General features: G+C 53.6%; 69 protein-coding genes. 19 read left to right on the forward strand and 50 right to left on the reverse strand.

The window, feature by feature from the left end; all coding sequences use genetic code 11:
* A partial coding sequence (locus tag AB1K62_RS14245; RefSeq protein WP_367004558.1) for a hypothetical protein occupies positions 1-226 on the forward strand: 226 nt, incomplete at its 5' end.
* A complete protein-coding gene (locus AB1K62_RS14250) occupies positions 223-774 on the forward strand; it encodes a GIY-YIG nuclease family protein (protein ID WP_367004560.1) in 552 nt (183 codons plus the stop codon). The genes AB1K62_RS14245 and AB1K62_RS14250, both read left to right, overlap by 4 nt.
* Before the next feature lie 257 nt (positions 775-1,031).
* Here the strand turns inward: AB1K62_RS14250 and AB1K62_RS14255 are convergent, their stop codons facing one another.
* The 47 genes from AB1K62_RS14255 to AB1K62_RS14485 form a co-directional block, all read right to left on the reverse strand.
* Positions 1,032-1,253, reverse strand: a complete 222-nt coding sequence (locus AB1K62_RS14255) for a hypothetical protein (RefSeq protein ID WP_367004562.1) — start codon at positions 1,251-1,253, stop codon at positions 1,032-1,034.
* A 57-nt stretch (positions 1,254-1,310) separates the two neighbouring features.
* The gene (locus AB1K62_RS14260; protein ID WP_367004565.1) at positions 1,311-1,940 is read right to left on the reverse strand and encodes an SOS response-associated peptidase family protein; all 630 of its coding nucleotides are present in this window, start codon (positions 1,938-1,940) and stop codon (positions 1,311-1,313) included.
* 12 nt (positions 1,941-1,952) lie between these two features.
* The gene (locus tag AB1K62_RS14265; protein WP_367004568.1) at positions 1,953-2,204 is read right to left on the reverse strand and encodes a hypothetical protein; all 252 of its coding nucleotides are present in this window, start codon (positions 2,202-2,204) and stop codon (positions 1,953-1,955) included.
* On the reverse strand, positions 2,201-3,445 hold the full coding sequence (locus AB1K62_RS14270; RefSeq protein ID WP_367004571.1) for a type VI secretion protein ImpB: 1,245 nt from the start codon (positions 3,443-3,445) through the stop codon (positions 2,201-2,203). The genes AB1K62_RS14265 and AB1K62_RS14270 overlap by 4 nt, the downstream gene beginning before the upstream one ends.
* A 100-nt stretch (positions 3,446-3,545) precedes the next feature.
* Positions 3,546-3,704 (reverse strand): hypothetical protein, encoded by a 159-nt coding sequence (locus AB1K62_RS14275; protein WP_367004572.1) that lies wholly within the window; start codon positions 3,702-3,704, stop codon positions 3,546-3,548.
* Positions 3,697-4,128, reverse strand: coding sequence for a hypothetical protein (locus AB1K62_RS14280; protein ID WP_367004574.1), 432 nt, complete (start codon positions 4,126-4,128; stop codon positions 3,697-3,699). The genes AB1K62_RS14275 and AB1K62_RS14280 overlap by 8 nt, the downstream gene beginning before the upstream one ends.
* Positions 4,129-4,196: 68 nt before the next feature.
* On the reverse strand, positions 4,197-4,373 hold the full coding sequence (locus AB1K62_RS14285) for a hypothetical protein (RefSeq protein ID WP_367004575.1): 177 nt from the start codon (positions 4,371-4,373) through the stop codon (positions 4,197-4,199).
* Complete coding sequence (locus AB1K62_RS14290; RefSeq protein ID WP_367004576.1) at positions 4,370-4,894, reverse strand: lysozyme; 525 nt, start codon at positions 4,892-4,894, stop codon at positions 4,370-4,372. The genes AB1K62_RS14285 and AB1K62_RS14290 overlap by 4 nt, the downstream gene beginning before the upstream one ends.
* A complete protein-coding gene (locus tag AB1K62_RS14295; RefSeq protein WP_367004577.1) occupies positions 4,884-5,105 on the reverse strand; it encodes a hypothetical protein in 222 nt (73 codons plus the stop codon). Before AB1K62_RS14295 ends, AB1K62_RS14290 begins: the two co-directional genes overlap by 11 nt.
* Positions 5,106-5,189: 84 nt before the next feature.
* On the reverse strand, positions 5,190-5,429 hold the full coding sequence (locus AB1K62_RS14300) for a hypothetical protein (protein ID WP_367004579.1): 240 nt from the start codon (positions 5,427-5,429) through the stop codon (positions 5,190-5,192).
* A gap of 16 nt (positions 5,430-5,445) precedes the next feature.
* Positions 5,446-5,760 (reverse strand): hypothetical protein, encoded by a 315-nt coding sequence (locus AB1K62_RS14305; protein ID WP_367004580.1) that lies wholly within the window; start codon positions 5,758-5,760, stop codon positions 5,446-5,448.
* Entirely contained in the window at positions 5,760-6,047 is a 288-nt protein-coding gene (locus AB1K62_RS14310) for a hypothetical protein (protein ID WP_367004581.1), read from the reverse strand. The genes AB1K62_RS14305 and AB1K62_RS14310 overlap by 1 nt, the downstream gene beginning before the upstream one ends.
* A gap of 5 nt (positions 6,048-6,052) precedes the next feature.
* Positions 6,053-10,555 carry a hypothetical protein gene (locus AB1K62_RS14315; RefSeq protein WP_367004582.1) on the reverse strand — a complete coding sequence of 1,501 codons (4,503 nt, stop codon included), beginning with the start codon at positions 10,553-10,555 and terminating at the stop codon, positions 6,053-6,055.
* The gene (locus AB1K62_RS14320; protein ID WP_367004585.1) at positions 10,552-10,977 is read right to left on the reverse strand and encodes a hypothetical protein; all 426 of its coding nucleotides are present in this window, start codon (positions 10,975-10,977) and stop codon (positions 10,552-10,554) included. The genes AB1K62_RS14315 and AB1K62_RS14320 overlap by 4 nt, the downstream gene beginning before the upstream one ends.
* On the reverse strand, positions 10,974-11,579 hold the full coding sequence (locus AB1K62_RS14325) for a hypothetical protein (RefSeq protein ID WP_367004588.1): 606 nt from the start codon (positions 11,577-11,579) through the stop codon (positions 10,974-10,976). The genes AB1K62_RS14320 and AB1K62_RS14325 overlap by 4 nt, the downstream gene beginning before the upstream one ends.
* Complete coding sequence (locus tag AB1K62_RS14330) at positions 11,576-12,157, reverse strand: hypothetical protein (protein ID WP_367004590.1); 582 nt, start codon at positions 12,155-12,157, stop codon at positions 11,576-11,578. The genes AB1K62_RS14325 and AB1K62_RS14330 overlap by 4 nt, the downstream gene beginning before the upstream one ends.
* Entirely contained in the window at positions 12,154-14,775 is a 2,622-nt protein-coding gene (locus AB1K62_RS14335; RefSeq protein WP_367004591.1) for a phage tail tape measure protein, read from the reverse strand. The genes AB1K62_RS14330 and AB1K62_RS14335 overlap by 4 nt, the downstream gene beginning before the upstream one ends.
* Complete coding sequence (locus tag AB1K62_RS14340) at positions 14,768-15,067, reverse strand: hypothetical protein (RefSeq protein WP_367004593.1); 300 nt, start codon at positions 15,065-15,067, stop codon at positions 14,768-14,770. The genes AB1K62_RS14335 and AB1K62_RS14340 overlap by 8 nt, the downstream gene beginning before the upstream one ends.
* Before the next feature lie 29 nt (positions 15,068-15,096).
* A complete protein-coding gene (locus AB1K62_RS14345) occupies positions 15,097-15,576 on the reverse strand; it encodes a hypothetical protein (protein WP_367004594.1) in 480 nt (159 codons plus the stop codon).
* A gap of 8 nt (positions 15,577-15,584) precedes the next feature.
* Positions 15,585-16,076: a hypothetical protein gene (locus tag AB1K62_RS14350; protein ID WP_367004596.1), complete on the reverse strand. Its 492-nt coding sequence runs from the start codon at positions 16,074-16,076 to the stop codon at positions 15,585-15,587.
* Entirely contained in the window at positions 16,073-16,210 is a 138-nt protein-coding gene (locus tag AB1K62_RS14355) for a hypothetical protein (protein ID WP_367004599.1), read from the reverse strand. The genes AB1K62_RS14350 and AB1K62_RS14355 overlap by 4 nt, the downstream gene beginning before the upstream one ends.
* 3 nt (positions 16,211-16,213) lie before the next feature.
* Positions 16,214-16,609, reverse strand: a complete 396-nt coding sequence (locus AB1K62_RS14360) for a phage tail terminator-like protein (protein ID WP_367004600.1) — start codon at positions 16,607-16,609, stop codon at positions 16,214-16,216.
* Entirely contained in the window at positions 16,606-17,001 is a 396-nt protein-coding gene (locus AB1K62_RS14365; RefSeq protein ID WP_367004603.1) for a hypothetical protein, read from the reverse strand. Before AB1K62_RS14365 ends, AB1K62_RS14360 begins: the two co-directional genes overlap by 4 nt.
* 65 nt (positions 17,002-17,066) lie before the next feature.
* Complete coding sequence (locus tag AB1K62_RS14370) at positions 17,067-18,071, reverse strand: phage minor head protein (protein ID WP_367004604.1); 1,005 nt, start codon at positions 18,069-18,071, stop codon at positions 17,067-17,069.
* Positions 18,071-18,439 carry a hypothetical protein gene (locus tag AB1K62_RS14375; protein ID WP_367004607.1) on the reverse strand — a complete coding sequence of 123 codons (369 nt, stop codon included), beginning with the start codon at positions 18,437-18,439 and terminating at the stop codon, positions 18,071-18,073. Before AB1K62_RS14375 ends, AB1K62_RS14370 begins: the two co-directional genes overlap by 1 nt.
* A gap of 3 nt (positions 18,440-18,442) precedes the next feature.
* Positions 18,443-18,739 carry a hypothetical protein gene (locus tag AB1K62_RS14380; RefSeq protein WP_367004608.1) on the reverse strand — a complete coding sequence of 99 codons (297 nt, stop codon included), beginning with the start codon at positions 18,737-18,739 and terminating at the stop codon, positions 18,443-18,445.
* Positions 18,702-19,142: a hypothetical protein gene (locus AB1K62_RS14385; RefSeq protein WP_367004609.1), complete on the reverse strand. Its 441-nt coding sequence runs from the start codon at positions 19,140-19,142 to the stop codon at positions 18,702-18,704. Before AB1K62_RS14385 ends, AB1K62_RS14380 begins: the two co-directional genes overlap by 38 nt.
* On the reverse strand, positions 19,142-19,297 hold the full coding sequence (locus AB1K62_RS14390; protein WP_367004611.1) for a hypothetical protein: 156 nt from the start codon (positions 19,295-19,297) through the stop codon (positions 19,142-19,144). The genes AB1K62_RS14385 and AB1K62_RS14390 overlap by 1 nt, the downstream gene beginning before the upstream one ends.
* A 48-nt stretch (positions 19,298-19,345) precedes the next feature.
* The gene (locus tag AB1K62_RS14395; RefSeq protein WP_367004613.1) at positions 19,346-20,326 is read right to left on the reverse strand and encodes a major capsid protein; all 981 of its coding nucleotides are present in this window, start codon (positions 20,324-20,326) and stop codon (positions 19,346-19,348) included.
* A 12-nt stretch (positions 20,327-20,338) separates the two neighbouring features.
* Complete coding sequence (locus tag AB1K62_RS14400) at positions 20,339-21,010, reverse strand: hypothetical protein (RefSeq protein ID WP_367004615.1); 672 nt, start codon at positions 21,008-21,010, stop codon at positions 20,339-20,341.
* Between the two features lie 40 nt (positions 21,011-21,050).
* Positions 21,051-22,385: a DUF4055 domain-containing protein gene (locus AB1K62_RS14405; protein WP_367004617.1), complete on the reverse strand. Its 1,335-nt coding sequence runs from the start codon at positions 22,383-22,385 to the stop codon at positions 21,051-21,053.
* Complete coding sequence (locus AB1K62_RS14410) at positions 22,385-23,623, reverse strand: PBSX family phage terminase large subunit (protein WP_367004619.1); 1,239 nt, start codon at positions 23,621-23,623, stop codon at positions 22,385-22,387. The genes AB1K62_RS14405 and AB1K62_RS14410 overlap by 1 nt, the downstream gene beginning before the upstream one ends.
* Positions 23,604-23,981 carry a hypothetical protein gene (locus tag AB1K62_RS14415; protein WP_367004622.1) on the reverse strand — a complete coding sequence of 126 codons (378 nt, stop codon included), beginning with the start codon at positions 23,979-23,981 and terminating at the stop codon, positions 23,604-23,606. The genes AB1K62_RS14410 and AB1K62_RS14415 overlap by 20 nt, the downstream gene beginning before the upstream one ends.
* 86 nt (positions 23,982-24,067) lie before the next feature.
* Complete coding sequence (locus AB1K62_RS14420) at positions 24,068-24,538, reverse strand: hypothetical protein (RefSeq protein WP_367004625.1); 471 nt, start codon at positions 24,536-24,538, stop codon at positions 24,068-24,070.
* A gap of 124 nt (positions 24,539-24,662) precedes the next feature.
* The gene (locus AB1K62_RS14425) at positions 24,663-25,184 is read right to left on the reverse strand and encodes a hypothetical protein (protein WP_367004627.1); all 522 of its coding nucleotides are present in this window, start codon (positions 25,182-25,184) and stop codon (positions 24,663-24,665) included.
* A gap of 1 nt (position 25,185) precedes the next feature.
* Positions 25,186-25,464 (reverse strand): hypothetical protein, encoded by a 279-nt coding sequence (locus tag AB1K62_RS14430; protein ID WP_367004629.1) that lies wholly within the window; start codon positions 25,462-25,464, stop codon positions 25,186-25,188.
* Entirely contained in the window at positions 25,465-25,587 is a 123-nt protein-coding gene (locus AB1K62_RS14435) for a hypothetical protein (protein ID WP_367004631.1), read from the reverse strand.
* 41 nt (positions 25,588-25,628) lie between these two features.
* Entirely contained in the window at positions 25,629-25,958 is a 330-nt protein-coding gene (locus AB1K62_RS14440) for a hypothetical protein (RefSeq protein ID WP_367004633.1), read from the reverse strand.
* On the reverse strand, positions 25,948-26,691 hold the full coding sequence (locus AB1K62_RS14445) for a helix-turn-helix domain-containing protein (protein WP_367004636.1): 744 nt from the start codon (positions 26,689-26,691) through the stop codon (positions 25,948-25,950). Before AB1K62_RS14445 ends, AB1K62_RS14440 begins: the two co-directional genes overlap by 11 nt.
* Before the next feature lie 11 nt (positions 26,692-26,702).
* Positions 26,703-26,861: a hypothetical protein gene (locus AB1K62_RS14450; RefSeq protein WP_367004638.1), complete on the reverse strand. Its 159-nt coding sequence runs from the start codon at positions 26,859-26,861 to the stop codon at positions 26,703-26,705.
* Positions 26,858-27,202, reverse strand: coding sequence for a hypothetical protein (locus tag AB1K62_RS14455; RefSeq protein WP_367004640.1), 345 nt, complete (start codon positions 27,200-27,202; stop codon positions 26,858-26,860). The genes AB1K62_RS14450 and AB1K62_RS14455 overlap by 4 nt, the downstream gene beginning before the upstream one ends.
* Positions 27,199-27,360, reverse strand: a complete 162-nt coding sequence (locus tag AB1K62_RS14460) for a hypothetical protein (RefSeq protein WP_367004643.1) — start codon at positions 27,358-27,360, stop codon at positions 27,199-27,201. The genes AB1K62_RS14455 and AB1K62_RS14460 overlap by 4 nt, the downstream gene beginning before the upstream one ends.
* Entirely contained in the window at positions 27,357-27,614 is a 258-nt protein-coding gene (locus AB1K62_RS14465) for a DUF2312 domain-containing protein (RefSeq protein WP_367004646.1), read from the reverse strand. The genes AB1K62_RS14460 and AB1K62_RS14465 overlap by 4 nt, the downstream gene beginning before the upstream one ends.
* Positions 27,615-27,653: 39 nt before the next feature.
* Positions 27,654-27,806, reverse strand: coding sequence for a hypothetical protein (locus AB1K62_RS14470; protein ID WP_367004648.1), 153 nt, complete (start codon positions 27,804-27,806; stop codon positions 27,654-27,656).
* A 184-nt stretch (positions 27,807-27,990) separates the two neighbouring features.
* The gene (locus AB1K62_RS14475; protein ID WP_367004649.1) at positions 27,991-28,536 is read right to left on the reverse strand and encodes a hypothetical protein; all 546 of its coding nucleotides are present in this window, start codon (positions 28,534-28,536) and stop codon (positions 27,991-27,993) included.
* A gap of 177 nt (positions 28,537-28,713) precedes the next feature.
* Entirely contained in the window at positions 28,714-29,178 is a 465-nt protein-coding gene (locus AB1K62_RS14480) for a hypothetical protein (protein ID WP_367004651.1), read from the reverse strand.
* Positions 29,179-29,346: 168 nt separating this feature from the next.
* Positions 29,347-29,574, reverse strand: a complete 228-nt coding sequence (locus AB1K62_RS14485; RefSeq protein ID WP_367004653.1) for a helix-turn-helix transcriptional regulator — start codon at positions 29,572-29,574, stop codon at positions 29,347-29,349.
* Between AB1K62_RS14485 and AB1K62_RS14490 the strand changes: the two genes are divergently transcribed.
* The 4 genes from AB1K62_RS14490 (at position 29,573) to AB1K62_RS14505 (ending at position 32,374) form a co-directional block, all read left to right on the forward strand.
* Positions 29,573-30,310: an XRE family transcriptional regulator gene (locus AB1K62_RS14490; protein WP_367004655.1), complete on the forward strand. Its 738-nt coding sequence runs from the start codon at positions 29,573-29,575 to the stop codon at positions 30,308-30,310. The genes AB1K62_RS14485 and AB1K62_RS14490 overlap by 2 nt on opposite strands.
* Before the next feature lie 37 nt (positions 30,311-30,347).
* Positions 30,348-30,671, forward strand: coding sequence for a hypothetical protein (locus AB1K62_RS14495; protein WP_367004657.1), 324 nt, complete (start codon positions 30,348-30,350; stop codon positions 30,669-30,671).
* Positions 30,672-31,286: 615 nt separating this feature from the next.
* The gene (locus AB1K62_RS14500) at positions 31,287-32,174 is read left to right on the forward strand and encodes a hypothetical protein (protein WP_367004660.1); all 888 of its coding nucleotides are present in this window, start codon (positions 31,287-31,289) and stop codon (positions 32,172-32,174) included.
* A gap of 2 nt (positions 32,175-32,176) precedes the next feature.
* Positions 32,177-32,374 carry a hypothetical protein gene (locus tag AB1K62_RS14505; protein ID WP_367004661.1) on the forward strand — a complete coding sequence of 66 codons (198 nt, stop codon included), beginning with the start codon at positions 32,177-32,179 and terminating at the stop codon, positions 32,372-32,374.
* A gap of 28 nt (positions 32,375-32,402) precedes the next feature.
* Here AB1K62_RS14505 and AB1K62_RS14510 read toward each other — a convergent pair whose 3' ends face one another.
* From AB1K62_RS14510 to AB1K62_RS14520, 3 genes are all read right to left on the reverse strand, one after another.
* Positions 32,403-32,771 carry a thermonuclease family protein gene (locus AB1K62_RS14510; RefSeq protein WP_367004662.1) on the reverse strand — a complete coding sequence of 123 codons (369 nt, stop codon included), beginning with the start codon at positions 32,769-32,771 and terminating at the stop codon, positions 32,403-32,405.
* A gap of 184 nt (positions 32,772-32,955) precedes the next feature.
* Positions 32,956-33,363 carry a hypothetical protein gene (locus AB1K62_RS14515; RefSeq protein WP_367004664.1) on the reverse strand — a complete coding sequence of 136 codons (408 nt, stop codon included), beginning with the start codon at positions 33,361-33,363 and terminating at the stop codon, positions 32,956-32,958.
* Positions 33,351-34,016, reverse strand: a complete 666-nt coding sequence (locus tag AB1K62_RS14520; protein WP_367004666.1) for a DUF433 domain-containing protein — start codon at positions 34,014-34,016, stop codon at positions 33,351-33,353. The genes AB1K62_RS14515 and AB1K62_RS14520 overlap by 13 nt, the downstream gene beginning before the upstream one ends.
* A gap of 217 nt (positions 34,017-34,233) precedes the next feature.
* Here AB1K62_RS14520 and AB1K62_RS14525 point away from each other — a divergent pair, with 217 nt between their 5' ends.
* The 13 genes from AB1K62_RS14525 (at position 34,234) to AB1K62_RS14585 (ending at position 41,553) form a co-directional block, all read left to right on the forward strand.
* The gene (locus AB1K62_RS14525) at positions 34,234-35,220 is read left to right on the forward strand and encodes a pentapeptide repeat-containing protein (protein WP_367004667.1); all 987 of its coding nucleotides are present in this window, start codon (positions 34,234-34,236) and stop codon (positions 35,218-35,220) included.
* Complete coding sequence (locus AB1K62_RS14530) at positions 35,217-35,486, forward strand: hypothetical protein (protein ID WP_367004668.1); 270 nt, start codon at positions 35,217-35,219, stop codon at positions 35,484-35,486. The genes AB1K62_RS14525 and AB1K62_RS14530 overlap by 4 nt, the downstream gene beginning before the upstream one ends.
* On the forward strand, positions 35,483-35,776 hold the full coding sequence (locus tag AB1K62_RS14535; RefSeq protein WP_367004670.1) for a hypothetical protein: 294 nt from the start codon (positions 35,483-35,485) through the stop codon (positions 35,774-35,776). The genes AB1K62_RS14530 and AB1K62_RS14535 overlap by 4 nt, the downstream gene beginning before the upstream one ends.
* Positions 35,773-36,105 carry a hypothetical protein gene (locus AB1K62_RS14540; RefSeq protein WP_367004672.1) on the forward strand — a complete coding sequence of 111 codons (333 nt, stop codon included), beginning with the start codon at positions 35,773-35,775 and terminating at the stop codon, positions 36,103-36,105. Before AB1K62_RS14535 ends, AB1K62_RS14540 begins: the two co-directional genes overlap by 4 nt.
* Positions 36,102-36,362: a hypothetical protein gene (locus AB1K62_RS14545; RefSeq protein WP_367004674.1), complete on the forward strand. Its 261-nt coding sequence runs from the start codon at positions 36,102-36,104 to the stop codon at positions 36,360-36,362. The genes AB1K62_RS14540 and AB1K62_RS14545 overlap by 4 nt, the downstream gene beginning before the upstream one ends.
* Positions 36,359-36,481 carry a hypothetical protein gene (locus tag AB1K62_RS14550; protein ID WP_367004676.1) on the forward strand — a complete coding sequence of 41 codons (123 nt, stop codon included), beginning with the start codon at positions 36,359-36,361 and terminating at the stop codon, positions 36,479-36,481. The genes AB1K62_RS14545 and AB1K62_RS14550 overlap by 4 nt, the downstream gene beginning before the upstream one ends.
* The gene (locus AB1K62_RS14555; RefSeq protein WP_367004677.1) at positions 36,481-36,873 is read left to right on the forward strand and encodes a hypothetical protein; all 393 of its coding nucleotides are present in this window, start codon (positions 36,481-36,483) and stop codon (positions 36,871-36,873) included. Before AB1K62_RS14550 ends, AB1K62_RS14555 begins: the two co-directional genes overlap by 1 nt.
* Positions 36,874-36,890: 17 nt before the next feature.
* On the forward strand, positions 36,891-37,715 hold the full coding sequence (locus AB1K62_RS14560) for a hypothetical protein (RefSeq protein ID WP_367004679.1): 825 nt from the start codon (positions 36,891-36,893) through the stop codon (positions 37,713-37,715).
* A 26-nt stretch (positions 37,716-37,741) separates the two neighbouring features.
* Complete coding sequence (locus tag AB1K62_RS14565) at positions 37,742-38,725, forward strand: RecT family recombinase (protein ID WP_367004680.1); 984 nt, start codon at positions 37,742-37,744, stop codon at positions 38,723-38,725.
* Between the two features lie 331 nt (positions 38,726-39,056).
* The gene (locus AB1K62_RS14570; RefSeq protein WP_367004681.1) at positions 39,057-39,266 is read left to right on the forward strand and encodes a hypothetical protein; all 210 of its coding nucleotides are present in this window, start codon (positions 39,057-39,059) and stop codon (positions 39,264-39,266) included.
* The gene (locus AB1K62_RS14575; protein WP_367004682.1) at positions 39,263-39,541 is read left to right on the forward strand and encodes a hypothetical protein; all 279 of its coding nucleotides are present in this window, start codon (positions 39,263-39,265) and stop codon (positions 39,539-39,541) included. Before AB1K62_RS14570 ends, AB1K62_RS14575 begins: the two co-directional genes overlap by 4 nt.
* Positions 39,538-40,191 carry an HNH endonuclease signature motif containing protein gene (locus AB1K62_RS14580; RefSeq protein ID WP_367004683.1) on the forward strand — a complete coding sequence of 218 codons (654 nt, stop codon included), beginning with the start codon at positions 39,538-39,540 and terminating at the stop codon, positions 40,189-40,191. The genes AB1K62_RS14575 and AB1K62_RS14580 overlap by 4 nt, the downstream gene beginning before the upstream one ends.
* A gap of 201 nt (positions 40,192-40,392) precedes the next feature.
* Positions 40,393-41,553 (forward strand): hypothetical protein, encoded by a 1,161-nt coding sequence (locus AB1K62_RS14585; protein WP_367004685.1) that lies wholly within the window; start codon positions 40,393-40,395, stop codon positions 41,551-41,553.
* The last annotated feature ends 9 nt before the right edge of the window (positions 41,554-41,562 follow it).

The raw sequence follows: 41,562 nt of genomic DNA on the forward strand, positions 1-41,562 counted from the left end.
TGGAGCGGGTGAAGGGAATCGAACCCTCGTCGTAAGCTTGGAAGGACTGCGAAGGCCACGGTTTTCTGCGGTTTTTACCAAGTTTGCTATCAACGAAATCACCGAAAATGTGGCTAAACTGCGTGATTGGCGTTCAGTCGTTACCGCAGTTTTACCGCACAATAAAAATGGCCCCGATGCTGATCAGAGCACCGAGGCCTCACAACGCGAAAGGACCGCGCTATGAATGTAGTTACATATCACCCAAAACATAACCCTGCCAACCTAAATCAAGGCTGGCGTGAATCATCCCCATTATATGACAATGGCAGGGCGCTTGGCCCTTATGTGATTTGGAGAATTGACGGGCGATACGAAATCCATGCCCCGCAAAAACATATAATTGTCGGCAAGCATGACACTATAGACGCTGCTCGAAAACACCTGGAGGAATTATTCAATAACTGGAAAGAAGCCAATAAGGATTATGTCTATTTTATAGGCGCTGAATTAACGGTAGGCGCGATGGTGAAAATCGGGACTACTCGCGATCTAAAGCGCCGCTTAGGGCAAATCCAATCTAGTAGTCCAGTTATAGTCAAAATTCTTGGGGTGGTTGAAGGTGATAGAAACACCGAGATAGATTATCATATGCGGTTCGCGGTTGATAAATCCCATGGCGAGTGGTTCACAGCCAGCGCTCGGATGGTGCGCGAGATAAAGCGCCTCAATAGGATAGCGCCCGCCGGGAAAACATTTAGCCGCCCTAATAACCGACAAATCAGAAAGGGATGAATGATGGAATGGCAACCGATAGAGACTGCGCCTATGGACGAAGAAAAGCGGCTATTCTATGCGCCAGCAAACAAAAAAGCTTCAAACATCAATGCACAGCTAGTGCAAATAAGAGTGGATCGCAGACGGAGAAAATACGGCATGGGCTTTGCTGGAGAGTATCCAGAGACCCCATATACTCATTATATGGAGTTACCTGCCCCACCTAAACCCGCCGCATAACAATCCTGCGCGACCTCTTGGCGCTCCGGACAGGCTCACCGGCCACCCGATATGGTGGCGAACAATTGTAAGGCGAAGCTGACAACCAGTAATCCCAAGCCAATTTTACTCAATATCTTGTGGCATTTTATACGACCACTAACCTCCTGATCTTCTACTCCTGTCCCAATCGTTTGTTGAGCGGATTCCTCCGTCAAAGTTGCGACGCCATAAAAGAAAATTAGCACCGTGCCGATAAGTCCAGAAAATAACGCCATTATGTTTAAACAATATCCCATTATATCCCCCTATAATTTGGAGCTAACTGACGGCCCTCACCGCCCCCACAAATCCTCCGTCCAATCGATCTGAACCTCCCCGCGCCACGGCCTGCACAACCCAATCACCTGCTCCATCGGCTCGCTCAACCACGTCTCAACACTTTCCTGCCCCAAAATAACCGGCATCCGGGTATGGACCTGCGCAGCCTCGCCAGCGGCATCGGTCATCACCATGGTGTAGCAATTGCCCCACTCATCACTTGGTCGCCACAACCCTGCGACCGGGAACAGTTCCTGATCTGGCACCGACACCCAAGCCTCTTTCATCTTTCCTTTCGGCCCATAGGCCTCGGCATAACGGCGGACAGGGATGATGCAGCGATGCTCCGGTCCCGTCCAGCGGCTCCAGAAGCCCGATGACAGCTTGTCCGTGCGGGCATTGTTGACGGGCTTGGGCTTGGGCTGTTTGCCCTGTTCCTTGGCGCGTTTTCTAGCCGCCGCTAGTATCAGCGGGAAACCCCACGTCATCTGGCTGATAGTGCGCTTCCTGTCCAGCATACGGACGATCTCGCCCTGCCCTTGCGGGTGAATGATTGACCCGGCAGAATTGAACACTTCGGCTTCAAGCGCCTTGAGCACCCGCCTTGCCGCATCCGTTTCGGCCTGTTGATACCGATTGCACATAAGTCCGGCTTATCATGCAATCCCGCCAACAAATCCAGAAGTTTCACCTTCGCCCGGCATAGCCATGCGCATCAGCCCGCCGCAACCACGCTGGCGGCACCTTGCGCGGCGTTCCACGTCCTCCAGATATAGATATTTGGCCGATTGTCGCTCCAGTAGTTCCCTGCCCGTCAGCCACCGCATCTTGCCGCACTTCCGGCAAGCCAGTTCCAGTCTGACACCCGGCTCCAGATCGAGCACCTGAATGTTCCGTTTCCAGTTCACCAGAAGTCCTCCCCGCTCGGAATACGGGTGAACGCGATCTTGCCGCCCACATTGCCGCCCTTCGGTGGCTCCCAGAAGCCTATACTGGCGACGGTTTTACCATATTTGATGTTCAGTCGGTCGAGTGCGGTCCCTAAGCGCTCCCATCGCTGGCGCTCGCTGTCGTCATTGAGCAGGAAATCGAGCTGGCGGTGATTTGCTGGCGTGAGGTCGCCCAGGGTCACACCCACCCGCAAAACCCTTGTCCGGCTGTTCAGACGGCGTTCAGCGCGGTCCCACAGGGTTTTCAGGCCGGAGAGAATGGCCTGATCGTCATTGACCTGTGGCAGGCTGATACTGTCGGCAAAGCCATCGTCATAGCATTGCAGCCATAGCATGAGCGATTGGCAGTAAAAACTTGCCCGCCGCAACCTTCTGGCCGCTTTGACAAGCAGGAGCCGGGCAATCGACCGCGCATCTGCCATTGTTCGTGCTTCCGGCGGCAACACGCGGGCATGCCCATACATGCCTCGCTCTGTCGGCGGCGGCTCAATCGCATAACCATGCAGGGCATACCAGAGCCGCTCGCCGGTGACATTGCGCCATAGTGCTCGCATTTGCTTGGGTTGAAGGTTCAGCAGCTCGCCAGTGGTAAATACACCAGCTTTACCAAGCCGGAGCCGCATGCGTTTGCCGACACCGGGAATGTCGTCCAGCGGCACCTTCGCCAACGGCCCCGGCATCTGGCTGGGGTGCCATATGGTCAGCCCATCGGGCTTCTGTGTGCCCCCGGCAATCTTTGCCAGATGCCGGTTGGCGGCAAAGCCGATACTGCATGTAACAGTCGCGCCGATATTATAACGGATAGCACGTTTGATCTGCGCACCCACCCCCGCAGGGTCACGCTGCTGGCGCTCGTCCAGGCGGCAGGAGAGTTCGTCAATCGATTTTACCTGATCGATAGGCACAACGGAACCAATCTGCGCGACCAGCGCATTATGCGCGCGCCTGTACAGGTCCGGCTTTTGCGGCACCAGAATAAGATCACGACACTGGCGGCGCGCTTCATCCACCATCATCACGTTTTGAACGCCCATAGCCTTGGCTTCGCGGCTGCAGGCAATGATGCAGGTCTTTCCGCCTTCATACGGGACCACGCCAATCGGACGCCCGCGCAGGGAAGGATCGCGCAACTGCTCAACCGACGCGAAGAAGCCGTCAAAGTCGAGGTAGAGATGTTCGGTAGTGGTGGGCTTGCGCATTTTGACCTTCACGAATCGGAAGGTCATTATATGAGAACATTAAGAGAACATATAGTAGATTTGGGATGTAAGATTTAAGGGTGCGATCTCTGGCAGTTAGCTAATCACCCGCCTCCCCAACCTGCAAATTAGCCTCAATCGCCTTCTGCCTCGCCGCTCCGTATGCCGTCACCGCCGCCAAATGCTTGGCCTGACATTTCGCATATTCGCTGGCTGCATCAGCGTCTTTCAGCGCCAGTTCGCCAAGGCTGTTATTCAACAGCAGCGGCAGGGGCGGGCAAGGCGACGCAATCTCCGCCGTTAATTCGGGAGGGACAGGCGCTCTCGCTACGCGCTCGATTGATGGCCCCGCGCATGATGTCAGTAATGCCAAGGCTGTTATCGCTGAAACGCGGATCATTGCGAATTTCCTTTTCGATTGTGGGCTGGATGATGGTGCGCTGGACCATCTCGATATCGTCAATTTCAGCGGCCAGGCTGCGGTCAAGGTCGGAGATTGTTTCGCGCAAATCCGTTTCCAGCCCGCTGACATACCGCTCAATCATGATGGCTGTGACCATACGCTCAAATTTTGCGTCCTTTTGAGCGCGTTGATAGCCCTTATGGTCCATATACCAGATAGCACCCAGAACAAGGCCCACAGCGGATATGTAAGGCAGAAAGCGAAGTAATAGCGCTGGCATCACCTATCTCCGATTATAGAGGGCTGAAACGTCACCGCCCCAGCCCTCCCGTCCGCGACCCGGACCAATCATAAACACGGGCCTCCATCCGCACGTGGGCATTCATCCGCTGGATTAGGCCCGTTATTTTCATCCCACACAGGCGGGTTCTGTGGCTGCGTATTCGGCTCATCCTCACATGCCGTAAGGGCCATCAAAACACCGCCAGCCAGAATCATCGGCACAAAATATAATGCTTTTTTCATTTCAAATTCCTCTCTTTCGGCAAATTGGTAAGGCAAATCTTGCGCTCGGCATGGCGCCGGTTGACCAGCCCTTTGACGACACGGCCACCGGCATATTTCCAGCTTAGAAAATTATCACAGGCAGAACGCCACCGGCCCTGCTCAAAACGCTTTGCCACCGTTGAGCGATTATAAGCAGACTTCCCGATATTATATGCCAGCGAAGTCGCCGCCGCCCATTGGTTGGGATGGCCGCGCAGTTCCGGATTCCGCTTTGCGACAGCCTCGCCAAAATCGCCAAGGCCGTCTTGCAGCATGGCGCTGCACTCCGCATCACTGTATCGACGGTGCTGGATATTGCGTGTCTCGCCGTAGCACACTGTTAAAACCCCAACGATGTCCTTATAAGGATCATTGCTCTTGCCTTCCCAGCTCGCAACAAATGGCGTTGCGATAGCCAGCATGGCTACGATAGCCGCACCAGCTCCCATCTGTTTCTTACTCACCGGCTTTTTATCCGGCTGCATCGGCTCAATTTTCATGCTTTTTCTCCAACTTCGGCTGCGGCACAATCCGCAGATAAATCACGGACAGGAACAGGACCGCAGAAACGGCCGCATGGAGCGGTTCAGGGATGTAATTTTGCATCGATGCGGGCATCATGTTCCACGCGGCTAACACTGCTACGGCCCGGACAGACCAGAACTTCCATGCGTCTTTCCAATCAGGTATTAATTCGGGTATCAATTTCACACCAACCTCCGCTCCCGCGACCGGCGCGGGCAATAAAAAGCCCCGCAAAAGCGAGGCAAAGTTAAAATGAATGTCGTATGGCGATTACCGCCTTTCCTCCAGCACCAGATCAAGCTTCGTCTCGATCCGAGCCAGCCTGTCATTGACCTGATTGCCTGCTCGTGATTGTATGTCCGCTCTCTGCTCCAGCTTCGCCAGACGTGATTGAGCCGTAGCCAACTCGCTTCGCAGCGTTCCAGCGCTAAACGCCAGCGCGGCAAGTGATATGACCAGCGCCCCCCATGCTGGAAGACTTCCGTATAGCCGTGATTGTGATTCTGGCATGATATTCTCCCCCTTTTTATTTATGCCAGCGACCATAAACGCAGTGCGTCATCTCATGGCCCAGCCACGAACGCGCCGCGCTCTTGCGAAGGTCCGTGACGTGGATTTCGCAGCCATCGGGCCGCAGATAGGAAAAGCCCATCAGGTCGCGGCCCTGCACATGCGCTTCGTCCGGTGCAGCGGCTCTAAGATCGTGCAAACTGGCATGCTCCACTACCGTCACCGGTTGCGACCGCCGTTCAAATTCTGCGCCGTCGAAGGCATAGCCGTCACCGGCTTGCCCGCATGATGCCAGCAATGCTGGCGCGGCCAGAATGATGATCCGGCGCATTAGACTTCAGGCTCTGGCTCAACCGGCACAGGCGCGGTCACATTATTGAGCAGCTTCGCCACGCCGATAGTAGACGATAGCACCTGCTTATGCTTGCCGGTCGCCAGACACATCGCGTCCACTGCCTCTAGTGCCGCGATCAACCCGGTCACATCAAACGCCGCACAGGTGGCTGCAATATCGGTCGCCGTCTTATCTTCCAGCGCCTGTCGGTCTGCCTCTAGCTGACCTTGCGAGGCGTTATAGGCGTCCAGCAAATCTTGGTGTTCTTGGGGTGTCATGGTCATAAGGGTTACTCCTGCCTTGGTGGATAAACTTTGCAGAGCGCATTGCCGGATATCGACACCGCACCGCTTTGAGTCTGTGTGGTGTATCTGACCTGGCTCCACGAAAGCGAACTGGTTCCAGCACCTAAATGCAGACCAAATTCGCGGCCCGCGTGCTGTCCTATGGCTGTCGAAGTGCTGACCACCTTGTTAATATTAACACTCGTCGTTGAAGGCGGGATCGACGATGAATTGATGGTCCGATTTAGTGATATTGTATCAACTTTGACCCATGAGTTGCTGTTGGCGCTGTCGGTCACATAAACGTCAATGCTGCCAACATATACGCCTTGATAGAGGCCGGGGCCTTCCGGGATGTAGTAAACCCGCTCGATTGTCGCGGTGCCGATGAATTGATAGTTTCCGTCATACGCATCGGCCACGACCGATTTGTGGCGCTGATAGCGCGGGGTTGTCCCGCTCCCCGCATCGGTCACGGTCCCGCTATCCACGACATTCGCAGGCGTGTCCGGGATCATCTTTTTCATGCGGAGTTCGAATTTTTTATCGGTGATATTTATGGCGCGAACGTCCAGCGCTTCACCGGCTGCCAGTGCAACAGATGGCGGTGTCACCTCGATTTGCGGAATGGCACCTAATGACAGTGCATCCATAGCACTTGTGCCGTCATAATAGACCGTATCGCCATCAGCCGCCAGATAGCGTCTTGGCTCCAGCATCACCGGAAAATAGACCTCGGACGATGGGTTTGGCGCGACCGCAAGAGTGCGGATCAGCGCTTCGTTTATTCGCGCTACGCCGCCTTCAAATCGCGCAACTTCGACCCAGTCATCTTCATCATCCGGATTAACGATCAAGATGCGGTCGCCGCCCCACAAGACTTCCGACCCGTTTTTACCCGCCAGAGCCTTAACAATCGCCGGAGTGCTGCCCGATGCCGACGCGATGACCTCAAAGTAGGCCGCTGCATCCTCGATGCTCGCAATCGCACCTGTGTTAATTGCGACATCCGCCTGCATAACCGGCAGGACAGTCTTCGTAGCGATTTCGGCGGGGTTGGCAGGACGGATACCCAGCATCTTCCATTTGATCGAGTTGGCGCTGGATGTATTATTATACCCCGCGCCTGCACCGTTCAGACTGACCGTGCTGTTAAAATACGAGAAGTGATCCATCGCATATAGTCGATATGACGTAGCATTAGCCGGGGCCGTCGCTATCGCTGCAAATTGATATTTACCACCAGTCGCACCATCGCCAACCGGATCGCCTTTGGCGTCATTGCCGGTAAATAAAAGATGCACCGCGCCGGCCCCAGAGCCTGAGACTGTGTAAAATTGCACATGCACACCTGCCCCCCGGAAGGTGCCGGAGACCAGCTCCACTTCTGCCTCCAGAACATATAATCCGCCTCCCTGAACGGTCTTCTGGTTTTCCGCCTGCCCAGCGTTTGGGCTGATCCCTGCATTAGAACCGGCAAGCGCGGTTGCCTGCAACTGCCAAGGGCTAGAACCGTCCCCAGCTATTCTGGTCGGAGCAGGGCCAGAGTAAGCTTGCCATCCCGTTGGATAGGTTTCTCCGTCCGGCCAATCGCTAAACCGGCTGTTGGCGTTCATATGCCCGGTTCCGACGCTAGCCGCCAGCTCTGCGCTACGCTTCGCCGCCGCCGCCTCGTCAGTGGCAATCACGGCCTGCGCGTTGGCGATGGCCGCATCTGCTTGCGATGCGTCGGCGAAGTCAGATGCGTCTTGCGCACTGTCCGCTGCGTTGCTCGCCGCCGTGTTGGCATCATTTCGATACCCCAGCGCCTGATTGCGATAACCGGCGGTCAGGCTCTCCGAAGTGCTTGCCTGTGAGGCTTTATCCGTAGCAATGACGGCTTGTGCCTCTGCGATTGCCGCTTGCGCCGCCGCCGCCTTGCTCTCTGTAACATCCTCAAAGGACAAGAACCGAGCCTCACCCCAGTCTCCCGTGGTAACTCCATTATGCTGTAACGCAAACCCTAGTCTGACTACATTATCAGACACATTATTAATCATACTGTTGGAGCTAATATCAACAGTATATGTCTGCCACTGCTCATCACGCACAGGAGAAAAAGCTACGTAAGAATAATTCGCGTTCACTTTGTCGGAGTTGTAAACAATATAAGCGCCGCCCGTGGACCCCGCTTTGACTCGATATTCTAACGTAAGTCTTATTGTTCTATTGGGCGAAAGCGTGACCGGTTGCTTATGTAACCACCACGAAGATGATACCGGCCCCTGACCTCTTTGAAACCGGAAACCGTTGCCACCATCTATCGGGACGTTAAACCATTGCGAGGCATCTTCGCTCGGTGAACCACGCGAATACCAGCTTTCTGTATCAACCAAATAAGGGTCAGCAACAAGGTTCCCTGATGCCAGCGCCGCTGCGTTTTGAGCGTAAACTGCCGCAAGCGCGCTGGACGTCTGCGCCTCACCCTGCGCCGTTTCCGCCGCAATCCGCGCCGCCTCCGCCGCCGCGGCACTCGCCGCAGATGCAGCGGTATTGCCGAACGTATCGACAAGATCATCGATGTCTGTCTTGGCTTGCGTAATGTCCGCCTCAACATCATCGACCGTGCGCCCGGCAAAAGGTGATCCGGTAGGTGCGCCAACCGTTGCCGCGCCATCTGCAATATTGGCAATCGTATGGCTGGCCTTTACCTCACCGTCCAACGTAGCAACTACGACAACACTGGCATTGCCAGCCATTTCCGCATTGCTGATGGTGAAGGTCGCCTCATCCGCCGCGCTCTTGATATTCGGTGTGGTGGCCCAGTCAACTGCGGTATTCACACCCTTCACCTGCGCGGAAAGCGTGATTGTCTGGTTGGCTGGCGACAATGCGCCGTCAACATACGTAAATCCGGTTTTGTCGGGGATGATTTCGAGTGTTGCGGCGGCGATGCTATCTTCAAGCTCTTCTGTGCCGGTGACTTCGCTGTAATCGACTTCGCGTTCTGCAAATGCCTGAGCATCTCGCTCTTCTGCGGTCTGGCCGATTGTAGGTGATGGCGGCGGCGTAGCCACTTTGCCCAATGCAAAATCATGCTTGGCAGGCGTTTCAGTCTTGAGCGAAAGTGTAACCGCTAGGGTTGTGGGATCCAAATCGCGGCTCAATATAACGGCAGGGCCGGTATAGCCCAGCAACTCACTATCGAGCGTGATCGTTTCACCCGGCCTATAAAACCGCCACTCAGCACCTACATGGACATTGATCGGACCAATCTCACGGCTATCAACAAGAGCATAAGATGCAAGCTCACCTGCCTGCCCTCCAGCCTTAACTAAATTGAGTGGCCATGTCTGTGTTAATGGCTGGCCATCCTCTGTCCGATAGGTAGTGCCAATTATCTCGTTGGCAGTTATTTGCTCCCAGTTATTCGATGGAGAGATAAACTGAGGCCTTACACCATTCATCCGCTCGCGAATTGTCTGCACGGCGGTAGCGTCCACACCCTCTTCCAACCAGTCATCATCGGTCAGTGTCGCCAATGGAACGCGGGGGCGCTGCCAGTCGAACGACAGTAAGGCCCCTGCTGTGAGCCACCTTGCGCCGCCCGCCGCGCACAGGTCATCGAGGTTTTGCACCCGCTGCGCCTCGATATCGCTATTCTTGCCGCCCTCCCAAAGTGTGCCATGACATTGCCAGTTATTCGCGTCGCAATCGTTGGCCCAATCTACAATGGCCGCCCAGTCTATACCCTCTGCTTCAAGGCCAAGGCCAAATGTAAGCTCACCGTTTTGATAGCGACCATAAGCATACGTTCCTGTCTGAATCGCTGGATTAGTGGAGTAGGTGTAAGTCGACTCATCACCGAGACGATGCGCCCCGCTGCCACCCGGATAGGTGCTGTCCAATCTGGGATCATAGGCTTTTTCGCCGCGCCAAATCGCACCGTGCGGAGGAATGCCTCGCGCAAAGACCTTGCCGTCTTTGTCAAACTTGTAATTTGATGCAATGGCGGCGTGGCCAGATAGCTTACTTGCAGCAGTCCAGCCCGGCGCTGCGCCGTATGGCGGCACAAGCGCCGTGGCCTCCGGTCTTGCGCCTAGCTGCGTATCACTGGCATAAAAACCGTTATAATAGGAGCCAATCGGCTTGAACTCGAACTGCTCGGCAACAAGTGCTTCAACTGGCCCTGCACTAGAAAAAACTTTAACCTGTAGCAGATAGGGGTTTGGCACCTTTTTGAGCGTCGGGCCGTAGCCCGCCTGATAGCGTAAAACACCAGCGCTGTAGCTTTCTCCGACCATGTACGGCCTTGGCGGCTCCGTTTCGATAATAACGTCGGTTATAGATCCCCGCGCCACAGGCTTTGGCGCTGTAATCTGCGCAGCCGCGCTGGCAACACCTGATACAACGCCAGCAATCGCACCAATTTTTGTGGCAAGACCAATGCCGCCGATCACGCCGACGCCAGACGCGACCAGTGCAACCGCACCAACGACCATGCCGACCGTTTTTAATGCCTTACTCACAGCCGCCACGCCTTTTCAGCGGCACTCATGTCAACGTCAATAATGGTGCAGCCCTCTGCTTCTTCATGCCAGCCCAAAAACTTCCGCTTATCTCCCTTTATCAAAATTGAGTGCCACCCCTGATCGCCCGGAACCGCCATCAAATCGCCGACACGCATAAAGGCTGGCGGAATCTGTGTGAAATAGTTGTCCAATAGATCGGGCAGGTTTTCGTAACCCAGATTTCGCAATGCTTTTTTGGCTCCCAGCGCGGTCCGGAAACGCGGAACAAGGGGCAATTCATGGCCCATTTGGGCAGCATGGAAGCGCATTAAATGAACGCACGTTGCCGATTTAGACCAGTCGAACGGCCTGTCTCTAAAGCGCTTATCTGTAGCAACTGTAGCTGCCACACGCTTTTTGACCTCAAACTCTTCTGTCATTGATAACTCACATTCCGCGCAAGGCTCCAACCATGGACGCCGCCCCAGCTGCTACCACCGCTGTATGCTGCGCGCGGTGCCTCCGTCCCCCACGCCACGGGGATTTTTAAGCCAGTGGCGTTGTCATGGCCCGTTTCACCCGGATAAAGTGATTTGTGGAAGGCGCTGGACAGCCCGTTACCCCGATCCTTCATAAACAGGGCTTCAAGGTCCGGAACCGCAGATATAGTGACTGAAATCTGGCGGTAAGCTATGTTGACCTGCGGCTGATCCACAAAGCCGATGAAGCGCAGTTCAGGCGTGCCGACAACTAAACCAGTGTCTGTGTCATATTCTGCAACATATAGACGGACCCTGCTTTGTTGGATAGCGCCTGCGGATAGAGTGTTTATGGCCACATTGCCGGGCGGCGAGAATGAAACGTCTAGAACCGGCATCTGTTGCCCAGTGCCCTCTACAACCGATTCAATGCTGGATAATGAGCCGAGATAAGGGTCCTCCGGCGTGTATGCGTCACCATTATATATAGTGACACCGCCATCGCTCAGCAAAACATCACCGCTTGGCAGTTCGATTTTCAAAAGCCCGGTGATACCTGTCATCGGACTTCCTCAATCGTAAATTGAATCGGAGTCACACGGTCCACAGACAGTGACCATTGCCACTCACTGCCATCAACAAGACCCTCAACCATCGGCTCAGCCAGATGAACGACCGAATTGTTCACAAAGCTATCGCGCAGCATTTCGTTAAGCACGACACTTAACGTTCCAGAGCCACTGGCGGTGCCACCCGTTTTGACGTTGTGAAGAAAATGCCTACCCGATTTAACCAGTGACAGCCAAAATCCATCTTTGCAGACATAGCCGGGCGTCAGACCTTTGATATTAAGCGTCTTGCCGGTTATGTGCGACCCACTCACAAGTGGAGAGCCGGGCGACCCTTGAGAAACCAAGAGCGGAAACGGTATACGAACCCCCTCGCTCTTACCTGCGATGAGTTTAGACACCATCACTCGCCCGTTTTCGGGATAGAATGGACCGTAGGAGCAAGCCATCTTGTATCGCGACCCTTTCCGGTCAATGCGAGATAACGAGCCTATGCCGCGCTGCGTAAAACCTGCATCTACAAACATTGGAGTCGCGCTGCCTATGCGCGCAAAATCAGGCAGTTCAATCATCTTCTGATAGTCCTATGTGCTCGCTTTGCGCTCGCGGCCTGTGCTTGCTGTGACCCAGCATTGGCGATTGCAGGCGATGCCTCAATAATCTTGCCGTTCACAAATGCCGTGATATTGCCGTTGTGGGGATCAATTCCGACCGTGATATGCGTAGCCCCATTATCATTGCTTGGCGTGATGAAGCCGTTTTGGTTAGGGGTGAACACTTCTGGCCTGCTTTCGCCGACTAAATAGGACTGGCCCGCACTCACGGCCCCGCCATTCACGCGGCCCGGAACGCTATTGATGTTGGTCTGTATCTTACTGCCAAACGCACCGATGGAGCCGAGTTGGATGCCAAGTCCGATCACGCTGCCAAGAATATCGAGAAAACTGCCACCCTGAATGGCCGAAGTCATCCGCTGCAAGGCTCCGATGGTTTCATCAGCCATATCTTTGAACGTCTTGGCAATCCGCACGGTTACCGCTTTGGTTTTAACGCCAAGCACTTCCATAGCCGTCGTAAAGCCTTTGATGTTTTTGCCGACGCCGCCATCCAGCCTCACGTCAAGAATATCGGTAGGAGCCACTGCATCAGGCCCAATCGCCTCCAGTGCAAGACGCCGACGCGCCTCGGCCTGCCGTTCTTCTGAGAGGCCGGACCCGCTGATTCTAGCAATATCGCTCAAGTAATTGCGCGTTTTAGCTTCTTCTGGGAATATCCGGTCCATGAGCCGGGCAAACTCTGCCTCCGCCTCTTTTGCAGCCCTGCCAGCTTCCCGCGTGGCCTTGGCTAGCGCTTTTGCAGCATCACTGCCCTTGCCTGACACAGCTGATAGATTGCCAACCGCCGTAGCTGATTGCGCAACAGGGACTTCCATGGATTTTGCAGCAGCACTTGCGTTTTTGAACGCCTTGTCGGCTAAATCCAGTTCGGAATTCATCGTCAACAAATCCCAGCGTAATTGCTGGGCTTCTTTTTCGATTGAGCGCAGCCTCATCCCTGTCGCTAGATCATTTCCGCGAAGCGGGTCATTGGTTAGCCCGGATCGCCGGTTTTCAAGTTCAGCCAACCGCTGCTGCGCCCTGTTGCGCTCGATCTCGACTTGATTGCGCTGCAATGCGTAATCCTTGGAACGCGCCTCAGCCAAGCCGCGAAGCGACCGGATAAGATTGTCTGTCTCGGCCCGGGCCTGCCTTTGAGCAGTGCTAAGACCAATCATTGCTGCCGACAATACACCGACCGCCACCGCAACAGCGGTGAATGGATTGGCGATCAATGCAGCCGTCAAGCCCCGGACAACCGTAGTTGCACCCGCTGTCACCCCAGCGAAAGCCACCTTCGCCGCCGCCGCCATGCCAACTTGAGCGCGAACAGTCGCTAAGGTGGTTATCACAATACCAAGTTGTCCCGACATTGCTGTTGTCGCGATGCCGACTGCGATCATGGTTGCTTTATAAGCCAGCCAACCACCGGCAGCCGAAGCAACCACCGTTATCAGCGTGCTCATGTTGGTGCTGAGAAATTCGATAGCCTTGGCCCCAAACTGGGTCATCGACCTCAATGCTCCGGTGACGCCAGCATCGCCCAGCCGGATAATAAAACCTTCCACCGCAGACGATAGCTCGTCTATATCGCCCTTAAGGTTATCCGCCATAACAGCCGCCATGGCTGCGGCAGCGCCCTCAGCATTTTCAAATTCGCTGGTCAATTCGCGCATGCGTTCAGCGGTGCCGGCCATAACAAGAGCGCCGGATGCAGCTTCGCGGCCAAAAATAATCATGGCATCAGCAGTGGATAGACCACGCTCTTGCAGCGTCGCCATAGCCTTGGTTAGGCCGACGATCTGCGGGTCAACATCTCTTGCGGATAGCCCATATTTAGCCAGCGCCTCTTGCGCCTGTGTTGTAGGCCCGGCCAGTGATGCAAACACCCCGCGCAAGGCTGTCCCTGCCCGCGATCCCTGAATACCTGCATCCGACATGACCCCGATCGCTGCCGCAGTCTCTTCCATCGATATACCAAGAGCGGCTGCAATTGGCGCTGCCGTAGACATAGCCTGCCCAAGCTGCTCAACATTCGTATTCGATACACTTGATGCTTTGGCCAGCACGTCCGCAACCAACGCCGCCTCCTCAGCCTCTTTGCCGAACCCGGAAAGCACATTGGAAGTAATATCAGCCGCTTGAGCCAACCCCATGCCCGATGCAGCCGCAAGATCGAGAACGGATTGAATGGCGGCTAATGACTCGCTTGCGCTAAAACCTGCCATCGCCAAAAAGCCAAGTGCATCAGCGGCTTCCGATGCGCTGAACATAGTGGCTGCGCCAAGCTCAATCGCCTTTTCGCGCAGCTCGTCAAACTGTGCGCCAGTTGCGCCTGAAATAGCCGCGACCTTCTGCATAGACGCGCCAAACTCTGCGTTGGTCTGGATGATGGCACGAACACCGCCAAATGCCGCCCATGCCGCCCCTGCTGCTGCTGCAACCTTGCCAAATGCAATGGCCATCTTGCCGCTGGATGCGTCAACATCACCAGCGGCTTTACCGGCCTGCTTGCCAATGCGATCAAGGTCTTTCTCACCGCGCTTTAATCCGCGCGTATCGGCATCAAGGACAAGCTGCGCGAAATCAGTCATCAGCGCGGTCCATCGGCGCTATGGAAAGAGGATTGGTATCAACAATCATATTTGCATATCCTCTCGACATATCCATGAGGCATTCGGCCTCAACCGGCGCAAGATCGCATTCGGTGAGTTTTGAAAATGCTGCAAGTTCGGTCCAATCGAACGGGACCACCCCCGCCATGCCGTCGCGAGCGTAGCCAATCTGTCGCCAGATATCGGCGAGGCGTTCAGTTGGGGCGAGTTCAGGAAGGCGTTCGCCGTAAAGCTGAGAGCGGTTTTCTTTCTGGCCTTTCGGCTTCGCCAACAGCCAGCCGACCTGCGCGGCGAACGTGACTAGGCGCTGTCGGCTTTTGCGAAAGGGCTTTGTGCCTTTGCAGAATCTTCCGCGATAGTTGCTGCCATACGAAATAACGGGCCTTTAGGCTGGGCCAAATCTTCAAGTGCTTCCGGAGAGAATTTAAGCTCTTTCCCGCCTTGTTCGATATTTTCCCAGCCCTTAATGGCCTTGACTAGAAACGCAGTCAGGCATTTTTCGGATTCCCGCTCAAGCTGATCAAGTCGCTTTTCCAGAGCAGCCCGGTTATCGCGATTGGCGATAGAAAGGGCATCCTCCGCCGCTTGGAACATACGGCCAGCCCGCATAACAGCCTTAGTCGCATCCTCTACACCGGGTTCAACGCTCGATGCCACCTTGACACGGCAAGGCTTTTCTTCCTTATCCATGTCAAGGTAAAGCAACGTATTGCCGAGCCGCAAATGAACCCAGTATTCTTTGCCCGCCGCCGTGCGCAGGTCTAATAGATCAAAATCCATAAATATCCTTACGCTACTGTTGGATTAACATCGTTGACGGTTGGCGCGTTCTGCTTGAAGTTGACGCTAAAGCCTTCGTGCGTTGTCGTATCACCCTGAATTTCCACATGACTGTGAACATAGCCCTGCGCATACTGGACGGGGTCGCCGGTTGCAGGCGCTTGGTTGGCCCCGCTACCCTTGACAATCTTGATGGACATAACGCCCCCATCGCCGCCAGCCTGCGCAGCGTCAAGCAGGTCTTCCTGCCCAGCATCACTGGCAACAGCGCGAAATGACATGGTGCTATCATTCCCCGAGCCAGCTCCCTTGATGCCTTGAGTCCAACCCGATTGCAGGTCTGGAACATCAATATTGGCATGGGAAACGCCAAGCTGAGGCAATACCTGAATGCCATCTGCCTTGACCCAAGTCAGAGCTTCAAAACCAGCCTTGTCGTTGGTGGCAGGTAGTGCGGCTGCGACATAAATAGTCTTGCCGATATGTGATCCTGTGGTCATTTCTTTTCATCCTTTTTCGGTTTGGTAGTTGGATTTTCAGCGGCCACCCATCCAGCGGCCTCCCACGCCGGAACATCGCCCGGCAATACGTTCGCCTCACCTTTGAAGCGCTTGTTCTTCATTTTTACGCGCATATTTCAGCCCTCCGTAATGTAAGAAATCGTGATTGGTTGACGCCAATAGGCGCCATCCACAAAGCCGCTGCCCGGCGATGCCGGTGCAGTAATCAGAACATTGCCTGATCCAGCAGAAAGCCGGAGCGCCTTGGTAAATCTGTCTGCAATCTTTTGTGCTACCGTGTTAGCCTCTGTCGTGAATCCGTCGCGGGCCGTAACAACCGTGGCCAGGGCGATACCAATCTGGTAAGCATAGCCGCCGCTAATTGTGTCATCGCGCCGCTCATTCGGTGCATGGCGAAATTCCAGATATGTGCCGGACGGTGTAAAATCCTTGTTCGGCCAAGCAATAGGCGGGCAATCCGTCATTCCAGCAAGGTGCTGGCCGATGGCCGTCTCGATCTCATCAAGCGTCATTGCACTTTACTCGCGTTCTTTGCGACAAATCCCGACCAGCGCTGCGCCGCCTTGTCGCGCCACAAACCGCCGCCCTGCCCCACACCGACCATGTAATGGCGCGGAATCGCATAATCGGCTGTCCACGCAACTTGGAATGGATCACCAAGCTCCAACGTGGATAATCCCAGAATAAAGCTGTCAGCGCCATCACCAGCTTTTGCGCCGCGAACCGTGGTAACAAGACTATTGCGCAGATATCCTGTATCAACGGGCATATCACCGCCTTGCGCTACAGGTGTCTGCGCCGTTCTGATCGTGTCTTGCAGCGACTGCTTGGCAACGCGCAGCATCTGACCAGCAGTTTTGTCGGTAAATGCCTTAACGTCTGCGATGAACTTCTTGTTACTCATCACCACCCCCAAAATAAAAAGGCGGCTCGTGAGAACCGCCTGTCCGCTTCAATATTCGCCGGTGACTATCTGGTCAGCCAGTCCACAACATATTCATCATAACATCGGCATGCGATAGTCTGCGCCGCACTAGCGCCCATTGACGTATCGCCCGGATAGCGCATCATAGAGCCATCAGGCAGCACAAACGGGGCGTCCATACCGTTCACCGCCTTGTTATCCATGGCGACGTGATCTGGCCGCGTTCTGCTATCCAATGTCGCCGACCATACCCGCTTGATAGCTCTACCGCCGATTGCGCCTTGCTCGATCGCTTGCTCGATTCCTTCGCGGCGTCCAGCTCGCAGTGCAGCGATACTTTCCGTCCGCGCTATTGTGTCAGCGCGGTGCTTCAGCATCCGGTCGGAATATCGCTGCGTTATTCGGTCAACATCAACCGCGGATAATGGTTTCCCAGCAGCGACAGCCCTTTTAACCAACCCATCGAAACGCCTATCGCGCAGCTTGCGGCCAAAATAAGCACTGTTCAGCCCTTCCAGTTCCGCCCGCGCGTTCATCAAATAGCTCGCTTGAGGCTTCGACAATCCGACAATGCCGCCCACCCTACCTTTCGGCGTCACACGTCCTGCAATCTGTATTGCAGCTTTTCGCGGGCCAATTCCGTCAAATACCTGCTTTGACACAACTTCGCGAATGGCATCGCGCTGGTCTGCGATGATATTTGTCACCAACCCGCCGACATGATCCCGCGCCCACGTCGCCGCACCAGTTGCGCGGCCGTCAAATCCGAATGCAACAGCAAAGGCCGGAGCCGCCATTGATACTGTCTGCCCGCCCTCGACAAAAGCTGCCATGATCGCCGTGTCGAGCGCGAACAAATCAGCGCGTGACAGCCCTACTATCGTTATAACGCGGTCAAAATCCCTTGCCTCAATGGCGCGCTCAAGGTCGCGAAAACTAATACCATCCACCCTGCCCTGAACCGCAGCGAGAAACACAGCCTCTATGTCCTTGTCGTGCTTGTCCAATAATTGTTTGATAAGCCTATTCAGGGCTTTTCTACCTGCCATCAGGCCCTACACTGACACTCGTAATAAACCGGCACTCCAGAAGGGGCTTCTTCGCGAATAGAGATGAATGCATATTCTATTCCGCCGATACGCAGCTTGTCAGAAACAGCTGGACGCGGACCGGTAGCATCAAGCATGACCTTACGATCTTCCGAGCGAATCAATGTTCCGTCGATCAGGCCAAGCGGGTAATTTTGAACAATTCCCGATAGACTTGTTTCTGTTGGCTCGCCCGCCGGTGGGTCCCAAGGGTTCTGCGGCTGTGTCGCTGGCTGGATGAGTGTTAGAACAAACGAACCGTCGCCAACTTCTTTGGCGACCTCGTCAAACGCCGCAGCAACTTCCCGCGCGATACTATATCCAGTCATCGCTTACCCTTCTTGAAGGGTTCGCGCTCCCTTCATTAATTCGATCAATTCGGTTCGCGCCATATCGGTCGCGCCTAGCAGTGAATAAGGTCCTATCATTCCAGCAATGCTGTAACTTGCCGTGCCATCACTATGCAGCCCCGCGCAGACAATCCCAGTCAGATCGCCAGCCTCAGCCCGTTCCAATAATTCTTTGAGTTTTGCGACACAGCCCGCATGAGGCTGGCCGGTAAACACCTTGTCGCCGCGAAGGGCGGTTACATTAGCCCCGATTGAGGAATTTGGTTTTTCCGCTGTCATGGACATAAGGTTTAAGCAAATCGATTGCCATTGTCACGCTTGCTTTTTGCGCATCAACCCCGCTCAAGCCCGTTAATGTCCACGAGATATTTCCTACACCGGTCAGAACCTTCTGCTGTGCAGTAATAACGCTCGGCTGCAAGCCTTCCGGATTGGCCACTTCATAGCGCGCTAGAATAGACTGTGCTTGCTTGACCTCGCTGGGTATTGTTCCGCCAAGTGTGGGAAATGGATAATCAGCCTTCCACGACAACGATTTTAGATAGATGAAAGCCCGTCTAATGGCTGGCTCGCTTGCTGTCACAGTATCGCCAAATAAAGACAGCATATCGGCCTCATATTCAGCAGCAGTGATAAAACTGTCTGCGCTGGATACACCTGAGCCATCTTCAATGGTCAGCATTATTTGCGCTTTCCGCGTGGTTTAGCCACTGGCTGCTCTGTTTCTTCCGGCTTTTCATCCGGTGCAAAACGAGCGTCCAGTATCTTGTAGCCCTGCTCCACCAGTTCAGCCTTGCGCTCTGGGCTAACTGGGTGTGGCTCATAAATTGTTTTCATGGCAATCTCCATAAAAGAACGGGGCGGCCCGAAAGCCACCCCTATCTATTACTGGTCAGCGTCGGCAACAGCCAGAACACCTGCGGTCAACTTGTCAAACTGAGCGATTTTATCCCAGTTGCTGCCGGTTGCGATTTCAGCATCCGTTGGAGACTTGCCGCCGTTGGTTTCATCCCAGCTATAGCCTTTAACGCCAAGCGTGAACGAATAATCAACCTGCATAGAGGTTTCGATCCGCAGCTTGCCGTTGACAGTCTCGATATTGCTGATGATGTCGCCAGCGCCCTCAACCTCAACCGCGCCCTGAACAAGTCCGAGAACTTTGGACAGGTTTGGTGTGCCGGATTCATAAAGAGCGGGCGCATCGGTTACAATCACCGGCTTACCGAGAATGTCGATGACATTGACATTGCCAGCGGTGAACAGACGTGTTCCATTGGCCAGGTTGTCACCAATCAGCTTATGCGCCACCGTGCCGGTCATGACATTGGCAGCGATACGGCCAGATGCATCACCAAACTTGGCATGAGCGCCGTTGATCGCGCCGTAGGTCATCGCCCCGGCCCCCGATGTTCCTGCCGAGACATCGTTCACGACAGCGCTGTTATTCTCGATAGCCGCAACAGCGGCTGCAATAGCCGAGTTAAGCTGATCCTGAACAAGCAGCTCGGCAAATGCCTTGGAAGCAGCCGCGACACCTTCTTGGGTCGGACGCTGCAACCAGGTGAGCTGTGATGGCTCGTAAGTCACAGGGCCAAAACCACCAGCAACCTTCACCTTGCTGCCCTTTAGCTCTGCAAGATGCGTAGCGGATGCCGCGCCATTCGCGGCATAGCGGTCCACGCGCCGACGTGCAGCGGCCAGTGACGCAAAGAAGCTTTCGCGCATGAAATCGCCGGTCATGCCTTCTGTGGAAAGCGTGATTGCGCCGCCAGATGCACCGTTAAACACCTGAATCTGCTGATCCAGTGAGACAATGGTAGCGGGCATGATATATTGGTCAAAGACCTGCATATTAGACAGAGCCATAATTCAAATTCCTTATTTTTCGGGAAGCTCCGCCAATTGCGGAACCTTATCCATGAGTGGGTTGTTGGTAGGTTTAGAACCGTCTCCACCCTTCGCGCCGCCACCCTTCGGAGCAGTCACAAAGTCTTTTCCTTCGCCAGCAGCCCACCGTTTAACATGGTCGGCAAGTGCCAGTGGCCCCATATCTGTATCGATAAAGGGCTTCCCGTCCGAGCCAATCTGAACACCGTCTGCAAGCATATTGCGGGCGGCTTTTGTGAAGGCGGGGTTTACAACACCGGCAGCGGTTAGAGCGTCCGTCAAATCACGGTCCAAGGCGTTTTTGCGCGCCGTTTCCTGTGATTTTTCAAACTTCCCTTTCCAATCATCGCGCTCAGCTTCCAGCTCTTGCCGGAGGCTAACAAGCGCAGCCTCATCAGCCTTGCCATCCTTTAATTTCGCCCATTTTTCAGGGTCGAAATCTTCTGGCAGGCCATCGGCCTTGGCTTTATACTGGTCGCGTTCTTGCCTCGCGGTTTCCCGGTCGGTTTTGACGCGCTCGTATGCGCTCTTGAGATTAGCAACATCAGGATGTGCATCGACGCCCTCGATTTGCAGAACAAATTTGCCGTCTTTTTCGGTGTAAAACGGGATAAGAGCCTCATCGAGGCCTTCTGTGGATTCTATAACGGTTTTCAAAGCCATCGGCCTTAATTCCTTCCTGTTAATGATTGCCCATCGGGCGCTATGCTACGTCGCCTCCAACGGCCGCCGGGCCGTCAAGCAACTTTGCTTCGTTGGCTGCGGTCTGCTCTGGCGAGAATATCCCGCCCTTCTGACCCGCAGCAAAATAGGTTTCCCAAGACATGCCGCCCTCGACATAAACACCAAATAGCGCCGCCAAATCTTGCGGTGTCATGGTGTTGTCCATCAGGTCGGTTGGAGCCTCAACCGTGATATTATTTTCCGGTAGACCCATAATCATCGCAGCGTTCTTCAATGCCCTCTCCAGCAGCATAGAAGACGATTGCGCGATACTAACCAGAGTAGCGGTTTCCGATGCATAGCGGAGACGTTTTGCCTCGCCTGATTCTGCGCCCTGCGCCGTATGTTCAAACAGTCTTGCCCCAGCCATGACAGCCGCCTCACGGTTATCAGCCATGGCGATCTTGTGAGCCTCAATACCTATACAGCTTGGACTAACGTATTTCAGATCAGCCTGATTGTTCGCGCCGCTGTTCATCTGATGCACGGCGCCTGCGCCAACCATATCAGGTGCTTCACCGTCAATGGCGACAAGCGTTTCCTGTCCACTCATGTAAAGTTGGTGGCGATAATCCGCCGATAGCTGGTAAATTGCCTTTGCTGCGTTTGCCACACCGATCAGTGGCGGCGCTTCGATAGTTGGTGACAAGTCCATCGCATTAGCAACAGCAAATGGTATCCGGGGCAGTTTTTCACCCCCGCGCCCACGAACCTCAATTTCTTCTACTTGTAGAGTTTCGCCCTGATAAATCTGTGCAGTAAAATAACCGCCGTCCATTTGCAGCACCCGGTAACGCTCTAACTGCTCCCAGATAAAGCCTTTCCGGATATTGCTGGTTTCGTCCAATACCCAGAAATCAACATCCCAGTTGATGAGCTTGTCGCGCCGAAGGCCCACAAGATACGGGTCGCCTCCATCTTTCGGTGCGTCCGTCAAAACACAATAGCCGCCGATAACAAGCAGTTCACGAGTTATGCGCCTGTGAAACGCCTCAAGCGGCAAATTGTCGCCGTCCGCGTTCTCCCAAAGAAAATTCATCTCGCTCGGCATCTCGATAGCCAGCTCACGGCCATGGATAATGCCGACCATCGCGCCAACTGATGGAGCAAGTAGCTCCGGAAACTGCGCGCGGCCTCTGTAGGCATTATACATCGCCACGCCGCCGTCATCCTGCCCTGCAAAGCCAGATGGCATCGGCAAATACACCTCAGCGCGGCCCTTGATAGCGTTCTCGCCGTCCATGCAATCACGCATCAATTGCCATTCATTGCGCCGCGCGGCCGTAATTGCAGGATGAAATGTTTTAACGCTCATCAATACAGCCCTTTCAACGCTTTTGTTTTCGAACTAGGCTGCTGCACCTGCTTAATCATCGGTCCGACCGCGTAACGGGTCGCATCAAAATAATGGTTATGCGCATCCACGATTTTAGCCGTTATATCGCCGGTCAAACGGTCAACTTTGTAACTGTAAAGCCGAGCCTCACTTTGTGTTTCTACGCACCGCGTGTGGATCACAATGCGCTTGAAGCTACGCAGATAGCTGATTCCATCTTCAACGCTACCCGGCCACTTATCGACCGCGATAGCCTTTGGAAGGCCATGCCGCGTCAAGTGCGATATACTTTCAGGCCTACTGCTATCCCAGCGGCTTACACCTGCTGCAAAATCAGGAATTGCAGCCGTGACAAATGTCGCTGTGTCGTCAAGCTCTAGCCCAACCTTGCCCGCCTCGCGGTGGACGTATAAATCGTCGCCATTGATCCACACTTCGACCGCCGCTGTGGGATCTTGGCTAAATCCAAAGTCACCGCCGAAATATGGCCCATCCCAATCCGGTCCAGGCGTAAAGTCCTCTATGTGGACCTTGCCATGCAGCACCTGCGCATCACTGTTGGTTAAATATTCGCCATCCCAGATATGCGCGTAAGTGGCTGGGTCCAGCCTTGTCTGTTCACGCCTGCGAAGCGCCTCAAGTCCCGCTGGAAAAAACGGGTTATCGTTGTAATTAACCTTTCGAATAATCGCATTAGTTGGCGGCTCTTTGCGCAGACGTTTATCAACCGGCGATCCGTCTAGACGCGGGTTCCATATTGCCCATAATTCAGACAATTCACGTCGAAAAACCGTAGCCTCTAAAGCAAGCCAGCTTTCCTCCGGAACATCCTCCGCTTCTTCAACAATTGTTAGATCGATACCAGCCAGCGATTTTATCGACGCGGTATTGTGCCTCAGCCCGCGAAATATAAACTCAGTTCCGTTTCGGCCCTTAATGTAATCGACGCCAACAGAATAGTGAGCCTCAAGCCAAGGTTCACTCGCAATCGCCGCCTTCAGCTCGGCGTGAAAACTCTCCTTGATCGATACCTGTAATTCGCGGGTGCAGAGTATGCGCAGCGGGTCAACCATGCCCCATACAGCCGCCATCTTGGCTGCACCGAATGATTTACCTGAACCGCGACCCCCGTATAAAGCTCTATACTGGACTGATCCGCGCGGCGGCGTGAAGACCTCTTGAATTTTGCGCGGTAGTCTAACCGTCGCAGTTGTCATCCACTGCTTCGATTATAATTTTTGCGGGCGTCATACTGCCATCACTGGATTGGTGATCGACTTCCTGTTTTTCGCGCCAGTCATCTGCAACCCTGTTTTTCAGCCCAAATATAGCTGCGACCGCACTTCCTTCACCACCCTGAGCAACAGCGCGAAGACGATCTTCCCACCATATTGCGGCTTTGGCCTGCGCAATCTTTAAGGCGTCCGAAAACTCCGGATACTCATCTGCCCAAAGATAGACAGATGATCGCGCAACGCCGATTGATCCAGCAAACGCCGTGACGCTGTAACCATTCTCCATGAAAGCGATTATCTGCTTGCAATAAGTCTTTTTGTATTTTGTTGGCCTAGCCATTTTCAACCTCTTTCAGGCATCGCCCACAGAGTTGCAGCGCATCGCGCTTGAATGTTTGGCGCTACCAGCGCGCCTGTTTGGATATATTAAATAAGAGCGCGCAAAGCAGAAACACTGCCTGCGATGAAGCAAATGAGGCTCACAAGCGCAAACGTCACTCCCAAAGCAAGGCCCATAGAACCACGCCTTACCTCCGCCGCCGTATCGTAGCTACTCCCCGCACCGAAAGCGCCTGCCTGAGCGTTCCATGCTTCATACTGCGATGCCTTGTAGTAAAAATACTGCGAAAAAAATGCGCCTGTGTGAGCGATAAACACACACGCCAATCCCGCAGCGTATAGACCGAACGCCCACATCATGCGCGCTGGGTCCACCTTGCTGCCAGTATTTCCAACAAATGTCAGGATGGCAATAATCGCACCACCATTGCCCAGCATCAACGAATGGAGCAGCGTCTTGGAGTAATCAACCTGATACTGAATGCGGTCGCGAGCCTCGTTGTTCATGGACTCATAATCCTGCCGAGCGATCTCGCGGTTTATCTCATCTTCAGTCATAAATCACCAGCCTGAAACGAAAAACCCCGCCGATTAGAGCGAGGTTTGTTAAAATATCTAGACGCAACTTTACGACCTTGGAAAAATTAACCACAACGGATCAGATAAGTCAAGCGCCTCAACACTACCCCAGTGGCGCACAATAACCGGCTGCGAATTTCAGATCGATCAGGATTAGGCTGCGATAGTGTGCAAGTATCTTGCGCCTCGCATCACCTTGGAAGGCTTCCAACCCTGCCCTTTGTGCCATTTTGCGCACTATATGCTCAAACGGTATATCCTGAATCACAATCTTCCGCGTGATATCGATGAGCTTCATTTCCCGCAATTCTTTCTCGATCCGCGCGACTTCGAACTTCGCTGACAGCACAGATACACCCGGTCCATTACCGCTTGCCGGGCTGAAATCGATGCAGCTACGCACCGGCGAGTGGTCAGCATGAGCGTGCTGGTCGCGGTAATGGGCCAGCCATGCGAAGTGCTTATCTGATAGCAATTTAGCTTCATGCAGGCTCACAATGACCGGTGTGTCCCTGACCGCAGCCCCTGCGCTACGGAAATCACCTTTCGCCAGCCGCTCATCTGTTGGCCGGACGAAGCGAGTTTCCTGCAGAGCCTGTTTTTTCTTGCGCTTGGTTCTTGCCATTTTAATCCTCATACTCCGTAAGCGCAGCCGCCATGATCCCTTTGCTGGTAAAATACGAGCAGCGCGCACCAATGCCGTGCGTTTGCAAATTGTAGGTTATCATATCCCCATCCGGACCTCTCTGGGCGCGCTCATCAGCCAGAACAACCACCGCCATAGATGGATCGAAGTCATAATCTCCTGCCTCGATCTCGTCAGCGATGTTTCGCAAGGCTGTCGCGAGATCGTCTTTATCACGGCGCGGGTGTAGTGGGACTACGCGCATTGTCGGCTCAGTCATTCAACCCTTCCCCCAAAACTCAACTTCAACAATATCCCAGTCATGGCCGGTATCGGTCCAGCGCATCTGTTTGGCGGTGCGAGGCCGGTCGTCAATCACGCCGTTTCGGTATTTTACTCTCAAGTCACGATCTCCTGTTCTGGGCTGGCGTCCGTTGGTTGGCTTCACACTGGGTCCGCTGCGCTCATCAATCCCGCCTTGGCCTCAGCCAGAATCTTCGCGATTTCGCTGCGCTCACTTTCGTCCTGGACGATCTCTTGGCGTGTCAGCTTCGGAGCATTTGCGTTCTGGAACTGCGCCCGCTTGATTTTCTCGACGCGGATCAGGCTATCTGCCCATTCCTGGCTGGCGCGGATTATGGTTGGAACGATCTTGGCCGGATGGTCGCATGTCGTCCTAGCCTTTGCTGATGCTGCGAAAAATGGCTCGGCAGGGATATGACAAACCTCCGCCAGTGCAGCCAAAAGCCATGTTTCCCGCTCGTCACGGGACATGCCCGATGGAGCGCAGAGGGTCAGGCATCTGCCCAATTCGCCGAACATCTGGTCTTCGGTCGCCGGACGTGCTTTCGCCGCGGAGGCTTGCCAATCTTGCTTTAGCGCCCGCAACCGCGCTTTCTGTGACTGATCCTGATTTTTCGTTTCTTCGCTCATCATTCCTAACCCAATCTGCTTTGAACCCCTTCCAGCCACGTGCTACGCACTCGGCAAGCGCATCCTCCAGCGGCCACCCTGCCCGCTCGGCTTCTCTGGCAATTCCGTTGATCGCTGTTTTGGAGACCGGAGCCTTCATGGCCTTGCGCATGGCTAGCCAGTCATCCCAAACCTCGGCTGAAACGCTGTCAGGCTTGGCAGGGGGAATTGGTTTTTCTTTTTTAGATACGTTAGTATCTTTTTTCTTAATGGTGTTTACTGGTGTATTGGGTGCACCACCTGCACGGGTCTGTGCGCTCTCCTGCACGGGTGCACCACCTGCACGGGTGCGCCTCTTGCATGGGTGTATAGTGTATTTACACCCCTTCCCGATCACCTGCTCACGGGTCAAAAGGCCCTCTTTTTCAGCGCGTGAAAAGGCCGCCTGAACGGTTCTCCTGCTGCATCCAGTTTTATCCGCAATCTGTTTTATGGAAGGCCACGCCAAGCCATCGTCATTGGCCCAATCAGCCAGTGCGAGAAGTGACAGCTTTTCGACTGGCGAAAGCCCCTCCATATCCCATATTTCGGACATCAGGCGGACACTCACACCCACCCCCATCTGCGCATGGCCGCGATAAGCGTGTCTGGATGCCGAAAAACGCCGCAATGATGACCGGCGCGGTGTAGCTGCTCAAGGCACTGGAATTGCTCCACAGTGACACCAAGAGCCTTTGCTGCCCGGTCTATGAATAAGGTGCTCATATCGTCACCACCACTTCTGCTGGTCTTCGCGGCGCTCCTCGCCGCAATGTAAACTCGAACTGGCTGTCATCGACACCGAGTGATTCAGCGATTGCGTCCACGCCCTGCTTTGTCATCGCCAGAAGGTTATCGAGATCGCGCCGCCGCCTGTCCGGTGCATGATAGGTCATCACCAGCATGACGGGTGTGCCGGGCTGGATATAGACGCGCCCCTTGGCCGCCAGAACGGCTATTCGGCAGTCATCCTTGTATTTGCGCGCAGCATCGGCCTTGCCCCGGTAATCGGCTTGAGAGCCGTTTCTCGACAGCTTTTTGGGTGGCCAAGGCAGTTCTATTCTCACCGGCTCAACCTCGCCAGCAAATCATCCCTACCAAGTTCTACGGCTATCTCACGCGCTTTACGGACAGCCTCGACGCGGCGCGATATGAACCGGCCTTCAAGGTCGCGGGGTTGGCTGGGACGGCGATCTCCGCGCCGGAATATCTTGCGCCAGATCACAGCAAAAACGCCCCCTGAATACCGAGCGAGTTTGCATAGGTTTTCAAGATAGAAGCAGCCTCTTGCCGGTCATGCGTTTCCATCTTGCGAAGCCGGACGCATTGGCGCATTATCTTGGCGTCATATCCTTGCGATTTTGCTTCGGAATAAACATCTTTTATGTCATCAGCGATGCCTCTTTTCTCTTCTTCCAGTCGTTCGATACGCTCAATAAAAAGCCGCAATTGATCCGCTGCTACATTGCCTTCACTCATTTGAATATTTCCTCTTGTTACGGGATTTCTTGCTGTCGATCACAGCAACGCCTCCAATCGCTTGACTAATCGTTCGTCATTTAACTCACGGGCCAGAACAAGCGCTTTTGAGACACGCCTTGTGGTAAACCGGCCATCGGGACGGCGGGGTGGCGCTTTGGGCTTTGTGGAGCGGTTAAAGGGCCATATCATGCTGCCACCTCATAATCAGAAGCGCGCTCAAGCTGCTTTCGGCATGGTGGTATCCAACGCATGCGCGGATCGGTGTTCGGGTTGTCAGCGGAAAACCAAACCAGCCAGCAATAAGCCGTGGCAGTCGAGCCTTTCTCTGACAATTTGCCTCTGTGCATCACAGCCGACGAGGTGTTTTGACCACTCATCCCCCCACCGCCTTCAAGGTCACAGCCTTGGCGTCCAGCGCGTCTTTTTCGCATGGGGATATGTCAACACCAGCGGGGCTGTCTGCGCGGTGCGCTGATGCCTTGGTGTTCACATAGTCCTGACACAGATCAGTCAGTGCATCATGGTCAATATCATCAGGTGCTTGCACGATCTGGTGATCCGTGGGCAGCAACAGCGATAGCAGGTCATCAGGGATAACGCCCACCAGCCTGTATAGGCTGGCAACAGACATGACCGAGTGACCACCTGCATAACTTTGGATGGTCGTATAACCGAGGCCGCTATCCATGCTGATGCGCTTCAATGCGTCACCGCGTGAACAGGTAAGCCGGAACATGGTTCGCTGCGCTTTTTTGATCTGCCCTATGATATTGTCATCATGCTGCATGATTTTGTTGATCCTTTTGGCTAGAAGGGTTGTCATGAAAGGAGTTAGAAAAAGACGATTGGTTCCCATTCGCAGCGCCATTATGAACAACCTGACCGGCTCGCCGCTTGATACTTCCGCTGGGAACCCCATTACTGCGTTCGCCTGGACGAAGTCGAAAGGAGGCCGGACAGGTATCTTTCGCAGGGAGGGTAACTACAGCGACCCGCCCTCCCCGCGTCCCATGGGGGTGGGAATGCAGTGCGCGAGACGAGCGGAGAGGAATACCCGCCTCGCTATCCCTGAAAGGGAATTGGTGTGGTGGGGTGGTCATAGCGCCACCTCACCGGGGACGCTTGCGCAGTCCCCGGCTTCGGCTACAGTTGCAGTGTCACCAACAACTGAAAGTACGGGCCAATGCGCATCGAAATCACAGGAAAAGTTCCCATCACGGCTGATTGCGGCCACAAGTTCGAGGTACCGCTCGCTGGGCTTGACACTGAAACTGATCTTGTCTGCCCCGAGTGCGGCTTCATTGACCATCTCACCCATGAACAGATCGAGGTTATCAACCGTCAAGTCACAGACGCTGCCACTAAATTTGGCGTGGAAAAGATCAGGGAAGCTACCGGCGACGCTATTGCGAAGGCTGTTCGAGGCTCCAAGCACATCAAATACAGACGTAAGTGATCGACCGGCGGGTGCTGTTGAAGCGCTGAGATTAAGTTTAAGGGGGTTAAGGGTTGCCATGATGCCCTCCATTATCCCGGAAGTTTCTGGGTGGTCGTGGGTCATAGACTTTAACCCTTCGGCTAAGTCCCTTAGACGGCTCGAGCGAGGTCATATATCTGTGGCGACGCCGATCCGCTTTAAGTCGTTGATATTCGGATTCTGCGCGGATTACATGGGCCACAATCTCAGCGATGCGGAGTTCCTGTTCGGGCGTGAAGGGTGTGGGGGTGGTCATGCTGCGACCCCAGAGCGCTGCAAAAACTCTGTTTGCCAAACAGCGAAAGGAACGCCGCCATTTGTTGCGTTTTCAATATCTCGCGCCGTATCTGCATCGGGGAATCTAACGCCAGCTACATATCTGTTGACTGTCGCTTGCTTCTTCTTGATCATTTCGGCGAAGACCGCCTGCGTAACATCTTCTTTTGAAAGATACGCCTTTAAGGTGTCTGAGTAGGTCATGCTCGAAATATATACCGATACGGTATGTTTGGCAACAGCTAAATATACCACTCCGGCTATTCCGGATGAGGTTATTTATCTCGATAATGCCGCTATGGCATATTCTGACAATATTAAGCGGCTACGGAAGTCAGCAAATTTCACGCAATCCAAATTGGCAGAGATGCTGAATGTCGAGCAACCGACAATCCAGCGATGGGAAAGTGGGAAGCGGGAGCCCTCAATTTCTGACTTAGAACTTATAGCTAAAACGTTTGGAGTCACGCTCTCTGATCTTTTCGCGAATGTACCTATAAGGGCACTTGGTCCAACCTTGTATGTTAAGGGTGCAGTCGCTGCCGGCCAGTGGGTTGAAGCATATGAATGGCACGAGGATGACTGGCAGAGTTTTACCGGGAGGGCGGATGTAACAGCTGACGTTGGGCACAGATTTGGCCTTCAAGTGAAAGGCGATTCAATGGATGAAATTTATCCAGACGGCACAATTGTCGAGTGTGTAAGCCTGTTTGGTAACGCAGAGCCGATGCCTGGGAAAAAAGTTGTCGTCGTTCGACGCAAGTTTGATCAGACGATCGAAGCCACGGTAAAAGAGTTAGTGGAAATCGACGGGGCGCTTTGGCTTCGACCGCGATCTAGCAATCCCGTGCATCAGTCGATATGCCTACAGGACGACAACGGCGAAATTGAAGAAACCAGGATTGTTGCTGTTGTCGTGGCGTCAGTGAGGCCGGAATAAACGGGGAACGACGATTAACTAAATAAAGGGGGTATAAATGCGAAATTTAATTCTTATCGGAGCAATAGCGCTTGGGGGCTGCGCTTCAACACAAACCGTGCTTTCTAAAGAGCCGACCGAGGTTTATCATTCCGAAAACAGCCAGAACGAAGTTGTGTTCTGCTTGGCGAATAAAAACAACGTCCCGGTCCTTGATAAGGATGATGGCTCAAAGGTCGTTCTTATCAAAAACGGCTATGGCGGCGTTTCTCTGGCCTTCACGATCTGGCCGGAAGGCGAAGGCAGTCGTATTGAATATCGCCGCCAGTTCGGCACGATCGGCACGGCTTGGCGGCAATGCATCGGGCTGGAAGAATCGTAGGGGGTCCCAGCATAACTCGCCTAGCCACCTTGATTTTTATGCCAGCATTGATGTTGCTGACTGGCTGCAATGAGGCAGTAACGGCATGCGAGAACGTTATTAAGCGCGATCTGCGCTCACCGTCTACATATGAAAGGGTGAGTGCAGATCACTACCGGCTGCAGAACAGCATAACTGTCTCGATCGAATATGATGCCGCGAACGCATATGGTACGCCAGTGCGAGAAACCACCAGTTGCACTGTTCCTTTTAATGCAGATGGAAAACCAGTCTATTCTGCAACATATTGAGGCTGGCTACCCAAAAACCCAATAAAACACCGTCCGGAGTGCCATCAGCACGCCGAATATCGTGAACGCAGTTATAAGCGCGATCTCGAAGCGCAGCCATTTATCCATTACACGCGCAGCCTTGTTTCATGGTCATTGCCCCGCAGTCGGTCTGGCATGACTGGCGCGTCCTGTCGAATCCGAGCTTGATAGTTGCGGTCAGGTGGGGTGGGGATTGGCGGGAGATGGGTACCCGCCGGGCGGCCAGCTTTTCCTCATAAGGGGTACCGTTATTGCATTTGCAACTATGATCTGAAATAGAGCATCGTTAAGGGGGTAGCAAATAATGGATGCTATAAAATCAGACGATATTATTAAATCACTTCTTGCCGAGAAGTGTAAGACTCTTGAGGACCAGCTTAACGGTGAAGTTATGTTAATCCGCGCACCTATGGCTCCGGGATTAGATGATGTTATCCGTACAGAAGTCGAAAACCTTGCCACCCCAACGGGACGACGAGAACAGCTAGTTGTTGTTTTGGAAACAAGTGGCGGATCGGTTGAAGTTGTGGAGCGAATTAGCGATGTGTTTCGCCATCACTTTTCATCCGTTATATTCGTGATTCCTAGTTTTGCGTATTCCGCCGGGACTGTTTTATCCCTGTCGGGAGATGAGATTTATATGGATTATTATTCGGTGCTCGGACCGATTGATCCCCAAATCATGAACCGCGATGGCCGGTGGGTGCCCGGTCTTGGGTATTTAGAAAAGTACAATGATTTAGTGAGCAAAAGCCGGAATGGAGCAATTACTCCCGCCGAGCTAGAGTTTTTTATTAGAAAGTTCGACCCGGCAGAGTTGTTTTTACTGGAGCAGGCCAAAAAGCACTCTGCCGATCTTATCGAAAAATGGCTTTGTAAGTACAAATTTAAGGATTGGGACATAAGGGAAAGTACTCAGTGTGCGGTAACCGAAGATTACAAAAAAGAGCGAGCCAGCCGCATAGCTGCATTGTTGGGTGACGCAACAGAATGGAATTCACACGGCCGCGGCATACCTTTGCGAGTGCTAGAGTCTGATCGCGTAGGTTTGCAGATTAAAAATTTTGGTGAGAATCCAGGGCTTAGTAATGCTATAAGAGAATATTACGATCTTTTCGTAGATTATTGTGGTAAGACCGGTGTAGAGATAGCGACACATACTAAGCATAGGCTTTTTGGACTAGGAGGCTGAACATGCAGCGTACACAAGAGCACTTTGAGACAGAAATAGCTGAAGCACGGAGGCTGCTTGAATCACATGGCCGGATTATTGGTGACGTGGATTTTGGTCCATCTGAAGAAAGTAGTCTCAAAAGCGACTACGAATTACCCTATTCAAGTATGCCAAAACTAAGAGGCAAAAAATGGATCAAAAGCGAAAAATATGCCTGATATGGCAATCAAGCCAACAGCCCCGTAGTTAATCCACCCCACACTCCCGCTTAACCCTGCCTCGCTGGTCATAGCGCGCCTGATAGACGGCATCGCCAGCGGCAAGCATTGAGCAGGCCACGTTCACTCCTCCGGCATATACAACCGCAACCGTCCGGCCATAACGGTCTTTGCCTGTGCGATCTATGCGTAGCCTGCCCTTACCGATCAGCCGGGCCAGATGAGCCTTGGCCCTGTCTGGATCTCCATCAACGCAGACACGCCCTGTCCTGCCCCTGCACTTCCCGCCCATTTCCGGTGCGTCGATAGCCAAGAGCCGGATGCGCTCGTCACCGCAGCGCAGAGTGTCGCCGTCGATTGCGTGACAGGATATTAGGAGAGCGACGATTAGGAGCATGGTTTATTCTCAGCACAAATAACAAGACCCCCAAAACCGAAGCCCGGGGGTCTTGAAAACTATATCGCAGCTTGGTTTCGCCGTTGACATAGCCGCCTCTTGAGAGGTTTTGAGGCTTAATGGTCTCCCACAAGCAATTGCCATCTATATAGACCTCTCAAGCGGAAAAGGAAAGCTGATTGGCTTAGTCAAATCCCTTTTGCCTGATTATCCGGTCGCTATAGGTGATACGGTATATGAATGGGGCTGGCTGATTTTTAACAAGTTGCTCCATTTTTTTGTAGGTATATGCAAAGCGCCGCAGTTTGTCCCAATTAACCGAGCTTCCGCCATCCAGATAGAAAACGCGCCCTTGATGCTGGCGAACAGCCTCCATAGCAAGACTATCCTTATGGAATCGCTTGTCGTGACTGATGACGATCCATCCTTTTTTGCTAACTTCAGCAAGCCACACGTCATCATCTGTATCCCTTGCGAAGCCGTTGGACTTTTCGTCATGAAATTCAATTTTGAAAGGCGCACGGGTTTGCCTCAATAACTTAGGGAGTTTTGAGCCTGTACAACGATCAAAGAAAAAGGTTAGTTCAGCCACTCATTTTGCCGAGTGGTTTTTGGGTCAATCCCTTCGAATAGCAGCGCTGCTTTTAATTCCGAGACCTCTAGGCCAAGGTCATCTGTAATTTCATTCATAGGCTCCCCCTCCGCCCAACGCTCTTTCAACAGCCAAGTTGGAACACCAGATACATGAGGCGCTCCAAAACGCACTTTCGGATCAATTACGACTGGTGATTTTTCTCCAGCCAAATGCCACCGAGTGGCGATCCCATCTTCATATTCAAACTCTTTAAACCGATCCCCGATAACGCGCTTCCAAGCCAATTGCCCATTACGGTTGCCGATCAGCAATTCAGCCCCCGCCTTTACGGCAAGGTCTACCCCATCCGTCATAAGATCGAGCATGGCGAACGGATATTCTGTCTTAAATGCGCCTGCAAAATATGACCGCGCAGCCCGTATGTCCCCAAGCTTCATGCCCGCGTCCTTGCAGGCGGCTGCCACAGCTAATTCGATAAGCTGCATATATGATAATTTGGCCCCCGGCTCCCGCTTCCCAAGTGTCGTGTTTTTGTGCCACCGCGCCACTGTAGCAGAGTGGACATGAGCATAGCGAGCAGCCTCTTTAACCTCGTAATTCGGGATTTCCAGCCTTGCGCGCCAAAATTCGCTTGATGTAGCTATGTTCATTTAGCGAGTGCTCCTTGCGCACTAAGCATAACGCGCGCCTACGTGGTGAACATAATATATCACGATAACCTCCGATTGGTAGCCCTCTTTTATCCCTCCCCGCAGCACACTGATTCGGGGTTGTGTGGAATTAATATACCTTATTGGTATTTTTATCTTGACCGTATTATACCGTTACGGTATTACAGTCTCTATCAACACAGGATAGGTAGAGACTATGACAGCCACGACAACAGAGCAATTCGAAGTGCGCAGCCGCTGGACCGGCAAAGTCCAGTTCACGGCCACAATAGAAGTTACGCCGGACATGCTGCCGAGCGCCAAACTTGGCCTTGCAGTCAGGTGGGGCGTGAAGAACGATGCAAACCTTAGCGGTGCATACCTTAGCGGCGCATACCTTCGCGATGCAAACCTTCGCTATGCAAACCTTAGCGGTGTAGACCTTCGTGGTGTAGACCTTCGCGGCGCAAACCTTAGCGGCGCAAACCTTAGCGGTGCAAACCTTCGCGATGCAAACCTTAGCGGTGCAAACCTTCGCTATGCAAACCTTAGCGGCGCATACCTTCGCGATGCAAACCTTCGCGATGCAGACCTTAGCGGTGCAAACCTTAGCGGTGCAGACCTTAGCGGTGCATACCTTCGCGATGCAAACCTTAGCGGTGCAAACCTTCGCGATGCAAACCTTAGCGGTGCAAACCTTCGCGATGCAAACCTTAGCGGTGCAAACCTTCGCTATGCAAACCTTAGCGGTGCAAACCTTCGCGATGCAAACCTTAGCGGTGTAGACCTTCGTGGTGTAGACCTTCGCGGCGCAAACCTTAGCGGCGCAAACCTTAGCGGTGTAGACCTTCGCGGCGCAAACCTTAGTGATGCAGACCTTAGGTCATACAAATCATGCTTATGGATGACATTAACCCAGAACAAAGCAGAGGTTCCTGCGCTGTTAGATGCGCTTAAAGCTGGCCGTGTTGACGGTTCACAATATGAAGGCGAGTGCGCTTGTCTGGTTGGCACGATAGCCAACGCTAAAAAGGTAGATCACACCGAGCTCCACTACAATTCAAACGACCCGTCAGAGCAGTGGTTCCTGATGATTAAAAAGGGCGACAAGCCAACCGATGACACTGGAGGCGGCTTCGCTTCTCGCAAGGTCGTGGAATGGATAGAAGAATGGCAGTCATTTAATTCAGAGGTGGCGGCATGACAAACGCAACAACTCAAGACAAACTAGACACGGCGATTGCAACGCTGATGCACTGCAGGGCGCGACGCGCTGACCCTCATTACAGCTATGAAGGCGTAGCGGTCCTGAAAGCTATTTACGATTTAACCGAGATTGATGCGGTTCATGATGCTGCTGTCGAACTGGAAGGCGAACTTGATTCCGAGCAAGAAGATCGCGAACGGATAGGCGAATATCTTGCGAGCGCAGAGGCTGCGGCTGCTTCAATTCGTGGGGTGGCGGCATGAGCGATAAACCAACATGGGGCTATAAACGGGCTGATGAGCTACGCAAAGAAGAAATTATAGCATTTACTCCTTTTGAGCAGCTAAAAACAGCCTTCGCCAAATACATCGAGCAGCAAGAAGAAAAGCCAGTCGATCCGCTGTTGATCGAGGCGCGTGAGATTGTTGCTGTTGAGTATGAGAAGGCAGGCCATCCGATGGCCGCTGCGGCATATCGCAGCGGTGTGTATGACAACGATATGGACTTAAAGACCGCATACGCAGCCCTCAAATCACGAGAGCCGCAATCATGAGTAGTAGATACCGCAATGACCTTGGGCCTAATGTCGAGCAGATACTCGCTCAAGGAAGCCGTGTGGTTATTGGTAAAATACCAGCGCAAGTTCGTAAAGAATTAATGGCCGCAGTAAAGGTTGGTGGCTTAGGACGCTTAGCCAAGAAAGGTTTGATGCCAGAAGTATTTTTCCACCCAGACCATAAGAATGAGGCGCTTGAGCGCCAAGCGCGGGAGGCTGAATATTCCACCCTTTGTATCAATAAAGTAGTTGCAACTAAGCCCGCACATCAGCGCGTAGAAGATGCTTTTGGAGCGATTACCAAAACCAATGGCGGTGCGGCATGAGCAGCGAGGCACAGAAATACCGCGTCCTGATCGCAGCGTATGAAGAAGAACCAATCACCATATCGCCAGAGTTAAACCGCTACTGGAATGACCCTGAATATCGCCAGCAATTGGAGGCGGACCGCATTATCAAGCAGCGCCTCGTTGACCGGAAGATGGATGAAGCAATGATCCGTGATGGTGTTCGCTGGCCCAAGCACTGGACCGCTAAAGAGAAATACGAAGCTACGGCCCATTTACGGGGGCTGGACCAATGAAACGCCAGTTATCCAAAGGGCTGCACCTGCTGTTTTCAGACGTTCAGAACCTCGACACAGTGGCGCTGTTGTTCGTCGCAATGTTCGCTTGCTTTTACCTGATCGGATTTGGCGCATAATGGCCCGTTCTTCCACCCCATACGGCGAAATGCGTAGCACTGGCGTGCGCTTTGAAGGCGTGAACCCTGATATTCCGGTTGCTGGCCTTTACATCACCCGCATGCGTAGCGGCGGCGCACTGTGCGCACTTCGCATCTGGTATGGCGCGCCTCTCGATCCTGTCACCGGCGAAGAACTGGACCGGTCGCATGGATGGAACGCGCTTCTGAACGAACATGAAAGCGTCGATATTGAGCGGATATGGCCAAGCTGCGCCGCCGATCTAACAACCAGGGCGAAATATGAAGCAGTCGTGCGCCGCTCAAAATGGGCGCGTGAGAATGCGTCAGGAACGGCGCTGGCGAACCCATACCGCAAGGCCGATCCACTTACCGACAATTTGTTATTCTAACCAAAGGAGCCGAAATCATGGCAATCACAAACGTCCAGACACTACCCAAAGAAGCCGATCACGGCGGAATAGGCCACAATAAGCCACCCGTCGAGATCGAGGCCAAGGCCGCATTTGACGAACTGGTCGATGCAGACCCAAAACTGCGCACACGGATCAATCAATTCATTGTGCCGGTGAAAAGCGATGACGGACAGGAAATCCCCTTCATCAACCGCGTGAAAGTCACCAGCGAGGAATCGCTTGGCATGGCGGCTTCAACGGTGAAGCAAATTCGCACCTGCATGACTATGATCAATGCTGCACACAAAGAGGCAAAGCAGCCTTATCTTGACGGTGGCCGGATCGTGGACGCTGAAAAGAACGCATTGTTTGCGCCGCTTAGCGATTTGAAAGCGGCTATCGAAGGCAAGCAAAGCGCCTATGTGCGGGACCGTGAAAACGCAAGGCGCAAGCGTGAGGCCGAAGAACAGGCAAAAGCTGCGAAGATAGAGCGCGAACGTCAGGAAGCCGCCGCCAAAGCCGAGGCAGATCGCCTAGCTGCTATCGAGGCCGGAAAACCCGCCCCAGAGCCAGAACCAGAGCCAGAACCCACCCCTGCCTATGTCGCGCCGGTTGAAAAGAAAAAAGAGCCGGTTCGCGGTTACGATGGCACCGTTGCTTCGACAACAATGGTCAAGGTTCCCACTGTCACTGATTATGCCGCCGCGTTCGCGATGGTGCAGTCCAATGCCAAGGTCAAAGAGGCAATCGACAAGGCCGTTGCCTCGCTGGTCAAGGCCGGAATCACCGAAATCCCCGGCGTCACGATCACCGAAGAAGCCAAAGTGGTGAACCGGTAAAACCTGAAACTTAGAAGGAATTATATATGAATGCACGATCAACCGCCCTTGCGCGGCAAGACAACCAAATCATGGAAAGTGCCCACCGGGCAGCCGCGGCAAGACCTCGCAAATCAGCATTGGCTGCTATGGCCGACCGGTTGCAGATTGACCAAAAAAACCTCATTTCAACCCTGCGCAGCACTGTGTTCAATAAGGCGAATGACGAGGAGTTTGCCGCACTTATCGTGGTGGCCAATGAGTATCAGCTGAACCCCTTGCTCAAGGAAATCTATGCCTTCCCGTCGCGTGGCGGGATCATGCCAATGATCGGCTATGATGGATGGGTCGCCATTATGAATCGTCATCCGCAATTTGATGGTTACGAGCATAACGAAATCATGTCCGGTGACGAGTTTCTTGGCGTTGAAACGATCATCCACCGCAAGGACCGGTCGCACCCGACCAAGACGACCGTCTATCTCGACGAGTTCAAAATGAACACAGAGCCTTGGAAGCAGAAACCAAAGCACATGTGTCGTATCCGGTCGCTTTGCCAAGGTGTTCGGGTCGCCTTTGGAGTGACCGGCATATATGTCGAGGGCGTGGACGGCATTGACGAGGGCACAGTGGAGCCAATGCAGCAGGCGCGCATCCCTTCCAACAAAGAACTTCGTAGCCAAGAAGCGGAATCCGAAAACGCAGATCCCGAAACCGGCGAAATCCAGCAGGAAGAACTCTCCGAGGCTCAGCAGCGCGAAATTGACGAGCAACTGGACGCTGAACAGGCAGCGGCTGAACGCGGCTTATCCGACGATCAGGACGGCGAAGAGGAGCAGACAGAAGAAACTCTTTCCGCATCGGAGGCCAAGTTTCAGGAACTCGCTTCGCTTCTGGAAGCAGCCGACACAAAGGCCAAGATCAAGAAGGTTGAGGCTGAATTTATCAATCACCGCGTGGCGCTGGATGATGCTCATGTCAGCATCTTGGAACGCGAAATCAACAAGGCCAAGCAGGGATTTGAGGCCTAACCATGACATGCCGGAATCCCGATAACTGCCAGAAGAAAGACATGCGGCGCATGGGCAAAACAGGCTTGTGCCGCCCGTGTGCAATCTCGAAATACCGGAAGCAACCGGAGGTTATCGAGGCTGACCAAAAGAGGTTGGCAGCGGCGAATTACCGCAAGCATTGGGCATGGTGTCCACCTGAATATCGCGAGATTTATGAATCCATGCGCAAAGGCTCATGGACTGCATCAGAGGCCAAGGCAGAGGTTTTGTCTTGGATTAGGAAGGAAGCATAGTTTTTACAACCAACAGGCGGGGATTGCGAAAGCCTCCCCGCCGGAAAGGGATAAGCATGAAGCACACAGCAACCAAGATCGAGCGCGGTTACATGATATTATATCATCCGGACGTTGATAATCATTGTCCTGCCTGCGGAAAAACCAACTGGTATGTTGGCCGGTTCAGCGCGGAATGCGGCTTTTGTTCGACTGCCTTGCCGCTCTCGATGGTTGATAGCCAGCCCATGCATCCAAGGTTTACTGAAAGTGGAGTGAAGCAATGACCGGCGAAACAAACCTTAAAAACAACAAACTGAACAGCCTCAACGATCACCTGTTTTTACAGCTTGAGCGGCTATCAGAGGACTGCATGACCGAGGAGCAGATCGAAGCCGAGGCCAAGCGCGCAGAGGCAATTGTCGATGTGAGTGAACAGATTATCCGCAATGCCGATGTTCAATTCAAAACGGTTAAATTGATCGCAGAGCATGGCGACCATTTACTTAACCATTTTCCCTCGCTCAAAAGCGACAAGCCAGCCCTTGAGGACCAATCATGAAAGGCCGAAAGATACCATATACCAAGGCCGAACTGGCATGGCTATCAGATAACCGCACCATGCCGATCAGTGACTATCACAGCGCGTTCTGCAAGCGTTTCGGGCGCGATGATGTGTCCAAGCGCAACCTGCACAGCCTACGCAAGCGCAATGGCTGGAAAACGGGCCGGACAGGTCAATTTGTGAAGGGCCAAGAGCCGCATAACAAGGGCAAGAAATGTCCCGAAGGCGTTGGCGGTCGTCATCCCAATGCGCGCCGGACGCAATTCAAAAAAGGACAAACGCCGCACAACACCAATTATCTTGGCCATGAACGGGTGAGCAGGGATGGTTATGTCGAGGTCAGTGTTGCGGAAACAAACCCGCACACCGGATATGAGCGCCGCTATGTTCACAAGCATCGCCACGAATGGGAGAAGGTCAACGGACCTGTTCCGGAAGGTCATGCGCTTAAATGCCTGGACGGTGACAGGCAGAACACCGTTCCGTCAAACTGGAAGTTGATTCCGCGTGGTGTGCTGGCACGGCTCAATGGTGGCCGGTTCCGCAAAACACTAGCCTATGATGATGCCGCGCCGGAGGTGAAGCCTTCCGTCATGGCGCTGGCTGAATTGAAGCACGAACTGACGGAGCGGAGGAAGGCGCAATGACCAACGCTGAACCCGCAAACGCGGTTGTGGATTATTTGGGAGAGAAGAAGTGACTTATCCGCCCGACCTAGAGCGCAAACTATTACTCAAGATTGATCGCCGGAAAACCGTGCAGCTATCGCCTGATGAACTTGACATTTTATTGGAATGTGGGGCCATTAGTAGCCTGTCAAATGCAGCCGCTGATTTTCGGAGACAACAATGCCGCGCAAGAAACGCCCAAAACCGCTCTACCAACGGGGAGAATACCGGCTCTACGAAAGGAAGGGCCGCAATCTCGAAATCATCTATTACGACCAAGCCAAGCGCCGCGAACGAAGCATTAGCGCGGGCACAGCAGACATTGGGCAGGGGAAGCTAGCCCTTGACCGAGAATATCTCAAATCAGAAGGCAGGCCAACCTGCCCGACATGCCACCGTCCTTGGGATGGTGAAGGCCCTGCCCTGGCACTGGATGCAATCGCTGATTATCTTTTGCTATCAGAAGGTAAGGCTGGAATATCCAGCGCACGAACACGCCTCTCCCATATTACCGATTATTTGGTGGCCACTGATACCGCGACAAATTGCGCGCAGATTGATGAACAGTGGGTTGAAAGATTCCGCAAATGGCGAGAAGGCAAGGCCAGCCCTTCACATATCGAGGGCAGCGTCATGCAACTAGCCGCCGCGATAAATGCCACCAACAACGGCCCCGCCAACTTCAAAGCGCGCCAGTTTACTGCATTAAGCCAGTCTCCTGAATATAGGGCTGATATAAAGACGATTGCAGCCATGTTCGGCTATGCGATGGAATATGATAACCGAGACAACCTTTTGCGCTATCTGCGCGCCGCTGTAGCGACATGGGCAAGGCCGGACGCGATATACGACATTCATTCAGACAACTGGAAAAGCAACGCAAGAGTCCTTGCCCTTAACCCTGCGGGCCGATTGCAGACCAAGAAGTATCGCCCGACCGTGCCAATAGCGCAACAATTCGCGCCGCATCTGGACGTTCTGCGCGGCCAATATCTCCCCGTCACCACGATTAAACATTCATGGGGGAATATGCGGGAAGAACTCGGTTTACCGAAGGGCCGCGAAGCTGGCGAAAAGTTAATCCGCCGGTCGATCGCCACGATAGCCAGAAAAGAACTCGGAGAAGAACACTGGATACAGGGCAGAATCATGCTTGGACATGTGAAAAGCACGACCAGCGACATCTACGCGCTGCCGAATCCAGCCCATATCGGGCGCGCTTTAGCGGTCACAGAATCCATCATTGATGAAATCGATCAGCACTGCAAAAACGCTTTTTACCGCAACTTTACCGCAAAACAATTTGACTTTGGGAAGTATCGGAGGTTAAATAATGGCTGATTTCTGCGA

The sequence above is a fragment of the Parasphingorhabdus sp. JC815 genome (assembly GCF_040717415.1).
In the GTDB taxonomy this organism is placed as follows: domain Bacteria; phylum Pseudomonadota; class Alphaproteobacteria; order Sphingomonadales; family Sphingomonadaceae; genus Parasphingorhabdus.

Excerpts from the sequence above, each read along its gene's own strand:
- AB1K62_RS14405 (WP_367004617.1), bottom strand. The coding sequence starts at position 22,385 with ATGAGCGTTAAAACATTTCATCCTGCAATTACGGCCGCGCGGCGCAAT.
- AB1K62_RS14490 (WP_367004655.1), top strand. The coding sequence starts at position 29,573 with ATGCTCGAAATATATACCGATACGGTATGTTTGGCAACAGCTAAATAT.
- AB1K62_RS14385 (WP_367004609.1), bottom strand. The coding sequence starts at position 19,142 with ATGCTGACCATTGAAGATGGCTCAGGTGTATCCAGCGCAGACAGTTTT.
- AB1K62_RS14420 (WP_367004625.1), bottom strand. The coding sequence starts at position 24,538 with ATGACTGAAGATGAGATAAACCGCGAGATCGCTCGGCAGGATTATGAG.
- AB1K62_RS14410 (WP_367004619.1), bottom strand. The coding sequence starts at position 23,623 with ATGACAACTGCGACGGTTAGACTACCGCGCAAAATTCAAGAGGTCTTC.
- AB1K62_RS14470 (WP_367004648.1), bottom strand. The coding sequence starts at position 27,806 with ATGATATGGCCCTTTAACCGCTCCACAAAGCCCAAAGCGCCACCCCGC.
- AB1K62_RS14290 (WP_367004576.1), bottom strand. The coding sequence starts at position 4,894 with ATGAAAATTGAGCCGATGCAGCCGGATAAAAAGCCGGTGAGTAAGAAA.
- AB1K62_RS14330 (WP_367004590.1), bottom strand. The coding sequence starts at position 12,157 with ATGATTGAACTGCCTGATTTTGCGCGCATAGGCAGCGCGACTCCAATG.
- AB1K62_RS14555 (WP_367004677.1), top strand. The coding sequence starts at position 36,481 with ATGGCCCGTTCTTCCACCCCATACGGCGAAATGCGTAGCACTGGCGTG.
- AB1K62_RS14430 (WP_367004629.1), bottom strand. The coding sequence starts at position 25,464 with ATGACTGAGCCGACAATGCGCGTAGTCCCACTACACCCGCGCCGTGAT.
- AB1K62_RS14375 (WP_367004607.1), bottom strand. The coding sequence starts at position 18,439 with ATGACTGGATATAGTATCGCGCGGGAAGTTGCTGCGGCGTTTGACGAG.
- AB1K62_RS14495 (WP_367004657.1), top strand. The coding sequence starts at position 30,348 with ATGCGAAATTTAATTCTTATCGGAGCAATAGCGCTTGGGGGCTGCGCT.
- AB1K62_RS14585 (WP_367004685.1), top strand. The coding sequence starts at position 40,393 with ATGCCGCGCAAGAAACGCCCAAAACCGCTCTACCAACGGGGAGAATAC.
- AB1K62_RS14250 (WP_367004560.1), top strand. The coding sequence starts at position 223 with ATGAATGTAGTTACATATCACCCAAAACATAACCCTGCCAACCTAAAT.
- AB1K62_RS14475 (WP_367004649.1), bottom strand. The coding sequence starts at position 28,536 with ATGGGGTTCCCAGCGGAAGTATCAAGCGGCGAGCCGGTCAGGTTGTTC.
- AB1K62_RS14525 (WP_367004667.1), top strand. The coding sequence starts at position 34,234 with ATGACAGCCACGACAACAGAGCAATTCGAAGTGCGCAGCCGCTGGACC.
- AB1K62_RS14360 (WP_367004600.1), bottom strand. The coding sequence starts at position 16,609 with ATGACGCTTGATGAGATCGAGACGGCCATCGGCCAGCACCTTGCTGGA.
- AB1K62_RS14485 (WP_367004653.1), bottom strand. The coding sequence starts at position 29,574 with ATGACCTACTCAGACACCTTAAAGGCGTATCTTTCAAAAGAAGATGTT.
- AB1K62_RS14325 (WP_367004588.1), bottom strand. The coding sequence starts at position 11,579 with ATGACAGGTATCACCGGGCTTTTGAAAATCGAACTGCCAAGCGGTGAT.
- AB1K62_RS14335 (WP_367004591.1), bottom strand. The coding sequence starts at position 14,775 with ATGACTGATTTCGCGCAGCTTGTCCTTGATGCCGATACGCGCGGATTA.
- AB1K62_RS14350 (WP_367004596.1), bottom strand. The coding sequence starts at position 16,076 with ATGACCACAGGATCACATATCGGCAAGACTATTTATGTCGCAGCCGCA.
- AB1K62_RS14530 (WP_367004668.1), top strand. The coding sequence starts at position 35,217 with ATGACAAACGCAACAACTCAAGACAAACTAGACACGGCGATTGCAACG.
- AB1K62_RS14560 (WP_367004679.1), top strand. The coding sequence starts at position 36,891 with ATGGCAATCACAAACGTCCAGACACTACCCAAAGAAGCCGATCACGGC.
- AB1K62_RS14480 (WP_367004651.1), bottom strand. The coding sequence starts at position 29,178 with ATGACCCACGACCACCCAGAAACTTCCGGGATAATGGAGGGCATCATG.
- AB1K62_RS14510 (WP_367004662.1), bottom strand. The coding sequence starts at position 32,771 with ATGCTCCTAATCGTCGCTCTCCTAATATCCTGTCACGCAATCGACGGC.
- AB1K62_RS14415 (WP_367004622.1), bottom strand. The coding sequence starts at position 23,981 with ATGGCTAGGCCAACAAAATACAAAAAGACTTATTGCAAGCAGATAATC.
- AB1K62_RS14570 (WP_367004681.1), top strand. The coding sequence starts at position 39,057 with ATGAAGCACACAGCAACCAAGATCGAGCGCGGTTACATGATATTATAT.
- AB1K62_RS14320 (WP_367004585.1), bottom strand. The coding sequence starts at position 10,977 with ATGACAGAAGAGTTTGAGGTCAAAAAGCGTGTGGCAGCTACAGTTGCT.
- AB1K62_RS14390 (WP_367004611.1), bottom strand. The coding sequence starts at position 19,297 with ATGAAAACAATTTATGAGCCACACCCAGTTAGCCCAGAGCGCAAGGCT.
- AB1K62_RS14550 (WP_367004676.1), top strand. The coding sequence starts at position 36,359 with ATGAAACGCCAGTTATCCAAAGGGCTGCACCTGCTGTTTTCAGACGTT.
- AB1K62_RS14300 (WP_367004579.1), bottom strand. The coding sequence starts at position 5,429 with ATGCCAGAATCACAATCACGGCTATACGGAAGTCTTCCAGCATGGGGG.
- AB1K62_RS14580 (WP_367004683.1), top strand. The coding sequence starts at position 39,538 with ATGAAAGGCCGAAAGATACCATATACCAAGGCCGAACTGGCATGGCTA.
- AB1K62_RS14260 (WP_367004565.1), bottom strand. The coding sequence starts at position 1,940 with ATGTGCAATCGGTATCAACAGGCCGAAACGGATGCGGCAAGGCGGGTG.
- AB1K62_RS14305 (WP_367004580.1), bottom strand. The coding sequence starts at position 5,760 with ATGCGCCGGATCATCATTCTGGCCGCGCCAGCATTGCTGGCATCATGC.
- AB1K62_RS14365 (WP_367004603.1), bottom strand. The coding sequence starts at position 17,001 with ATGAGTAACAAGAAGTTCATCGCAGACGTTAAGGCATTTACCGACAAA.
- AB1K62_RS14575 (WP_367004682.1), top strand. The coding sequence starts at position 39,263 with ATGACCGGCGAAACAAACCTTAAAAACAACAAACTGAACAGCCTCAAC.
- AB1K62_RS14345 (WP_367004594.1), bottom strand. The coding sequence starts at position 15,576 with ATGGATTTTGATCTATTAGACCTGCGCACGGCGGCGGGCAAAGAATAC.
- AB1K62_RS14465 (WP_367004646.1), bottom strand. The coding sequence starts at position 27,614 with ATGAGTGAAGGCAATGTAGCAGCGGATCAATTGCGGCTTTTTATTGAG.
- AB1K62_RS14445 (WP_367004636.1), bottom strand. The coding sequence starts at position 26,691 with ATGTCCGAAATATGGGATATGGAGGGGCTTTCGCCAGTCGAAAAGCTG.
- AB1K62_RS14500 (WP_367004660.1), top strand. The coding sequence starts at position 31,287 with ATGGATGCTATAAAATCAGACGATATTATTAAATCACTTCTTGCCGAG.
- AB1K62_RS14565 (WP_367004680.1), top strand. The coding sequence starts at position 37,742 with ATGAATGCACGATCAACCGCCCTTGCGCGGCAAGACAACCAAATCATG.
- AB1K62_RS14450 (WP_367004638.1), bottom strand. The coding sequence starts at position 26,861 with ATGAGCACCTTATTCATAGACCGGGCAGCAAAGGCTCTTGGTGTCACT.
- AB1K62_RS14540 (WP_367004672.1), top strand. The coding sequence starts at position 35,773 with ATGAGTAGTAGATACCGCAATGACCTTGGGCCTAATGTCGAGCAGATA.
- AB1K62_RS14285 (WP_367004575.1), bottom strand. The coding sequence starts at position 4,373 with ATGAAAAAAGCATTATATTTTGTGCCGATGATTCTGGCTGGCGGTGTT.
- AB1K62_RS14355 (WP_367004599.1), bottom strand. The coding sequence starts at position 16,210 with ATGCGCGTAAAAATGAAGAACAAGCGCTTCAAAGGTGAGGCGAACGTA.
- AB1K62_RS14370 (WP_367004604.1), bottom strand. The coding sequence starts at position 18,071 with ATGGCAGGTAGAAAAGCCCTGAATAGGCTTATCAAACAATTATTGGAC.
- AB1K62_RS14255 (WP_367004562.1), bottom strand. The coding sequence starts at position 1,253 with ATGGCGTTATTTTCTGGACTTATCGGCACGGTGCTAATTTTCTTTTAT.
- AB1K62_RS14520 (WP_367004666.1), bottom strand. The coding sequence starts at position 34,016 with ATGAACATAGCTACATCAAGCGAATTTTGGCGCGCAAGGCTGGAAATC.
- AB1K62_RS14310 (WP_367004581.1), bottom strand. The coding sequence starts at position 6,047 with ATGACCATGACACCCCAAGAACACCAAGATTTGCTGGACGCCTATAAC.
- AB1K62_RS14505 (WP_367004661.1), top strand. The coding sequence starts at position 32,177 with ATGCAGCGTACACAAGAGCACTTTGAGACAGAAATAGCTGAAGCACGG.
- AB1K62_RS14425 (WP_367004627.1), bottom strand. The coding sequence starts at position 25,184 with ATGGCAAGAACCAAGCGCAAGAAAAAACAGGCTCTGCAGGAAACTCGC.
- AB1K62_RS14395 (WP_367004613.1), bottom strand. The coding sequence starts at position 20,326 with ATGGCTCTGTCTAATATGCAGGTCTTTGACCAATATATCATGCCCGCT.
- AB1K62_RS14280 (WP_367004574.1), bottom strand. The coding sequence starts at position 4,128 with ATGCCAGCGCTATTACTTCGCTTTCTGCCTTACATATCCGCTGTGGGC.
- AB1K62_RS14440 (WP_367004633.1), bottom strand. The coding sequence starts at position 25,958 with ATGTCCCGTGACGAGCGGGAAACATGGCTTTTGGCTGCACTGGCGGAG.
- AB1K62_RS14545 (WP_367004674.1), top strand. The coding sequence starts at position 36,102 with ATGAGCAGCGAGGCACAGAAATACCGCGTCCTGATCGCAGCGTATGAA.
- AB1K62_RS14270 (WP_367004571.1), bottom strand. The coding sequence starts at position 3,445 with ATGCGCAAGCCCACCACTACCGAACATCTCTACCTCGACTTTGACGGC.
- AB1K62_RS14535 (WP_367004670.1), top strand. The coding sequence starts at position 35,483 with ATGAGCGATAAACCAACATGGGGCTATAAACGGGCTGATGAGCTACGC.
- AB1K62_RS14380 (WP_367004608.1), bottom strand. The coding sequence starts at position 18,739 with ATGACAGCGGAAAAACCAAATTCCTCAATCGGGGCTAATGTAACCGCC.
- AB1K62_RS14400 (WP_367004615.1), bottom strand. The coding sequence starts at position 21,010 with ATGGCTTTGAAAACCGTTATAGAATCCACAGAAGGCCTCGATGAGGCT.